Consider the following 56,704-nt stretch of genomic DNA (forward strand, 5'->3'; position numbering starts at 1 on the left):
CGATCCGCTCGCCATCGACCACGACCTCGACCAGCGGCTCCAGCCAGTGCATGCCGCGCGAGCCGTTGCGGACGATCGCGACATCGAGGCCGCGCGCCGCGGCTTCGGTTTCGATGGCCGCCACCACCTTGTTTGCGCCGAGCGCAAGGGCGGCCGTGTCACGGGGGACGTAGATCTTGACGGTCATCGACGCGCCTCCTGAACGAGCTCAGCGGCAGCGGCGGCGTCGAGGCGGCCATGCACCTCGCCGTCGAGCATCGCCGACGGCGCGCAGGAACAGAGACCGAGACAGTAGACCGGCTCGAGCGTGACCGCGCCGTCCAACGTCGTCTGGTGGAAATCGATACCGAGCAGTGCCTTGATCTTTTCGGCGACCGCGTCACCTCCCATCGACTGGCAGGCCTCGGCACGACAGAGCTTCAGCACGTGCCGGCCGGCGGGACGTTCGCGGAAATCGTGATAGAAGGTGACGACGCCATGCACTTCGGCGCGCGACAGGTTCAGCTCGCGGGCGATCACCGGCAGGCTTTCCTGCGGGACATAGCCGAATTCGGCCTGGATCTCGTGCAGGATCGGCAGCAGCGGGCCCTCGAGCTCCCTGAGTGCGCCGATGATGGCCGATGTTCTCGTCCCGACATCGCCGGAAACGTGCAGATTCATGCGCAGACCTCCCGAATGACAAAGGCCTGCCGCCTGCTAAGCAGCGGAAAATCGGGCCCAATGCCTTGAAACCGAAGGGGAAGAACGGAACCCTGTCGATCTCCACCCCTTATCGAAACAGCTTCTCAGGGAAGACTGGAGGGGTCAATAAGGCTATCCCGTCACTTGATAGTTTTTTTCTATTGCTCCAGCCCATGCTCAGCCAGAATCCGCGCCTCATGCAACAGGGCCGACACCAGTGGCGTGAATGGCTCACGATGCGTCGCAACCAGGCCGACGAGATGATGCGGGGCGGGATCGACAATCGAAACTATTTTGATCTCGTCACGAAAACCGAAAGAAAGCGCGACATTTCGCGGCATTATACTGCACCAACGCCCGGTTCGGACATGCGAGAACAGGACGATCATCGAATTTGACTCGAGCGTTGGCTGCGCTGTCACGCCGACCTCGGCAAAATGACGATTGATGATACGCCTGTTCTGCATGTCGGAAGTCAATAGACAAAGCCTAACGTCGGCCACTTCCTTCCAGGTCACGCTATCGCGATCCGCCAGCGGACCGTTCTTTGCGGTGATCAGGTGGTAGTGCTCCGCATGCAGCGGCACGCTGGTCACGCGCCCGAGTGGCTCGTTTTCCAGGTAGGTGAGACCTGCGTCGATCTCCAGGTTCTCCAGGAGGCTGAGGATCTGCAGCGAATTGGCGGAGAGCACGGAAAACGTCACGTCGGGATGCTTCTCCTGGAAGGGGGCGGTGATGCGCGGAACCATGGCAAGCGTCGTGGGGATGGCGGCCAGGCGGATGTGACCGGAAAGCCCCTTCCGCGCCGCCCGCATCTCCTCGCGCATCGTGCGCGCGTCGCCAACGATGCGCCGCGCCCATTCCAGCACACGCTGGCCTTCCGGCGTGAGCCCCTGGAAGCGGGAGCCACGATTGACGAGCACGACGCCGAGTTGGTCCTCCAACTGGCGGATGGCCGCCGACAGCGTCGGCTGGGAAATGCCGAGCTCATCAGCCGCCCTCGCGAAGTGCCGCTCTCGGGCAAGCGCTATGAAGTATTCCAGCTTGTCGATCATGGGGCTCGTCCCTACCTTGCCGCCCTGCCCTCATACAAAAGAACACTGGCACGACCAAGCAATGGGGATATAGAAAGAAGGCAGGCGGAGGAACTGGCAATGACTTTTAGAGCACTCCTGGTTGAGAAGGCGGAGGACGGCGCGATCTCGGCGTCCGTGCAAGACCTGCAGGACGACCGCCTGCCGGACGGCGACGTGACCGTCGCAGTCGAATATTCGACGCTGAACTACAAGGACGGGCTCTGCATTACCGGCAAGGGCGGACTGGTGCGCAGCTTCCCGCATGTGCCTGGGGTCGATTTCGCTGGCACGGTGGTGTCATCCGGCGACCCTCGCTATCTCCCCGGCGACAAGGTGGTGCTGACCGGTTGGCGCGTGGGCGAAACCTGGTGGGGTGGCTATGCCAGCCGCGCCAGGGTGAAAGGCGACTGGCTGGTGCCGCTTCCGGATGAGCTGACGACGCGCGAGGCCATGGCGATCGGCACCGCCGGGCTGACCTCGATGCTTGCCGTGATGGCCCTGGAGAAGGCCGGCCTCTCGCCGCCCAAGGGCGAGATCCTGGTGACGGGAGCCGCCGGCGGCGTCGGCTCGGTCGCGGTGGCGATTCTCGCCCGCCTCGGCTATCGCGTCGCGGCCGTCACCGGCCGGCCAGAAGCGGCCGCCTATCTGCGCGAGCTTGGCGCCGAGACGATTATCGACCGCGCCGAACTGGCCGAAGCGTCCGCAAAGCCGCTGGAATCCGAACGCTGGGCCGGCGCCATCGATTCGGTGGGCGGAGAGATGCTGATGCGAGTGCTCAAGCAGGTGAAATACGACGGCGCCGTCGCCTCGATCGGGCTTGCGGCCAGCGCGGCGGTGCCCTCTTTCACCGTGATCCCCTTCATCCTGCGCGGCGTCTGTCTGGTTGGCATCGATTCGGTAATGCGCCCGCGCGATGAACGGATCGACGCCTGGAGCCGCATCGTCACCGACCTGCCGCATGACAAGCTGGACGACATGGTCACCGAATATGGGCTGGCCGATCTGCCGACCCTCGGCCCGGCCATTCTCGAAGGCAAGATCCGGGGACGGGCGGTGATCGACGTCCGCAAGTAGACCCGCGAAAGCTCATGCGCCCCGTTCACGCGCGGCCATCGGCCGGCAGAAAGTCTCGTAGAGCGTGCCCATGATCGCGCTGACATTCTCGTCGGCGAGACTGTAGAACACCTGGCGGCCATCGCGACGGGTGACAACGATCTGATCCTGACGGAGGCGGGCGAGCTGTTGCGAGACGACAGCCTGCGGCAGACCGAGGATCGCCTCGATCTCGCCGACCGCCCTCTCGCCTTCCGTCAGCAGGCACAGGATCAGCAGCCGCGTCTCGTGGGAAAGCGCCTTCAGAAAGCGGCTGGCCTTCTTTGCCTGATCGAAGAACAGGTCGACGGTTGCGATGTCATCCGCCCCAGGGTTCATGAACTGCTTCATCTGCCCTCCTGACCCGAAATCGGCACGTCCAACCACGGCGCCCGCGCAACTTGATCTGGTGCACGCGAAATATGGCGCAAGGGGGAAGCGCGCGGCGGGCAGCTACTTTTTCGCGGCAGCGTTGCGGTTTGGCATCAGCAGATCAGTTGGCCGCCGTTTACCTCCAGCACCTGCCCGGTAATGTACCCCGAAAGCGTAGGCGAGGCGAGAAACAGATAGGCCGGCGCGCAGTCCTGAGCCGTTCCGAGACGCTGCAGAGGTATCGACTTGCGCGTCGCCTCCAGCTTCTCCGGCGTCGAGTAGCGTGCATGGAAATCGGTCGCTATCGTTCCCGGCGAGACACAGTTGACCCGGATGCCGTCGGGCGCGAGTTCGCGCGCCAGGGCCTTCGAGTAGGTCGAGACGAAAGCCTTGGTCGCCGAATAGACCGCCGAACCCGGGCTGCCCCCGGTCAGCGCCGAGATCGAGACGGTATTGACGATCGCGGCATTGGTCGCACGACGCAGCGCCGGCAGCATCGCCCGGGTCATCTCGACGACGGACGTCTGGTTGAGCCGCACCACGGCCTGGTATTGCTCGTCGGTCAAGGCATCGGCGGCAAAACGACCGACCATCGTGCCGGCATTGTTGATCAGCACATCCACCTGCTCGAAGAGGTTGTCGGCATAACGGGCAACCTCGGAAACGCCCTGCGACGTCAGGAAATCGGCATGGACGATGTGCGCCCGCGCCTCCTCGAGCGCCTCCTCGAGAAAGTCCGGAACGGCCGCAAGCGGCTCGCGTCCGCCGTGCAGCAGCACGTGCGCCCCGCAATCGAGGAACTGGCGCGCAACCTCGAGGCCGATGCCCCGCCCGGCCCCGGTGATGACGACGTTAACACCCTTGAACAAGGCCGGATGAAACATGGCGATCTCCCAATCGGTCTACGGTCCCGGAGGTGACCGCACCAGTATCACAAATATTTCTGCGCACACCAACTGCGCGCGGCAGGAGAATTGCAGCGCTTTCGTTTTTGCATATGATGAACAAAAACGAAAGCGCAGGAGAGAATCGATGTATCTGACAGGTCGCCAGGCAGAGATCCTGGACCTTGCAAGGACGGAAGGCCGGGTGCTGGTGGAAGACCTCGCCGCCCGCTTCTCCGTCACCCCCCAAACGATCCGCAAGGACCTGAACGATCTGTGCGACAACAAGGCCCTGACCCGCATTCACGGTGGCGCGCTGTTTCCTAGCGGCAACGAGAACGTCAAGTACGAGGCACGCCGATCGATCGCCGCCCCGGAAAAACAGGCGATCGGCAAGGCAGCCGCAGCGATGATTCCCGACAACTCCTCGCTCTTCATCAACATCGGCACAACCACGGAAGCCGTCAGCGAGGCCTTGCTCGACCACAGGGAACTGATGGTCATTACCAATAACATCAATGTCGCCAATAAATTGCGCGGCTTCCTCTCGATCGAGGTGGTCATCACCGGCGGCGTCGTGCGCGGCGCGGATGGCGGCATTGTCGGCGAGGCGACCGTCGATTTCATTCGCCAGTTCAAGGTCGACTATGCGGTAATCGGCGTGTCCGCGATCGACCAAGACGGCGCCCTGCTCGACTTCGATTATCGCGAAGTGAAGGTGGCTCAGGCGATCATCGCCAATGCCCGCCACGTCATCCTGGTCTCCGATTCGACGAAGTTCGAGCGGACCGCGCCGGTGCGCATCGGCCACCTGTCGCAGGTGCACACCTTCATCACCGACCGGTGTCCGCTCGACAACATCCGCGACATCTGCGCCAGCCAGGACGTGCGGCTGATCGAGACATCCGCGGGCGACGCGAGCGGCTGATCGGATCTTCCTTCCACATTCGTTTGACATTCGAAAAATTTTCGTTTTAACTTTCCTGACTTTCGCAAGTGCGTTCATTTGTGCATTGCGAAATTGAGAGGGAAAACGATTGGCAGTCGAAGTGGTCAGCGACATTTTTGTCATTGGCGGGGGGATCAACGGCTGCGGCATCGCGCGCGACGCCGCCGGCCGTGGCTACTCCGTCGTGCTGGCCGAGATGAAGGATCTGGCTGCCGGCACCTCGTCCGCCTCCACCAAGCTCATCCATGGCGGTTTGCGCTATCTGGAGCACTATGAGTTCCGCCTGGTGCGCGAGGCACTGATGGAGCGTGAGGTGCTCTGGGCCATGGCGCCGCACGTCATCCGGCCGATGCGCTTCGTGCTGCCCTATCACAAGGGCGGCATCCGGCCGGCCTGGCTGATCCGCCTTGGCCTCTTCCTTTACGATCATATCGGCGGCCGCAAGCTGCTGCCGGCGACGCGTACCCTCGACATGCGTCACGATCCGTCCGGACAACCGCTGAAGAGACTTTTCACCAAGGCGTTCGAGTATTCCGACGGCTGGGTCGACGATGCGCGCCTTGTGGTGCTGAACGCCCGCGACGCCGCCGATCGTGGCGCCGACATTCGCGTCGGCACGCGCGTTGTCTCGGCCCGGCGCGAAAACGGGCACTGGGACGTGGAAACCGAAAACGTCGCCTCCGGTGCCCGGGAGACGGTCAAGGCGCGGATGCTCGTCAACGCCAGCGGCCCCTGGGTCGACAAGGTGCTTGCCGGCGCGCTGGGACAGAACAACGTGCACAATGTCCGCCTCGTCCAGGGCAGCCACGTCGTCGTTCGCAAGAAGTTTTCCGATCCGCGCGCCTACTTCTTCCAGAATCCGGACGGGCGCATCATCTTCGCCATTCCCTACCAGGATGATTTCACGCTGATCGGCACCACCGACCGCGACTATGACGGCGATCCGCGCGATGTCCGCATCAGCGACGAGGAGATCGATTATCTCTGCCGTTCCGCAAGCGAGTATTTCGTCGAGCCGGTGACAAGGGCTGACATCGTCTGGACCTATTCCGGCGTCCGTCCCTTGTTCGACGACGGCGCGAGCAAGGCGCAGGAAGCCACGCGCGACTACGTGCTGAAGGTCGATGGAAACGGTAGCCAGGCGCCGCTGCTCAACGTCTTCGGCGGCAAGCTCACCACCTATCGGCGGCTTGCGGAAGCCGCCCTCGACAAGATCGGCGAGGCCATCGGCGAGAAGGGCGGAAAGTGGACAGCCGTCTCGCGGCTGCCCGGCGGGGATTTTGGCGTCGAGGCGTTCGACGCCGAAGTCGGCAAACTGTCGCGCACCTATCCCTTTCTGTCTCCCTCGCATGCGAGACGGCTGGTGCGCCTCTACGGCACGCGTGCCGCCACGATGCTTGGCGAAGCAAGGTCGATCGAAGATCTCGGGCAGCATTTCGGCTGCGACCTTTATGAACTTGAGGTTCTCTGGCTGATGCGGGAAGAATGGGCGCGACACGCCGAGGATGTGTTGTGGCGCCGCACCAAGCGGGGATTGCAGCTTAGCGCCGACGAAGCGGAGGCGCTCGAAAGCTACATGGTGAAGGCAGAGCAGGCACCAAACTAGTGCGCATTCCGATGGCAGGGGGAACGTTGGAGACATGAATGCTTGAACTTAGAGACATCACGAAGGTCGCGGGCGGGGAGACGCACATCCATCCCACCAACCTCGTGCTCGAGCGCGGTTCGCTGAACGTGCTGCTCGGCCCGACGCTGTCCGGCAAGACCTCGCTGATGCGCCTCATGGCGGGCCTGGACAAGCCGAGCTTCGGCTCCGTCTGGTTCGACGGCAAGGACGTGACCGGCATGCGCGTGCAGGACCGCAGCGTCGCCATGGTCTACCAGCAGTTCATCAACTACCCGGCGATGACGGTCTACGAGAACATCGCCTCGCCGATGCGCATCAAGGGTGCCGACCGCGCCACGATCGATCGCGAAGTGCGCAAGGCGGCCGACCTCCTCAAGCTCACCCCCTATCTCGATCGTACCCCGCTCAACCTCTCCGGCGGACAGCAGCAGCGTACCGCGCTGGCGCGCGCGATCGTGAAGAACGCCAGCCTCGTCCTGCTCGACGAGCCACTCGCCAATCTCGACTACAAGCTCCGAGAGGAACTGCGCGAGGAATTGCCGAAGATTTTTGCCGCCTCCGGAGCGATCTTCATTTACGCGACGACCGAGCCGTCCGAAGCGCTTCTTCTCGGCGGCAACACGGCAACCATGTCGGAAGGGCGCATCACCCAGTTTGCTCCCACCATCGACATCTATCGCCGCCCGGTCGACCTGACTACGGCCGAAACCTTCGCCGATCCGCCGCTGAACACGTTTGCGCTGATCAAGGCAAACGGTCATTTCGTGCTCGAGGGAGAGACGGTCCTGCCGGTGCCGGCGCACCTCGCCGGAATCCCGGATGGGCCGTGCACCGTCGCCTTCCAGCCGCATCACCTGGCTCTCAAACCCCAGACGCCCGTGGCCGCGCCGGTGCCGGTCCGCACGGCGATCTCGGAGATTGCCGGTTCGGAGAGCTTCATCCACGTCGAGTTCGCCGACACGCGCTGGGTGATGCTCGCGCCCGGCATCCACGACATCGAGCCCGATGCCCAGATCACCGTCTATGTCGACACGCGCCACCTGATGGCGTTCGCCCCGGACGGCCGGGCCATCGCCGGCCCGGCAGCGGCGTGAGGAGGAAGCCATGGCGCGCATCAATCTCGAACATATCCGCCACGCATACGGCGAAAAGCCGAAGTCGGAGGCCGACTATGCGCTGAAGGAAGTCCATCACGAGTGGAACGACGGCGGTGCCTATGCGCTGCTCGGCCCGTCCGGCTGCGGCAAGACCACGCTGCTCAACATCATTTCCGGCCTGCTCCAACCCTCCGAAGGCAGGATCCTGTTCGATGGCCGGGATGTCACGAACCTGTCCACCCAACAGCGCAACATCGCCCAGGTCTTCCAGTTCCCGGTCATCTACGACACGATGACGGTCTACGACAATCTCGCCTTTCCGCTGCGCAACCGCGGCGTGCCCGAGACCGAAGTCGACCGGCGCGTGCGCGAGATCATCGACATGACCGGCCTTGGCGGCTGGGCGAAGAAGAAGGCGCGCGGGCTGACTGCCGACCAAAAGCAGAAAATTTCCCTCGGCCGTGGACTGGTGCGCAGCGACGTCAACGCCATCCTATTCGACGAGCCGCTGACCGTCATCGACCCGCACATGAAGTGGGTGCTGCGCTCGCAGCTGAAAAAGCTGCACCGCCAGTTCGGCTTCACCATGGTCTATGTCACCCACGACCAGACCGAAGCGCTCACCTTCGCCGACAAGGTCGTCGTCATGTATGACGGCCAGATCGTGCAGATCGGAACGCCGGCGGAGCTGTTCGAGCGCCCGAGCCACACCTTCGTCGGCTACTTCATCGGTTCGCCCGGCATGAACGTGCTGCCGGCGACGATCGACGGAAGCAACGTGACGATCGGCACCGACACGATCGCGCTCGACTTCCGTCCGCAGGTCGCCGCCAATGCGACGACGGAACTCGGCATCCGCCCGGAGTTCGTCCGGCTTGGGCGCGAGGGCATGCATGTCCGCGTCAATAAGGTCGAGGACATTGGCCGGCAGAAGATCGTCCGCGCGGAATTTGCCGGCAACCCGATCTCGATCGTCGTTCCCGAAGACGGCGAGATCCCGGCCGATCCGCGCGTCAGCTTCGATCCGTCCGCCATCAACATCTACGCCAATTCCTGGCGCGTCGGCAGGGAGGCCTGATCCATGGAAAAGACCTGGAACAACAAGGCCTGGTTCATGGTGCTGCCGGTGTTGCTGCTGGTGGCGTTTTCGGCCGTGATCCCGCTGATGACGGTGGTGAACTATTCGGTTCAGGACACCTTCGGCAACAACCAGTTCTTTTGGGCCGGCACCGACTGGTTCGTCGAGATCCTGCACTCCGACCGCTTCTGGCAGGCGCTCGGCCGCAACCTGCTCTTCTCCGCCATCATCCTGTCGATCGAGATCCCGCTCGGCATCCTGATCGCGCTCAACATGCCGAAGAAGGGGATCGGCGTGCCGGTCTGCCTCGTGCTGATGGCGCTGCCGCTGCTCATTCCGTGGAACGTGGTCGGCACGATCTGGCAGGTTTTCGGCCGGGTCGACATCGGTCTGCTGGGCTTCACGCTGTCCGCCCTCGGCCTCGACTACAACTACGTCAACGACGTCTTCGACGCCTGGGTGACGCTGATCGTCATGGACGTCTGGCACTGGACCAGCCTTGTCGTGCTGCTGTGCTATGCCGGTCTCGTCTCCATTCCGGACGCCTATTATCAGGCCGCCAAGATCGACGGCGCCTCGCGCTGGGCCGTCTTCCGCCACATCCAGCTGCCGAAGATGAAGCGCGTGCTGCTGATTGCCTTCCTGCTGCGCTTCATGGACAGCTTCATGATCTACACCGAGCCGTTCGTCGTCACCGGCGGCGGGCCCGGCAACTCGACGACCTTCCTGTCGATCGACCTCGTCAAGATGGCGATCGGCCAGTTCGACCTGGGGCCGGCGGCGGCGATGTCGCTCATCTACTTCCTGATCATCCTGCTGCTGTCGTGGATCTTCTACACGGTCATGACCAGCAGCGACGAGCAGGCGTGAGGGAGGAGAACATGACCGCACGCGTTGAACCACAAGCCGCCGCACAGGCGCCCGCACGGACCGCCGAACGCGCTCGGGCGAATGTCGCCCGGTCGCCGCACCGCAGCTTCTCCTGGGTCGTCCCCGCGCTCTATATCCTGTTCTTGATGCTGCCGATCTATTGGCTCGTCAACATGAGCTTCAAGACGAACATGGAGATCACCGGCACCTTCTCGCTGTGGCCGCAGAATCCGACCCTGCGCAACTACATCGTCATCTTCACCGATCCCGCTTGGTATTCGGGCTACATCAACTCGATCATCTATGTGGTGATGAACACGGTGATATCGGTCACGGTTGCGTTGCCCGCGGCCTATGCGTTCTCGCGCTATCGCTTCCTCGGCGACAAGCACCTGTTCTTCTGGCTGCTGACCAACCGCATGGCGCCGCCGGCCGTCTTCGCCCTGCCCTTCTTCCAGCTCTATTCTGCCTTCGGCCTGATCGACACGCATATCGCCGTCGCCTTGGCGCATTGCCTGTTCAACGTTCCGCTCGCCGTCTGGATCCTCGAAGGCTTCATGTCGGGCGTGCCGAAGGAGATCGACGAGACGGCCTATATCGACGGCTACTCGTTCCCGAAGTTCTTCGCCAAGATCTTCGTGCCGCTAATCACATCCGGCATCGGCGTGGCCGCCTTCTTCTGCTTCATGTTCTCCTGGGTCGAACTCTTGATCGCCCGAACGCTGACGACAACGGCCGCCAAGCCGATCGCCGCGACGATGACGCGCACGGTCTCGGCGTCGGGGATGGACTGGGGCGTGCTTGCCGCGGCCGGGGTGCTGACGATCATCCCCGGGGCGCTGGTGATCTATTTCGTTCGCAACTACATCGCCAAGGGCTTCGCCCTGGGGAGGGTCTGATGGCTGCCAACGCCAACCGCAACAACCGCTGGCCCGTGGCACTTCTGGCCGTTCTGCTGCTCTACGCGCTCGCCGCCGGCCTGCTGGTGATGTCGCTGCCGGTGAAGGACGACGCGCGCGACTGGTTCGCACCGCTCATCCCCGGCGGCTGGATGGCCTGGACCTTTCCGACCGCGATGTTCTTCCTGTCCATCTTCACGCTGCTGGCGCTGATGGCGGTCTGGGAGTACGCGCGGCCCGGCGGCAATCCCCGCGTCGGCATCCTGCACTTCGAGACGACGCGCGGCGACCGACTGTTCATCTCGCTGCTCGGTTCGGCGTTCATCAATCTCGCATGGCTGGGGCTTGTCGGCTCCAACCTGTGGTGGGCTCTTGCCTTGAGCGTGGTCTACGCCATCGGCGTGTTCCGCTACGTGTAGGCAACAAGAACGAGGGGCCGGGCACGCCCGGCCTTTCAAACTGCAGTCGCACAACCTAAGGGAGGATAATGATGCGAAGGCACCTTCTGACGACTACGGCAACCCTGTTGCTGGCCCTGACGGGCACCGCATTTGCAGGCATGGACGAGGCGAAGAAGTTCCTTGATGCGGAAATCGGCGATATGTCGACGCTCGACCGGACCGCTCAGGAAGCTGAAATGCAGTGGTTCATCGATGCCGCCAAGCCGTTTGCCGGCATGGACATCAAGGTCGTTTCCGAAACGATCACCACGCACGAATACGAATCCAAGGTTCTGGCCAAGGCATTCTCGGAAATCACCGGCATCAAGCTGACGCACGACCTGATCGGCGAAGGCGACGTGGTCGAGAAGCTGCAGACGCAGATGCAGTCTGGCGAGAACATCTACGACGCCTACATCAACGACTCCGACCTGATCGGCACGCATTGGCGCTACCAGCAGGCCCGGTCGCTGACGAAATGGATGGCGAATGAGGGCAAGGACGTCACCAACCCGAACCTCGACCTCGACGATTTCATCGGCCTGAAGTTCACGACGGCTCCGGATGGCGACCTCTACCAGCTGCCCGACCAGCAGTTCGCGAACCTTTACTGGTTCCGCTACGACTGGTTCAACGACGAGAAGAACAAGGCCGATTTCAAGGCGAAGTATGGCTACGATCTCGGCGTTCCGGTCAACTGGTCGGCCTATGAGGACATCGCCGAGTTCTTCACCGGCCGCGAGATCGACGGCAAGAAGGTCTATGGCCACATGGACTACGGCAAGAAGGACCCCTCGCTTGGCTGGCGCTTCACCGATGCCTGGCTGTCGATGGCCGGCAACGGCGACAAGGGCCTGCCGAACGGTCTTCCGGTCGACGAATGGGGCATCAAGGTCGACGAGAAGTCGCGTCCGGTCGGCTCGTGCGTCGCCCGTGGCGGCGACACCAACGGCCCTGCTTCGGTCTACGCAATCCAGAAGTATCTCGACTGGATGAAGGCCTATGCACCGGCAGCTGCCCAGGGCATGACCTTCTCGGAATCCGGCCCGGTTCCCTCGCAGGGTGAAGTCGCCCAGCAGATGTTCACGTACACGGCGTTCACCGCCGACTTCGTGAAGGATGGCCTGCCGGTCGTCAATGCGGACGGCACGCCGAAGTGGCGCTTCGCCCCCTCGCCCCATGGCGTCTACTGGAAGGACGGCATGAAGCTCGGCTATCAGGACGTGGGGTCCTGGACGTTGCTCAAGTCGACACCTGACGACCGTGCCAAGGCCGCCTGGCTCTATGCGCAGTTCGTCACCTCCAAGACGGTCGACGTCAAGAAGAGCCACGTCGGCCTGACGCTGACGCGCGAAAGCACCGTCCAGCATCAGAGCTTCACGGACCGTGCTCCGAAGCTCGGCGGGTTGATCGAGTTCTACCGTTCGCCGGCCCGCGTCCAGTGGTCGCCGACCGGTACGAACATTCCGGACTATCCGAAGCTGGCCCAGCTGTGGTGGCAGGCGATCGGCGATGCGTCCTCGGGTGCGAAGACCGCGCAGGAGGCGATGGACTCGCTGTGCGCCGAGCAGGAACAGGTGCTGAGCCGCCTGGAACGCGCCGGCGTCCAGGGCGACATCGGCCCGAAGCTCGCCGAGGAGCATGATCTCGAATACTGGAACAAGGACGCGGTCGCCAAGGGCAACCTCGCGCCGCAGCTCAAGATCGAGAACGAGAAGGAACAGCCGCAGACGGTCAACTACGACGAGCTCGTCAAGAGCTGGGAGCAGTAGGTTGAACGCGGTCGGGCCCAAGCGGACCTGAGCCCAGAACACGCCGCCCGGAGGACCCCTTCCGGGCGGTTTTTGTTGCGGCGCTGTCCACGCCTGCAAGTCCGGGCACCCGCCTCGTTGCACTTGCCGCCAGAAGCGTTCTGCCCTATCACCGACACAACCGGCGGATCCGGCACCACCGGCCGGCCCGGCTCGAACCGGACTGGTGGAATTCGCAGCGATCGGGCAGCGACGGCATCCATACAGTATGGCGGACCAGAGGAAAGGCAGATCCGGCAAGACCCTTTTTGCGCTGCTGACGCTGGGCATTCTTTCCGCAATCGCCGCCACCGTCCTGCTTGCCAACGACTACCGCAACCTGAATCGCCTGCTCGATCGCTTGGGCTATGCCCCGGTCCAGACGCAGTCTGCTGCCCGGGAGCCCCTTTCCCACGAGATCCGCGGCAAGCGCATTCCACGCCCCAAGGTCGAGATCCCCGAGAGGCTTGTTTCCGACCTCGTTCCCATGGAAACCAAGTTCAGGCGACAGATACGCCGCGACCCGAAAGACCTTTGCGCAGCGCTCGAGCGCAGCGGTTTTCTCAACGCCGGCTGGAAGGAAGGGCTGGCAAAGGGCAGCTGGGAATGCACCTCCTATCGCGAGTTTCCCGTCCAGGAGGGCACAAGCGGGCCGGCCAGTTCCGCCTATCTTTCCATCCGCGGCAGTGACTCGGCACGCCTTACCTCGTTCCGCATCAAGCTGAATCTGGAGAACGAAGACGACCGGGCCGAGCTCACCGATGCTGCCATTGCCGCCTTGGAGGTCTTTCTCGACGAAGTGCGCTGGAAGGATGCGCCCGAGATCGTCGACAGCATCCGGAACCTGAGGGAATTCGATGTTGTCGTGTTCGGCAACCGGATCCAGCTGAAGAAGGAATTTGGCGAAACGCCGCGTTACAACTTCATCATCACGCCGGACCGAACCCGACCGAAGGACAGCTACCTGCCGGACTACTTCAATCGCGAAAAGTGGCTTCCGATGCCGGAGAAGCCTCTCGAGAACCGCTGAGTCCGGGGCTTGGCACCGACATGCGGCCGGAAATTCGGATTCGATTTCTGCCGAGGAATATGCGCAGATTCAGGATCTGCTCCTATCCTTACGCGACAATGGAACAGCTGTTGGACAGAATAGTCGAGATTGTTTCCCCCCGCGGTCGGCGCCGAGGCCGGAGACGTTTGCGACTGGACGGCCCGCTGCCCAGCATCTACGCGATTGGCGACGTGCATGGCTGCTATCGGGAGATGCTCGAGGCCGAAGCCCGCATCAGGGATGACCTCGGATCCGCCGGAAACGAGGCCCTGGTCGTCTATCTCGGCGACTATGTCGATCGGGGCCCGGCCGCAGCATCGGTGCTGGACCATCTCACTCGGGAACATCACGACGGCCTGACGCGGATCACCCTTTGTGGCAACCACGACGATATCTTCCTGCAATTCATTCGGGACCCCGTCGCGTGGGGATACTGGCTTGGCCCCAATTTTGGCGGCGAAGCGACCCTCGCCTCCTATGGGATCAGCCTCGACGATGTCCGCTGGCGGGAACTCGATACGGAGGCACTTTCCGTCTGGTTGCGACGGAACATCCCGGCACGGCACATCATGTTCCTGGCCGGACTGCCGGTTCTGCTGACAGTCGGGGACTATATCTTTGTTCACGCCGGTCTGCGGCCAGGAATTCCCCTGGAAGCACAGGAGGACGAGGATCTGCTGTGGATCCGTGAGCCCTTCCTCATCGTCGGATCGGAGCTGCCGCAGATCGTGGTTCACGGTCACACGCCTTGCAGCAAACCCGAATTTGCACATGGCCGCATCGGCATCGACACCGGCTGCTTCGCCACCGGCCGTCTGACAGTCCTGAAAATCGATGCGACGGGCGCGCGTTTGCTCTGATGCAGTGCGGCCGGCTTGGCGCAAACGCTACTGCCGTCCGAATTCGTCCTCGATGCGAATGATGTCGTCCTCTCCGAGATACGATCCTGTCTGCACCTCGATGAGTTCGAGCAGGATCTTTCCGGGGTTGGAGAGACGATGAACCTCGCCCTGGGGGATATAGATCGATTCATTCTCCCGCAGCGGGACGGTGCGGTCCCCGATCGTCACTTCGGCCGTACCACGCACGACGATCCAGTGCTCGGAGCGATGGTGGTGCTTCTGCAGCGAGAGCCGTTTTCCGGGGTTGACGAACAGCCGCTTGACCTGGAAGCGCTCCCCATTGAGCACCGAAGTGTAGCCTCCCCACGGTCGATAGGACGTCCGGTGTGTCTCGGTCAGTGCCGCCGTCTCGTCCATCGAGGCAAGGTACTTGACGAGTTTGCCGACGTTCTGGCTGTCCTCCATGCGGCCAACATAGACAGCATCCTCGCTGGCAATGACAGCCACATCGGAAAGCCCCTGGACGGCGACATGGATGTCCTTGGAAAGGACAAGCGAATTGTGCGTGTCTAGCAAGGTCGCCCGCCCCTCGGCGACATTACCCTGCTCATCGCGGGTGCCCAGCTTCCAGACCGAATCCCAACTCCCCAGATCCGACCACTCGATCGGCGACGGCACGACGGCGGCGATCGGCGTCTTCTCGAAGACCGCATAGTCGATGGAAATGTCCGGAGCCGTCGCGAAGGCTTCTGGGTCGAGCCTCTCGAAATCAAGGTCGTGTTTGGCACCGACCAGCGACCGGCTCGCCGCATCGAGAACGCCGGGCGCCAAGCGGCGCAGTTCCTTCAGGAACGGCCCTACCGGCAGCATGAACATGCCCGAATTCCAGAGATGGCCGCCGGCCGCGAGTAGCGCCTCGGCCTTTTCCCGGTTCGGCTTCTCGATGAAGCGCTTGACGGCAAAGGCACCACCACCGAGCTCTTCGCCGGCCTCGATATAGCCGTAACCCGTCGCGGGTTCCACGGGCGTGATCCCGAACGTGACGAGCCGTCCCGCCGATGCGGCGTCTCGCGCCCTCGCGACACAGTCGAAATAAACGTCATCGGCTGCGATCTCATGATCGGAGGCCAGCACCTGCATGATGGCGCCTTCGCCGTGCTCCCGTTCGACGACCAAGGCAGCGACCGCCAAAGCCGGAGCGGTGCTCCTCGCCACCGGTTCCAGCAGGATCTTCGCCAATTGATGATCGATCAGGCGCGCCTGCTCCGCCACCAGGAATCGGAACTCCGCGTTGGTCAGCACGATCGGCGCTTCGTAGCGCACACTGTCGGAGACCCGCTCCAGCGTGCGTTGGAACAGCGTCCTGCCGCCCAGCAGTTCGAGGAACTGTTTCGGCGCCTGCGCGCGCGACAAAGGCCACAGTCGCGTTCCCTTGCCGCCCGCCATGATGATGGGAATGATTTTGTCGGACATTGATCTAAATCCAGCGAAGCACGAATGGGGCCGGCGCGCCGCAGCCAGCGCGGTTGGCGCATAGAAACAGCAAACTGCTCCGTTTCAAAGCAATTAGTCTGCCGAATGCCACCAATCTGCCGTTGTAGTTAAGCGCTTCTTCGCCATACCGGCAGACCTTGGACAACAAAAAAGCCCCGCTGTCGCGGGGCTTGATATCTGATCGCCTAGCGGTTTCAGGCTGGCAGGACCGTTCCCTGGACCGTGCCCAGTTGCGCAATGTAGCGCTCGATGCTGGCGCGGTGCTCGTCGTTCAAGGCGGCCTCGAGCTCGGAGCGGGCAACCTCGACCCGCTTGAGGATATCGTCACGGCTGATCTCATCGACATGGACCGCCGATTCCGCCAGCAGCGTGCAGCCCGAGGGCAGGATATCGGCAAAGCCGCCAAAGACGACGAAGCGATCGGTCTTGCCGTTGGCGAACTTCACGGTGACGACGCCCGGCTGAATGGTCGTCATGGTTGGCGCATGGTTGGCCATGACGGTCATTTCGCCTTCCGTCGCCGGCAGCACGACGGCTTCCACGCTGTCGGAAAGAAGCAGCCGCTCCGGAGAAACGAGTTCAAAGTTGAAACTGTCGGCCATGACCATTCACTTCTTCTGATTTCATCAGGTCAGAAACAGGCGCCCGGCAAGCGGGCGCCCGAGACATTCGGCATTAAGCGGCTTCAGCAGCCAGCTTCTTCGCCTTCTCGACGGCTTCCTCGATGGAGCCGACCATGTAGAAGGCTGCTTCCGGCAGGTGATCGTACTCGCCGGCGACCAGGCCCTTGAAGCCCTTGATCGTGTCTTCGAGCGCGACGAGCTTGCCCGGCGAACCGGTGAAGACTTCAGCCACGAAGAACGGCTGCGACAGGAAGCGCTCGATCTTGCGGGCGCGGGCAACCGTCAGCTTGTCCTCTTCGGACAGTTCGTCCATGCCGAGGATGGCGATGATGTCCTGAAGCGACTTGTAGCGCTGCAGGGTCGTCTGCACCTTGCGCGACACTTCGTAGTGCTCTTCGCCGACGATCATCGGGTCGAGCATACGCGAGGTGGAGTCGAGCGGGTCAACGGCCGGGTAGATACCCTTTTCGGCGATCGAACGCGACAGAACGGTCGTTGCGTCCAGGTGGGCGAACGAGGTTGCAGGCGCCGGGTCGGTCAAGTCGTCGGCCGGAACGTAGATGGCCTGAACCGAGGTGATCGAGCCCTTGGTCGTCGTGGTGATGCGTTCCTGCATCTGGCCCATGTCGGTGGCAAGCGTCGGCTGATAGCCCACGGCCGAAGGAATACGGCCGAGCAGAGCGGACACTTCCGAGCCTGCCTGGGTGAAGCGGAAGATGTTGTCGACGAAGAACAGAACGTCCTGGCCCTTGTCGCGGAAGTCTTCAGCGATCGTCAGACCGGTGAGAGCAACGCGTGCGCGGGCACCCGGCGGCTCGTTCATCTGTCCGTAAACGAGGGCTGCCTTGGAGCCTTCGCCGCCGCCCAGCTTGTTAACGCCGGACTCGATCATTTCGTGGTAAAGGTCGTTGCCTTCGCGGGTACGCTCGCCAACGCCGGCGAACACCGAGTAGCCGCCGTGCGCCTTTGCGACGTTGTTGATCAGTTCCATGATGAGAACCGTCTTGCCAACGCCGGCGCCGCCGAACAGGCCGATCTTGCCGCCCTTCGCGTAAGGCGCCAGCAGGTCGACGACCTTGATGCCAGTGACGAGGATCTGGGCTTCCGTCGACTGCTCGACATAGGCCGGAGCGTCCTGGTGGATGGCGCGCTTCGCCTTGGTCTTCAGCGGACCGGCTTCGTCAACCGGCTCGCCGATGACGTTCATGATGCGGCCGAGCGTCTCGTCGCCGACCGGAACCGAGATCGGAGCACCCGTGTCGGAGACCGGCTGACCGCGAACGAGACCTTCGGTCGAGTCCATGGCGATCGTGCGAACGGTGTTCTCACCGAGGTGCTGGGCGACTTCGAGAACAAGGCGGTTGCCGTTGTTGTCGGTTTCCAGCGCGTTCAGGATGAGCGGCAGGTGACCGTCGAAGGCGACGTCAACGACGGCGCCAATGACCTGGGTCACGCGGCCGTTTGCGCCAGCGGCGGAAACGGAGGTCGATGCGGCCTTGGCGGCTGCCGTCTTGCGCGGAGCAGCGGGCTTCTTCTCCGCTGCGGTTTCTTTCGGGGTAGCTGCCTTAGCCATGATCCTTACCCTCTTTGTCCTGGTCCTTAGAGCGCTTCAGCGCCCGAGATGATTTCGATGAGTTCCTTGGTGATCTGAGCCTGACGCTGGCGGTTGAAGCTGAGCGTCAGCTTGTTGATCATCTCACCGGCATTGCGTGTCGCGTTGTCCATGGCGCTCATCTTCGCACCCATCTCGCCGGCAACGTTCTCGAGCAAGGCCCGGAAGATCTGGACGGAAATGTTGCGCGGAATGAGATCACCGAGGATCGCGGCCGCATCGGGTTCGTAGTCGTAAATCGCGTCTGACTGCTCGGCTGCCTCGCCAGCCGAAGCCGGGATGAGCTGCTGAGCCGTCGGGATCTGCGCGATGACCGACTTGAACTCCGAGTAGAACAGCGTGCAGACGTCGAACTCGCCCTTGTCGAACAGCCCGATCACCTTGCGGCCGATGTCATCGGCGTTGGCGAAGCCGATCTTCTTGACTTCACGAAGATCGACGCGGTCGATGATCAGCGACGCATATTCGCGACGCAGGATATCGAATCCCTTCTTGCCGACGCAGATGATCTTGACCGTCTTGCCGTTGGCAAGGAGCTTGCGCGTGTGGTCGCGAGCGAGACGAGCGATCTGCGAGTTGAAACCGCCGCAGAGGCCGCGTTCGGCGGTGCAGACGACGAGCAGGTGCACGTCGTCCTTACCGGTGCCCGTCATCAGGCGTGGTGCCGCGTCGTCCTGGCCGACCGCTTGCGCGATGTTGGCAAGAACAGCACTCATGCGCTGCGAATAGGGCCGAGCGGCCTCGGCCGCCTCCTGCGCACGCCGAAGCTTCGCCGCGGCGACCATTTTCATCGCCTTGGTGATCTTCTGCGTCGCCTTGACGGAGGCGATCCGGTTTTTCAGATCCTTAAGTGAAGGCATCCGTTGTCCGTCCTAGAATAAAGCCCGTTCAGGCGAAAGTCTTGGCGAAGGCGTCAAGAGCAGCCTTGAGCTTGCCCTTGGTGTCGTCGCTGATGGCCTTCTCCGTGCGGATGGTATCGAGGACGCCCTTGCCTTCCGTACGCATGTACGAAAGCAGACCCTGCTCGAACTTGCTGACCTGGTTGACCGGCAGCTTGTCGAGGTAGCCGTTGACGCCGGCGAAGATCACCGCAACCTGCTCTTCCGTCTTCAGCGGCGAGAACTGCGGCTGCTTCAGGAGTTCGGTCAGGCGGGCACCACGGTTCAGCAGGCGCTGCGTTGCAGCGTCGAGATCCGAACCGAACTGAGCGAAGGCGGCCATTTCGCGATACTGGGCGAGTTCGCCCTTGATCGAGCCGGCAACCTGCTTCATCGCCTTGACCTGCGCTGCAGAACCTACGCGGGAAACCGACAGACCGACGTTAACGGCCGGGCGGATACCCTGGTAGAACAGGTCCGTTTCAAGGAAGATCTGGCCATCGGTGATCGAGATCACGTTGGTCGGGATGAACGCCGAAACGTCGTTACCCTGCGTTTCGATGACCGGCAGAGCCGTCAGCGAGCCCGCGCCGTTGTCGTCGTTCAGCTTTGCAGCGCGCTCGAGCAGGCGGGAGTGCAGGTAGAAAACGTCGCCCGGATAGGCTTCGCGGCCCGGCGGGCGGCGCAGCAGCAGCGACATCTGACGGTAGGCAACGGCCTGCTTGGAAAGGTCGTCGTAGCCGATGAGCGCGTGCTTGCCGTTATCGCGGAAGTACTCACCCATGGCAGCGCCGGCGAACGGCGCAAGGTACTGCATCGGGGCCGGATCGGAAGCGGTCGCGGCAACGATGATCGAGTAGGGCAGTGCGCCGCGCTCTTCGAGAACCTTCACGAACTGTGCAACCGTCGAACGCTTCTGGCCGATGGCGACATAGACGCAATACAGCTTGTCCTGCTCCGGGCCGTTGTCGTGGATCGGCTTCTGGTTCAGGAACGTGTCGAGGATGATGGCGGTCTTGCCGGTCTGGCGGTCGCCGATGACAAGCTCGCGCTGGCCGCGGCCGACCGGGATGAGGGCGTCGATGGCCTTGAGGCCGGTCGACATCGGCTCATGCACCGACTTGCGCGGAATAATGCCCGGAGCCTTGACGTCAACGCGGGCGCGCTGCTTGGCGTTGATCGGGCCCTTGCCGTCGATCGGATTGCCGAGCGCGTCGACGACGCGGCCGAGCAGTTCCGGACCAACCGGGACGTCCACGATGGCGCCAGTCCGCTTGACGGTGTCGCCTTCCTTGATGTCACGGTCCGAACCGAAGATAACGACACCGACGTTGTCGCTTTCCAGGTTCAGCGCCATGCCGCGAATTCCACCCGGGAATTCGACCATTTCGCCGGCCTGGACGTTGTCGAGGCCGTAGACGCGGGCGATACCGTCACCGACGGAGAGCACCTGGCCGACTTCCGAGACTTCCGCCTCTTTGCCGAAGTTTTTGATCTGATCTTTGAGAATTGCGGAGATTTCCGCGGCGCGGATATCCATCAGCCGACCTCTTTCAGTGCAAGCTTAAGGGTAGAGAGTTTGGTGCGAAGGGAAGTGTCAATCTGGCGGGAACCGACCTTGACGATCAGGCCACCGAGGATAGACGGGTCGACGGTGACGGCGATCGCCACGTCTTTGCCGGTGACGCCCTTGAGCGCCGCCTTCAATTCGGCCTCCTGTGCCGCCGAAAGGGCGTGCGCGGAGGTTACGTCAGCGGTGATCTCACCGCGATGGCGCGCCGCAATGACGCGGAAAGCCCTGACCATGCCCGGCACGGCGAAAAGCCGGCGATTGGAGGCCACGACCTTCAGAAAGTTTGCGACGAGGCCCGTGAAGCCAGCCTTCTCGACGATCGCCGCAATGGCCTTCGTCTGCTCTTCGGCGGAGAATACCGGGCTCTGGATCAGGCGCCTCAGGTCGTCGCTTGCATCGATCATCGCCTGGAAGCGGTTCAGGTCAGAACCAACCCCTTCGACGTTTCCGGCCTCGAGCGCGAGCTCGAAAAGCGAAGACGCATACCTTTCTGCAACACCGGAAATAAGCTGGGATGTGTCTGCCACGGGCACAAGCTTCTCTTATTTTCATTCAGAGCGGCAGCTTGCGGACTGGCCGTAAACTCAAAACCCTGAATTCGTTGCGATTGTTTTCAGTTCTCACAAGGCTGGACGCCCGCTCTTTCTGAAATTCGCGGTTCGTCTAGCATAGGAACTTCAGACTCGCAACACGCCGAGGCGCAGGAATCCGTGATATGTGGAGAAGCCTTGTCCCGAATTTTGGCAAAATTGAATCCGCTGCTGCCGATTCCGCGCCGCGAGGGAGAAAATCCTTCTCAGACAAGGCCGAAAACGTAGGCGAGCGGCAAGGCGGCGAGCACCAGTTGCGCCACAAACAGAGCAAGGTTCTTCATGCTGAACGAGGCGTCCGACATCATCGAGAGCACACGCCCGAAGGCGGCCAGCGCAAAGGCCGAGCCGACCGCGAGGTAGGCCCAATCCTGTGCAACCATCACGGCGGAGAGAGCCAGTCCGGCGTGAAAACCGCCGAGAGAGCGAGCAGCGGCATATCCCTCCGCCGTTCCGTCGCGCAACTGAAGGCCGTTGAACTTCAGGCTCGATCGCGGCGCGAACAGGCCGACAAGACCGAACAGAAGCGCGGCGAGCGCGCCGCAGAATGCGAGAAATTCCCCAGTTTCTGTCGGAATATAGAATTCCATGAACGCTCTCCGGCGCTTACCCTTGGTCTGGTGGACTTATTGCACAAACCTGCGGCGCGAGGAATCCGGAGCGACTGGTTATGCACGACGATTGGTCACGATGGCCCTGCCAGACCATATCACCTTGCGCTGGCAGCTTCCGACGCGTCCCGTCTGGCTGCGACACTGTGACACCATCGATGACCGGCGTAGTGGGTTCAGAGGAAACTCTGCGGGTCAATATCGACCTGCACGAGGACGGAGCCGCGCTCCTTCGGCCCGTTGGCCAGCATCGCGCTCAGAAAGGCCTGCATGTCGCTGGAGCGCTGGCCGTGCACGAGCAGGCGGAAGCGATGGCGACCGCGGATCAGCGCCAGCGGCGCCTCGGCGGGGCCAAGGACGGCGATGCCGGAAACGGCCGGCGCCGCCTGCCGCAGGCCACGCGCGTGCCCTTCGGCGTCCGCGCGGCTGTCGGCGGAGACGATGACGGAAGCGAGGCGGCCGAAGGGCGGTAGCATCGCCTTCTCGCGTTCGCCGATCTCGCGTTCGTAGAAGTCGCGCGCATCGCCGGACACGATCGCCTGCATGACAGGATGCAGCGGCTGATAGGTCTGGATCAGGCCGTGACTCTTCAAGCCCGTTCGGCCCGCCCGTCCCGTCACCTGCGACAGAAGCTGGAAGGTGCGCTCGGCCGCACGCGGATCGCCGTTCGACAGGCCGAGATCCGCGTCGACGATGCCGACCAGCGTCATCAGCGGGAAATTGTGCCCCTTCGCCACCAGTTGCGTGCCGATCACGATGTCCGCCTCGCCCTTGGCGATCGCCTCGAGCTCGAGGCGCAGCCGCTTGACCCCCATCAGGTCGGAGGAGAGCACGATCGTGCGCGCATCCGGAAAGTGTTTTTCGACTTCCTCGGCGATGCGTTCCACGCCGGGACCGCAGGCGGCCAGGTGATCGAAGGTACCGCATTCCGGACAGGCTTCCGGCGTGCGTTCGGCATAGCCACAATGGTGGCACTGGATCTGCCCGCGAAACCGGTGCTCGACCAGCCAGCTCGAACATTGCGGGCACTGAAAACGGTGGCCGCAGACTCGGCAGAGCGTGAGCGGCGCATAGCCGCGACGATTGAGAAAGAGCAGCGCCTGTTCGCCGCGCTCGACCGTCTTGCCGATGGCCCGCAGCATGACGGGCGAGAGAAACCCGCCGCGCTGCGGCGGATGGCGGCGCAGGTCGACAAGGTGCAGGTCCGGCAGTGCCGCTTCGCCAAAGCGCGTCGGCAGGTGCAGAGCCTGGTAGCGGCCATGGTCGGCATTGACCCGGCTTTCGACCGACGGCGTCGCCGAGACGAGGACGGCCGGAAAATCGCCGATCCGGGCGCGCACCACCGCCATGTCGCGGGCATTGTAGAAAACGCGGTCTTCCTGCTTGTAGGCCGGGTCGTGCTCCTCGTCGACGATGACAAGGCCGAGGTCCTCGAATGGCAGGAACAATGCCGAGCGGGCGCCGGCGACGACACGCACCTCTCCCGTCGCCACCTGCCGCCAGACCTTTTCGCGGGTTCGGGGGGCCAAATCGGAATGCCACTCGGCCGGCTTGGAGCCGAATCGCTCCTGGAAGCGTTCGAGGAAACTTGACGTCAGTGCTATTTCCGGCAGCAGGATCAGCACCTGCCGACCCCGCCGCAACGTTTCCGCGATCGCCTCGAAATAGACCTCCGTCTTGCCCGAGCCGGTGATGCCGTCGATCAGCCCGACACTGAAACGGCCTGCGCGCACCTGCTCGACGAGATCGGCCGCCGCATCTGTCTGCGGTCCCTCCAGCCGTGGCGCTACATAATCCGGGTCGGGCCTGGCCACCACCGGCGGCGGCGGCAGGAAGACCGTTTCAAAGCTGCCCTGCGCGGTCAGCCCGTCGATCACGCTCGAGGAAGCGCCGGCTGCGTGGGCGAGGCCGGAGCGGGTCCAGGGGAAGCCTTCATCAGCCAGCGCCAGCACCCGCTCGCGCGCCGCCGTCATGCGCTCCGGCCGGACCCCGGTGAAGCGCAGCCCCTCGATCATCGGCTCGGGGTCGAAGGCGGCCGGCGCGCGCAGCGCCATCCGCGCCACCAGCCCCGGCGGCGTCAACGTGTAGGCGGAAACCCAGTCGATGAAGACGCGCATTTCCTTCGTCAGTGGCGGGCAGTCGAACACCTTCTCGATCGGCCGCAGCTTCTTCGGATCGACCGTGTTGTCGCTCTCCCGGTCCCAGACGACACCGAAGACGAGGCGCGATCCAAGCGGAACCTGCACGATCGAGCCCGGCTCCGCCGCCATGCCCTCCGGGACGGCATAGGAGTAGGGGCGCGGCGCGGGCATCGGCACAAGCACCGGCACGGTCACCGATACGGGGCGCGGCGTCGGCGGCCCGCCGAACAGGTCGTCGGACAGGCGGTTCATGCGGCAGCGTTCCCACGCCGCATCAGGGGCGACAATTCCATGCGGACGGCAATGCTCACGCGTCCTCCTCCGCGATATCGCCGGTCAGCCGCATGCCCTCGATCCAGGTGGCGCCCTCGTTGCGGATCACGCGCTTTGCCCGAATGCCGCAGTGCTGCTCCACCTCGCGCGCCAGCAACTCGGAATGGGTGACGAGCCAGACCTGGCTCGAGCGCGCCGCGCTGGAAATCATAGTGGCGAGCGCCGGCAGCATGGAGGGATGCAGGCTCGCTTCCGGCTCGTTCAGCGCGACGAGCGGCGGGCTTCGATAGGAGAGCAGTGCGGCTGCCAGCGCAAGGAAGCGGATCTGGCCGTCGGATAGTTCACGCGGCTGGAACGTGCGCCGGGGAAACTGCGGAAACACCAGCCCGAAGGAGGCGAACTCGCCCGGCTCAGGCACCGAGAGACTTGCGCCCTCGAAAGCTTCGGCGATCGCCCGGTCGAGGTCGACTGTGTCCTGTCGGGTATGGGCGAGCGTCGCAAACACCGCCGCCAGATTGCCGCCGTCCTCGTCCAGCATCGGTGCGGTGACGGCCAGGCAGGGCTGGCGCAGGGGCGATTCGCGGTCGGTGCGGAAGCCGTGGAAAAAACGCCATTGCGATACCGCACGGCGGAAGGTGCCGATTTCCGGGTAATGGCCGGCGTCGCCGAGAAGGGCCAGCGCCGTTTCCGAGGTCAGCGCCTGTTCCGGATATTCCTCCATTCGCCCCGCTTCGTTGCGCACCATGATGCCGGGGCCGGTACGCTTCAGCATCGTCACCGGCCGGCTGCCGGTTTCGATGATCAGTTCCTCCGTCTTGATCTGCGGCTCGAAGGCAAAGCCCGCCGCGGCCGGCGGGCGAAGGCCCGCCTCGATGCGGTAGCGGAAGGTGATCGCCCGCTCCTCATCGAGGAGTTCCGCCTCAAGCCGGATGCGGATCGGCTCGTTCGGGCGCCTGCGGCCGGTCCACAGCGCCGAGGCCATGCCACCTTCGGCGGCGATCTCCTCTGCAAGCGTGCCCCTGACGGCGGCCTGCACGAGCTGCAGCGAGCGGTAAAGGTTCGATTTTCCCGTACCGTTCTCGCCGACAAACAGGTTCACCTGGCCGAGATCCATGCGGATCGACCGGAGCGAGCGGTAGTTTTCGGCAAGCATGGAGCGCAGCAACATGGCCTTACCTAAGCGATTCCACGCGCCAGAGAAAAGGATTAATGCGTCCTCAGGCGCGCGGGAACACCGCGTCCGGATCCTGTGCCAGCGAGAAAACGCTGTGACGCTCCAAGGCCTTGGTCACTTCCATCGGGTCGCCCGCCAATTCGTCCGGCTGGATCAAATTGCCGATCGTGAACTCGAACCGGTTGCTCTTCTTGTTCAGGAGCTCGTGGAAGACGGTCATGTCGCGCAACTCGGTGGACCATTTGGCAAGCCAGTAGAACAGACCGGAATTGCGCGCCGACATGTGCACCGGCAGGATCGGCAGGTCGTACTTGCGCGCAAGCGACACGGCCGAGATCTTCCACGGCCGCTCGTTCAATCGGCCGTCGCCCCAATAGGCGATACGGCCGGAGGGAAAGAGAATGGCGGCCTTTCCCTCGGCAAATGCCCGGTTGGTGAGGTGAAGCGTCTCGCGCGTCTTCAGTTTGCTTTTGTGCTCCTCGCGCCATTCGACCGGGATGATCATCTCGGCGAACCGCGGATTGACACGGATGGCATCGCGATTGGCGAAGAACATCATGTCCGGACGCCGCGTCTTCATCAGGTCGAACATGGCGATACCGTCGGCAATCCCGGTCGGGTGATTGCTGACCAGCAGAAACCCGCCCCGCTCGGGGATACGATCCGGATGGCGGACCGCGACGTCCAGCATCAATGACGCACTCAGGAATTCAAAGGCCTGGAAGCCAGACATGTTGGCAACGGCGTCCGCGAACTCGATCGCCCGGCGATAGTTGAGCACCGTGTAGAGAAGGGGCCGCAAAACAGACCAAAGCGGGTGGAGGACAATCCGCGTTCCGCGCTCGGCGATCAGCGTATCGACGATATGGCCGGGCTGCCCCTGCGACACGAGCGCCAAGGTCTCTGCGAAATGGGCGAAAGCCGTTGCTGAATCGCGCCTTTCCATGGGATTCCCTGCCGAGTACAGCCCGATATCGCAGTTCCATATGATCTAATCGTGACAGTTGCGAAGTCAATGTTAGCAAATCCCTAACCGCGTGACCGCAGGATGGCCCGACAGGGAATGGATATCGATGGATCAACTGCTCATCATTGCCGACCAGGCGCTGCTGGAGGAACGCACGGCCTGGCTTGCCACGCTCGCTCAAGAGCGCCGCCTTTCAGACAATACGCTGGACGCCTATGAGCGTGACACGCGCCAGTTCCTTGCCTTCCTGACGGGCCACCTCGCCGCTCCGGCCCGTCTGAAGGACATAGACAACTTGCGACCCGCCGACCTGCGCGGCTTTCTGGCGGCCCGGCGGCGTGACGGGGTCGGCGCCCGCACGCTGGGGCGGGGCCTGGCCGGCTTGCGTTCCTTCCTGCGCCATCTCGAGCGCAAAGGCCTCGCCAATGCGGCGGGTGCGGTGGCGATTCGTTCGCCGAAGCAGCCGAAATCACTGCCCAAGCCGCTGACTGACCAGCAGGCGCTCTCCGTTGTCGATGCCGGCGCGCAGCTGGCCGAGGAGCCCTGGATCAGCGTCCGCAACGCCGCCGTGCTGACGCTCCTCTACGGTTGCGGGCTCCGCATCTCTGAAGCCCTGTCGCTTACGCCGGACGACTTCGCCGCCGGCACGAATTCGCTGCGCATCACTGGCAAGGGCGGCAAGACCCGCATCGTGCCGCTGCTCACGGCCGCCCGCACCGGTGTCGAGGATTACGTCCGCCTCTGTCCCTACCCGCTCGCCAACGACCAGCCGCTTTTTCGTGGCGCTCGCGGCGGCCCTTTGCTGGCGGCCATCATTCAGCGCGAGATGCAGAAAATGCGCGGCGCCCTCGGCCTGCCGGACAGCGCCACGCCCCATGCGCTCCGCCACTCCTTCGCCACGCATCTGCTCGCCGGCGGCGGCGACCTGCGCACGATCCAGGAATTGCTTGGCCACGCCAGCCTTTCGACCACCCAGGTCTATACCGGGGTGGATTCGGCCAGACTGCTCGAAATCTACGACAAGGCGCATCCGCGCGCCTGATATCAATCGACGCTCAGCTCGCCCGGTGCGGAATTGCCACGCAATCGCCGCGCCGACCTGCCACAAGTGGTCCCGTTAAGGGATTGTGAGGGCTCCGCCGCTAGTTTCAGACTGAAATCGCTGGGAGCCGAAAGCTGATGAATCGTTTCCTTCAACCGGCACGGGACCATATCCTCGATCGCCTGGCGGACACGGCCCTCTGGCTCGTGGCAACGCTGCACGTCCTCGCCGCCGTGCTGTTCTTTTCCGTCCTGCTGTCGCTTTCCCCGGCAAGTGCCGCCGAGGAGCCGGCCTGCGGCGGGGAGAACCTGCTGGCAAGGATGCAAGCAAGCGACCCGGCGGGCTATGACAAGCTGGTTGCGGAAGCAAAAGCGACGCCAAACGGCGAAGGTATCTTCTGGAAAATCGAGAAAGCGGGTATCGCCCCGTCCTACCTGCTCGGCACCATGCACGTGACCGACCCGCGCGTGCTCGCCATGCCGGACGGCGCAAGCGCCGCCTACGAGAATGCCGGGACGGTCGTCGTCGAATCCGACGAGATCGCCGACGAGCGCAAAGCGAGCACCGCCCTGCTTGCGCGACCGGACCTGACGATGTTTACGGACGGACGCACGATCACCGGCCTGCTCGGCGAGAAGGACGCGACAATCCTTGCCGCGGGGTTGAAAGCGCGAGGCCTGTCGCTCGCCGCCGTCTCGCGGATGAAGCCCTGGATGATCGCGAGTTTTGTGGCGCTGCCGGCCTGCGAAATGGCGCGCAAGCAGGCCGGTGCGGCTTTCCTTGACCAAAAGCTGGCAAAGGAGGCCGTTGCCAAAGGCAAGACCCTCAAGGGGCTGGAAACGCTGCTCGAACAGATCACGGCTCTTGACGCGCTGCCGATCGAGCCGCAGCTGGCCGGCCTCGTCCAGACCGTCGAGCTCGGCGACGGCATCGACGATGTCATCGAGACCATGAGCCAGCTCTACCTGGCCGGCGAGACCGGCATGATCATGCCGATGATGCGGGCGGCCGTACCGGAGGGCGAAGACGACGCCGACGCCTATGCCGATTTCGAGCAGCGCATCATCATCGACCGCAACCACCGCATGGCTGAGCGCGCAGTCCCCATCCTGGCCGGCGGCAACATCTTCATCGCCGTCGGTGCGCTTCACCTGCCGGGCAATCAGGGGGTGATCGAATTGCTGCGGAACAAGGGCTTTACCCTGACCGCAGTCGGCAAGTAGCAGGCCTCGGCCGCCCCCCGTTTGGGACTGCCCGCAGGTCAGCCCTTCGTCATGCGTTGCGCGACCGCGGTCTTCCAGTGGAACTGGTGGACGAACAGCGCGGCGACGTGCACGACGATCAGGATCCACATGGCCAGTTTCAGCGGCCCCCCATGCGGCAGCGCCGCACCGCCGATCCCGAAATAATAGGCGGCGATTCCGCTGAGCGGCAGGGCAAAAAAGAGCAGATAGAACGTCACGTGCACGACCTTGGCCGCCGTCTTGAAAAGCGGTGGCTCCTCTGCCGGAGCATCTGGTGCCCCCTGCGCCAGGCGCAGCAGGATCCGCAGGACGGCAAGGCAGAGGACGGCGATGCCGACATAGGCGTGGATATTGGCCGCCGAAACCTGGTCTGCGGTCGGGGTCCCGCCGTCACGCACCACACGCCAGAGCTTTTCCATGTCCTCGGCAAAGAGGAGGTTGAAAAGGATGAGGGCGGCCATCAGCCAGTGAACAAGACGCTGTGGCACCGAATAGGACAAAACAGCTGCAGATTGCATTTTCTTGCCTTTTATCAAGATGTTAGCTTTATCAACATCCTGAACATAAAAACCGCGGCTTGTTCGGCAAGCCGCGGTTTCCAAGGTGGACAAAATTTAATCTGCCGTTTGCGTTTTCACATGTGAATCGGCTTGAAGAAGGCGGCGAGTGCTGCTTCCTTCACCGCTTCCGACATGGTCGGATGGGCATGGCAGGTGCGGCCGAGGTCTTCCGCCGAGCCACCGAACTCCATCAGGACGGCGATCTCGTGGATCATCTCGCCGGCGCCGAAGCCGACGATGTGGCCGCCGAGCACGCGATCGGTTTCCTTGTCCGTAAGGATCTTCACGAAACCGTCGGTGACGAGCATGGCGCGGGCACGGCCGTTGGCGGTGAACGGGAACTTGCCGACCTTGTAGGCAACGCCTGCCGCCTTCAGCTCTTCTTCGGTCTTGCCGACGGAGGCGACTTCCGGCTGGGTATAAACGACGCCCGGAATGACGTCATAGTTCACGTGACCGGCCTGGCCCGCGAGGATCTCGGCGATCGCGACGCCTTCGTCCTCGGCCTTGTGCGCCAGCATCGGGCCGCGCACGACGTCGCCGATCGCATAAACGCCCTTAACGGTCGTCTGGAAGTGGCCGTCGATCTCGACGAAGCCACGCTTGTCCATCGCAACGCCGGCCTCGGCAAGCCCAAGACCTTCGGTGTAGGGCTTGCGGCCGGTGGCGATCAGCACGACGTCGGCTTCGATCGTCGTCGCCTCGCCGCCCTTGACCGGCTCATAGGTGACCTTCGCGCCGGTGGCAGACTTTTCGACCGCCGTCACCTTGGCGCCGACCTTGATGTCCATGCCCTGCTTGGCGAGCATGCGCTGGAACTGCTTGGAAACCTCGCCGTCCATGCCGCCGAGGATGGTGTCGAGGTATTCGACGACAGTGACCTTGGCGCCGAGGCGCTGCCAGACCGAACCGAGTTCGAGCCCGATCACGCCGCCGCCGACGACGACGAGGTTCTGCGGCACCTTGTCGAGCGCGATCGCACCCGTGGACGAGACGATCACCTTCTCATCGATATCGACCGGAACGCCCGGAATGCCGGCAACATCCGAGCCCGTGGCAATGACGATCGCCTTCGTTTCGAGTACCTGCTCCTCGCCCTTGTCGTTGGCGACGCCGACCTTGCCTGCGCCAAGTACCTTGCCGGTACCCTGGAAGGCATCGATCTTGTTCTTCTTGAACAGGAAGGCGACGCCGTCGACGTTGGCCTTCACCGTCGCGTCCTTGTGACCCATCATCTTCTCGAGGTTCAGCTTCGGTGCCAGGCCCTCGATGCCGAGCGCATCCATGCCGTGGGCGGCGTGGCTGTACATCTCGGAGGCATGCAGCAGCGCCTTGGAGGGGATGCAGCCGACGTTGAGGCAGGTGCCGCCATAGGTCGCGCGCTTTTCAACGACCGCGACCTTCAGGCCGAGCTGCGCCGCCTTGATGGCGCAGACGTAGCCGCCAGGACCCGAACCGATAACAACGAGATCATATGCCATGAAATGTCCTTCCTGAGGGCGACGGCTACCGGCCGCCGCTGACGTTGAGAGCGGCACCCGTCACATAGGAGGCCGCGTCTGAAAGCAGATAGAGAATCGATTGCGCAACTTCATCGGGCGAACCCGGACGTTGCAACGGAATTGTCGAAGCCAGGTCGCGCGCCCTGTCCGGCAGCCCGCCCGATGCGTGAATGTCTGTGTCGATGATGCCGGGCCGGACGAGATTGACGCGAATGCCTTCGGTGGCGACTTCGCGCGCTAGCCCGATCGTGAAGCTGTCGATCGCGCCCTTGGTGGCGGCGTAGTCGACATATTGCCCGGCCGAGCCAAGCAATGACGCCACGGAGGAGACATTGACGATCGCCCCGCCCCGGCCGCCGTGGCGCGTGGACATGCGCCGCACGGCTTCCTGCGCACAACGGATCGAGCCGATGACATTGACGGCGAACATGCGATCGAGGCGCTCGATGGAAATCTCATCGACGCGGGCGGGATGGCCGACGATGCCGGCATTGTTGACCAGACCGTCGAGGCGGGCGAAGGTCGCGTCCACCGCTGCGAAGATCGAGGCGAGTCCCACTTCGGTGCCGACATCGCCTTCGATCGCCACCGCCGAGCCACCGGCGGCACGGATCTCGGCAACGACCGCGTCCGCCGCAGCCGCATTCGACGCATAGTTGACCGCAACCTGCCAACCGGCCGCCGCGGCAAGCCGACAGACGCTGGCACCGATGCCCCGGCTTCCGCCGGTAACGAGAAGCACGCGATGATCGGTCATTGTGCGCAGCCCTTGTAGGTCAGGACGTCCCACGGAGCGACGGAGAGCTTTCCTTCGTCCCAGGCATTGGAAAAGCGCAATGCTGGGCCGATGCCGGCGAACAGCAGGCGTTGTGCGGCACCTTCTCCTTCGGCCGGGACCAGTTCGGCGGGTGTTCCGGCCTGATCCAGCGGATAGACAATTCCCTGCCAAACGGTGCAGGCGGCAATCTCCTCGCCGGTCACGTCCCCTTCCGGGCAGTTGTGCATGACCATGCCGATGGAGCGGACCACCTCGTCACCCATCATGATGTGACCGTCGAGCACGAGCTCGCCCTTCACGGCCTTCACCTTGAAACGATGCGTGATGGCCGCAGCCTCCGAACCGACGGGCTCGAAGGCAAGTTCATAGGCACCGTCGCGATCCGCGTAGACCGCCCGTTCCTGCTTGCACTCTTCCGCGAGAGCAGTATTCGCCACGCAGGCCGACAACGCCGTGGAAACCAGCAGGGATCGAGTGACCATGAGCTAGACCGCCCGTTCCGTTGCAAGCTTGATGCCGAGCCCAATGAAGACGACGCCGCTGATGCGGTCGATCCACTGGCTGGCGCGCGAGAAAGCGGCGCGCATCCTCGGTGTGGTCATGAACAACGAGACGCCGACGAACCAGAGGATCAGGGAGGCGGCCATGACAAGCCCATAGCCGAATTTCACCACCATCGGCGTGTGTGCGTTGACGACGGTCGAGAAGATCGACAGGAAGAAGAACACGGCCTTGGGGTTGAGCACATTGGCCATGAAACCGAGGCCGAACGCCTTGGGCGCCGACTGGCGCTTGGCGGGGGTGAGGGCGGTGCCCATCCCGGGGTCAATTTCGGTCTTGCCGGCGCGCAACGCCTTGATGCCGATATAGACGAGATAGGCGACGCCACACCATTTGACGATGTTGAAGAGATAGATCGACTGGGAAATGATCAGCCCCAGCCCAAGGATCGTGTAGGTGACGTGGACCATCAGCGAGGTGCCGATGCCGAACGAGGTGATGATCGCCGACCGGCGACCGTGGACGATGGACTGGCGCAAGACCATGGCGAAGTCCGCCCCGGGCGAGATGATCCCGAAGAAGAAGATCGCCATCAGGGAGGCAAGCTCGATCAGATAGGTATGCATCTCAGGTCTCCGTCGATCAGAGGACGAGGGCGGCGAACATGCAGAAAAGCCCGACAAGAGCGCCGAGCCATACCAGTGAGCGGATATAGGCAATACCCGCCAGATAGAGCGGCAGATAGAGGATGCGGCAGGCAAACCAGATCAGAGCGCCGCGATAGCCCCATCCCGACGGGTCCCCGGCAACGGCAAGGGAAAGTGCCAGGCCGACGAAGGCCGGGTACGTTTCGCGCAGGTTCGCCGAGGCTCGGGCCGCGCGGCCGGCAAGCGCGCCGGAAGGCTTGCGCTCCACATCGCGCGGGCCCGCATTCCATTCGGCGCCCAACTCCACCGTTGAGAAAAAGCCTTGCAGCGCAACCTGAAGGACGAGCAGCGCCGCGCTCCACGCCACGAGCGTGACGAAGGGTGAGGCGGCGAGCGCTGCTGCGTCCATGGTGATCCGTCCTTAGAGATCCAGAACCAGGCGCTCCGGATCTTCCAGGCTTTCCTTGACGCGCACGAGGAAGGTGACGGCTTCCTTGCCGTCGACGATCCGGTGGTCGTAGGAAAGCGCGAGATACATCATCGGGCGGATGACGATCTGGCCGCCGACGACGACCGGGCGCTCCTGGATCTTGTGCATGCCGAGGATACCCGACTGCGGCGCGTTCAGGATCGGCGAGGACATCAGCGATCCATAGACGCCGCCGTTGGAGATGGTGAAGGTGCCGCCCTGCATGTCGGCCATCGAGAGCTGACCATCACGGGCTGCCTTGCCGAGGCGGCCGATTTCTTTCTCGATCTCGGCGATCGACATCTGGTCGGCATCACGCACGACCGGGACGACAAGGCCCTTGTCGGTGCCGACGGCGACGCCGACGTGGCAGAAGTTCTTGTAGATGATGTCCGTGCCGTCGATCTCGGCGTTGACGGCCGGCAATTCCTTCAGCGCGTGAGTGACGGCCTTGGTAAAGAAGCCCATGAACCCGAGCTTGACGCCGTGCTTCTTCTCGAAGATGTCCTTGTAGCGGCTGCGCAGGTCCATCACCGCCTTCATATCCACCTCGTTATAGGTGGTCAGCATCGCGGCGGTGTTCTGCGCATCCTTCAGGCGCCGTGCGATCGTCTGGCGCAGGCGCGTCATCTTCACGCGTTCCTCGCGCGGCGCGTCGGCTTCCGACGACGGGGCACGCGCCTGGATCTTGACCGGCTCGGCGGGCGTGGACGGAACCGAAATGCCCTTGGCGACGGCAGTGATCACGTCGCCCTTCAGCACCTGGCCGCGCTTGCCGGAACCATCGACCTGGTCAGCCGACAGGTTCTTTTCAGCGAGCATCTTGGCGGCGGCCGGCGCCGGCGACATGGTGGACGCGGCTGCAGCAGCCGCAACCGGGGCGGCAGCGGCAGGTTCGGCCGCCTTGGCGGCGGGCGCAGCAGCGCCGGCAGAAGCGCCTTCGGCGATCTGGCCGAGCAGCGCGCCGAGGCCGACGGTCTCGCCGTTGGCGGCGAGGATCTCGGAAAGCACGCCGGAGGCCGGTGCCGGCACTTCGACGGTCACCTTGTCGGTTTCGAGCTCGACGATCGGTTCGTCAGCCTTGACGACGTCGCCGACCTTCTTGAACCAGGTGCCAACGGTGGCTTCGCTGACGGATTCACCGAGGGTCGGGACGCGGATTTCAGTAGCCATTGTTCAAGTCCTGAAATGTTGAATGGTTGAATTCTTGGGCGGATCCGGCCTCATGGCCGGAGGATCAGGGAGGGCATAGGCGCGATGCGGAAATGAAAGCCGAGGCCGGCGAGGATGACCGGATCGTTGTCGGCCACGGCCTGAGCCGCCGCCTTGTCCTCGACCTCGATCACCGCCATGCCCCAGGCGCCCTCGGGCTCGAAGACCGGGCCAACGGCGATTGCCGTTCCTGCCGCGGCCTTCTCGCGCCAGTAGGCGGCGTGCCGGTTCATGGCTTCCATCTCCTTCTCGCTTGCATCATGGGGAAAGCTTGGACGCGGCGGCAGCAGTTTCAAATGAAAATATGCCATCGCGTCCCCCTTCCTCAACCGCCGAGCGCATCCTCGAGGAATGCGGCCAGCTGTTCAAGATGCTTGGACATCAGACCCGTTGCCGGCGAGGCCGACGCCGGACGGCCGGTGTAGCGGACGCGCTGGTGCTTGGCATCGATGTGGGCAAGGACCCATTCCAGGTACGGATCGATGAACGACCAGGCGCCCATGTTCTTCGGCTCTTCCTGGCACCAGACCATCTCCGCATTGCGGAAGCGTGACAGCTCGTTGATCAGCGCCTTGGCCGGGAATGGATAGAGCTGCTCCAGACGCAGCAGGTAGACGTCGTCGATGCCGCGCTTCTCACGCTCCTCGAGCAGGTCGTAGTAGACCTTGCCCGAGCACATGACGACGCGCCGGATCTTGGCATCCTTCTGCAGCTTGATCGGACCGTCCTTGATCACCTCGGCATCGTCCCACAACAGTCGGTGGAACGAGCTTTCGCCGGCGAGTTCCGACAGGCTGGAGACGGCCCGCTTGTGGCGCAGCAGCGACTTCGGCGTCATCAGGATCAGCGGCTTGCGGAAATCACGGCGCATCTGGCGACGGAGGATGTGGTAATAGTTTGCCGGCGTCGTGCAGTATGCGACCTGCATGTTGTCTTCCGCGCAAAGCTGCAGGAACCGCTCGAGGCGGGCGGAGGAGTGCTCCGGACCCTGGCCCTCGTAACCGTGCGGCAGCAGGCAGACGAGACCCGACATGCGCAGCCACTTGCGTTCGCCCGACGAGATGAACTGGTCGAACACGACCTGGGCGCCGTTGGCGAAGTCGCCGAACTGCGCTTCCCAGAGCGTTAGCGCGTTCGGACGCGCCAGCGAGTAACCGTACTCGAAGCCCAGCACCGCTTCTTCCGAGAGCATCGAGTTGATGACCTCGAACCGTGCCTGGTTCGGCGAAAGGTTGGCCAGCGGAATGAAGCGGTCTTCGGTCTCCTGATCGTACAGGACGGAATGGCGCTGCGAGAAGGTGCCGCGCTCACAGTCCTGACCGGAAAGGCGGATCTTGTGGCCGTCGAGGCAGAGCGTGCCGAAGGCGAGCGCCTCGGCCATGGCCCAATCCAGGCCTTCGCCAGACTCGATCATCTGGGCGCGGTTGTCCATGAACCGCTGGATGGTGCGGTGTGCCTTGAACCCCTCCGGAATGGTCGAAAGCTTGCGGCCGACCTCCTTCAGTTGCTTCATCGGAAACGACGTCTTGCCGCGGCGCTGCTCGTCGGCATTGTCGGCGGCGCGCAGGCCCGACCAGAGGCCGTCCAGCCAATCGGCCTTGTTCGGCTTGTAGGACTGGCCGGCTTCGAACTCCTGCTCGAGCTTGGCGCGCCAGTCGGCCTTCATCTTCTCGACTTCACCGTCGGTGATCAGGCCCTCGCCGACCAGCCGCTCCGCATAGAGCTGCACGACCGTCTTGTGGGCGCGGATCGCCTTGTACATCTTCGGCTGCGTGAACGCCGGCTCGTCGCCTTCGTTGTGCCCGAAGCGGCGGTAGCAGAACATGTCGATGACGACCGGCTTGTGGAACTTCATCCGGTATTCGGTCGCAATCTTCGCCGCGTAGACAACCGCCTCCGGATCGTCGCCGTTGACGTGGAAGATCGGCGCCTCGATCATCTTGGCGACGTCAGACGGATAAGGCGACGAACGCGAGAAGGCCGGGTTCGTTGTGAAGCCGATCTGGTTGTTGATAATGACGTGGACGGTACCGGCGACGCGATAGCCGCGCAGGCCGGAAAGGCCGAGGATCTCCGAGATCACGCCCTGCCCCGCGAAGGCAGCGTCGCCGTGGATCAGCAGCGGCATCACCTTGACGCGCTCGCGCAGCGGAATGATGTCGCCCTCGAAGATCGTCGCCATCTGGTCCTGCTTGGCGCGCGCCTTGCCCATGACGACCGGGTTGACGATCTCGAGGTGTGACGGGTTCGCCGTCAGCGACAGGTGGACCTTGTTGTTGTCGAACTCGCGGTCGGAGGAAGCACCGAGGTGGTACTTCACGTCGCCGGAGCCTTCGACATCATCCGGGGCGTAGGAGCCGCCCTTGAACTCGTGGAAGATCGCCCGGTGCGGCTTGGCCATCACCTGCGAGAGCACGTTCAGGCGGCCACGATGGGCCATACCGAGCACGACCTCCTTCAGGCCGAGCTGGCCGCCGCGCTTGATCAGCTGCTCCAGCGCCGGAATCAGAGACTCGCCGCCGTCGAGACCGAACCGCTTCGTGCCCTTGTACTTGACGTCGATGAACTGCTCGAAGCCTTCCGACTCGATCAGCTTGGAGAGGATGGCCTTCTTGCCTTCCGGCGTGAAGTCGACGCCTTTGTCCGGCCCCTCGATACGGGCCTGGATCCAGGCTTTGATTTCCGGATCGGAGATGTGCATGAACTCGACGCCGAGCGTCGAGCAATAGGTGCGCTTCAGGATCTCGATCATCTGCGGGACCGTCGCGTATTCGAGGCCCAGCACGTTGTCGATGAAGATCTTGCGGTCATAATCGGCTTCCGTGAAGCCGTAGGCAGAAGGGGAAAGCTCGTTGTAGTCGTCGACCGGATCGGCCAGACCGAGCGGATCGAGATTGGCGTGCAGGTGGCCGCGCATGCGATAGGCGCGGATCATCATGATGGCGCGAACGGAATCGCGGGTCGACTGCTCGACCTCACTTGCGCTGACCGGCGCGCCGGTTTGCACGGCCACCGCTTCAGCCTTCGCCTTGACCTTCTTTTCGATCGCCTTTTCGACCGTGCCCCAGTCGCCGTCGAGGGCCGATACGAGCTCGCCATTGGCAGCGATCGGCCAGTTCGACTTCTTCCAGGACGCGCCCTGCGCCGCCTTCTGGATGTCGGCGGGCTGGTCGCCCAGGCCCTTGAAGAAGCCTTGCCATTCCGGCGACACCGAAGACGGGTCCTGCTCGAAACGGGCATAGAGCTGTTCGATGTAGTTGGCGTTGGCGCCGTCGAGGAACGACGTTACCTGAAACTGTTCGTTGGCGTCTTGTCTTTCCATGTGCCACTCGCGGGCGCCGCGCCCGCCTCCTGACTAAAATCCACCCCCGTCCTTCCGGGGGAAATGCCCGCCCGGCCCCTCGCAACGGCGGGGCCCGGGCGACCTTCATGGAACGGCCGGCTCAGTGCCGGCCGCCCAAGCGATCGTTTCAGCCCTTGAGGACTTCGACCAGGGTCGTGCCGAGACGAGCCGGCGACGGCGAGACGCGGATGCCCGCCGATTCCATCGCCGCGATCTTCGATTCAGCATCGCCCTTGCCGCCGGAAACGACAGCGCCGGCGTGGCCCATCGTGCGGCCCTTCGGCGCGGTGCGCCCGGCGATGAAGCCGGCCATCGGCTTCTTGCGGCCCTTCTTGGCTTCGTCCTTGAGGAACTGCGCCGCATCTTCTTCCGCCGAGCCGCCGATCTCGCCGATCATGATGATCGACTGGGTGGCTTCGTCGGCGAGGAACATCTCGAGCACGTCGATGAACTCGGTGCCCTTGACCGGGTCGCCGCCGATGCCGACGGCCGTGGTCTGGCCGAGGCCTTCGTTGGTGGTCTGGAAGACAGCCTCATAGGTCAGCGTGCCCGAACGGGAAACGATGCCGACCGAACCCTTGCGGAAGATCGAACCGGGCATGATGCCGATCTTGCATTCTTCCGGCGTCAGGATGCCCGGGCAGTTCGGACCGAGAAGGCGGGACTTGGAGCGGTCGAGGCGAGCCTTCACGCGGACCATGTCCATCACCGGAATACCTTCGGTGATGCAGGTGATGAACGGGATCTCCGCATCGATCGCTTCGATGATCGCATCCGCGGCGCCTGCCGGCGGAACGTAGATCACGGTCGCGTCGGCGCCGGTCTTTTCCTTGCCTTCGGCAACGGACGCGAAGATCGGCAGGGCTTCGCCCTTGGAGCCGGTCCAGGTTTCGCCGCCCTTCTTGGGATGGATACCGCCGACCATCTGGGTGCCGTAGTAGGCCAGCGCCTGCTCGGTATGGAAGGTGCCGGTCTTGCCGGTCAGGCCCTGAACGAGGACCTTGGTGTTCTTGTTGACGAGAATCGACATGAGTACAGGTCCTTCAATTAGCCGTTGATCGCAGCGACGATCTTCTTGGCAGCGTCGTCAAGATCGTCTGCCGCCGTGATCGCCAGACCCGACTCGTTCAGGATCTTCTTGCCGAGCTCGACATTCGTGCCTTCAAGGCGCACGACGAGCGGAACCTTCAGACCGACTTCTTGAACGGCCGCGACAACGCCCTCGGCGATGACATCGCACTTCATGATGCCGCCGAAGATGTTGACGAGAATGCCTTCGACCTTGGGGTCGGCCGTGATGATCTTGAAGGCCGCAGCGACCTTGTCCTTGCCGGCGCCGCCACCGACGTCGCAGAAGTTGGCCGGCTCCTTGCCGTAGAGCTTGATGATGTCCATGGTCGCCATGGCGAGACCGGCGCCATTGACCATGCAGCCGATGTTGCCGTCGAGCGCCACGTAGGCGAGATCCCACTTGGAGGCCTCGATTTCCTTGGCATCTTCTTCAGTCTCGTCGCGCAGGGCCTTGACGTCGTCGTGCCGGAACAGCGCGTTGCCGTCGAAGGAGACCTTGGCGTCGAGGACGCGCAGGTGGCCGTTCTGCATGACGATCAGCGGGTTGATCTCGAGCAGCGCCATGTCCTTCTCGTTGAAGGCCTTGTAGAGCGCCAGGAAGAGCGACTTGGCGTCTTCGGCAGCCGCACCCGACAGCTCGAGAGCCTTGGAGATCTTGGCGACGTCGTCAGCCGTAACGCCGGTTTCCGGATCGATGGCGATCGTATGGATCTTCTCCGGCGTGTCGTGAGCGACGGCCTCGATGTCCATGCCGCCTTCGGTCGAGACGACGAAGGCAACGCGACCGACCGAACGGTCGACCAGCAGCGAGCAATAGAGCTCGCGGGCAATGTCGGCGCCGTCTTCGATGTAGAGGCGGTTGACCTGCTTGCCGGCATCACCGGTCTGAGCCGTCACCAGCGTGTTGCCGAGCATGTCCTTGGCGTGGGCAACGACCTCATCGATCGACTTCGCCAGGCGAACGCCGCCCTTGGCGTCGGGACCGAGTTCCTTGAACTTGCCCTTGCCGCGGCCACCGGCGTGGATCTGGCTCTTGACCACGTAGAGCGGACCGGGGAGCTTCTTGGCAGCAGCCTCGGCCTCTTCGACCTTGAGGATGGCAACGCCTTCGGCGACCGGTGCGCCATAGCTCTTCAGAAGAGCTTTCGCCTGATATTCGTGAATGTTCATGGAAAAAACCTCTCTATTCGCCGAAGCGGATTACTTCAGCGCCGGAGCGATGTTGATGCAGGCTTCGCAAAGACCGGCGACGGCGCCGACCGACTTGTCGAAGGCTTCCTTCTCGTTCTTGTTGAGGTCGATCTCGACGATGCGCTCAACACCGCCGGCACCGAGAACGACCGGGACGCCGACATACATGTCCTTGACGCCGTACTGGCCGGACAGGTGAGCGGCAACCGGCAGGACGCGCTTCTTGTCCTTCAGGTAGGACTCGGCCATTTCGATCGCCGAGGCAGCCGGAGCATAGTAGGCCGAACCGGTCTTCAGCAGGCTGACGATCTCGGCGCCGCCGTCACGGGTGCGCTGGATGATCTGGTCGAGACGTTCCTGCGTGCACCAGCCCATCTTGACGAGGTCGGTCAGCGGAATGCCGGCAACGGTGGAGTAGCGGGCGAGCGGCACCATGGTATCGCCGTGGCCGCCAAGCACGAACGCGGTGACGTCCTGGACGGAGACCTTGAATTCCTCGGAGAGGAACAGGCGGAAGCGGGCGCTATCCAGCACGCCGGCCATGCCGACGACCATGTTCTTCGGCAGGCCGGAGAACTTCTGCAGCGCCCAGACCATCGCGTCGAGCGGGTTGGTGATGCAGATGACAAAGGCGTTCGGGGCATACTTCTTGATGCCGGCGCCGACCTGTTCCATGACCTTGAGGTTGATGCCGAGGAGGTCGTCGCGGCTCATGCCGGGCTTGCGGGCGACGCCGGCGGTGACGATGCAGACGTCCGCGCCTTCGATCGCCGCGTAGTCGCTGGCGCCGGTGAGCGAAGCATTGAAGCCCTCGACCGGGGACGACTGGGCGATGTCGAGGCCCTTGCCCTGGGGGATGCCGTCGGCAATGTCGAACAGGACGATGTCGCCCAGTTCCTTGAGGCCGGCCAGATGGGCCAGCGTGCCACCGATCATTCCAGAACCAATAAGTGCGATCTTCTTGCGCGCCATGAAAGTGCTTCCTTTGCGATCTAAGTTCGAAAGGTCGGCGCCGCAAACGCCCAACCGTCCGGCAAAACGCAATAGCGCCCAACGGCTGGAAGATCAATCACTACTTTTGGCGTGAGATATTTCAATCGGTTAGAAGTAAAATTTCTTACGTTCACGTAAGAATTACGGCTGCAAATTCGTCACAATTCGGCCATCCGTTGACGATGGCTTTCGGCATACTCCACGCTGCGGATCTCGATCAGCCGCGAAACCGTGCGGTCGAACTCGAACCCTTCCGTCCCCCTCTTCGCCACCAGCAGGTTTTCTGGCGCGGCGGCAGCGGACGCAAAAAGACGCGCGCCGTGATCGTAGATCGTGTCGACCAGGTTGATGAAACGCTTCGTCTCATTTCGGCGGTCCGGTCCGAGGAGGGGGATGTGATCGACGAAAATGGTATCGTAGTGCTTGAGAACGGCCAGATAGTCCGCCGCGCCATGCGGTCTTTCGCAGAGGTCGGCGAAGGAAAACCGCGCAACCCTGCCCCCCGCTGCCGGAATCGCAATCTTGCGCCCGCGAAAGCTGATCGCCGTCGGCGCCACATCCCGGTCGGCCGTTTCCCGCCGCCAGGCACGGTCCATCGCCTCGTCGGCCTCCGGACCGAGGGGAAAACGGAAGACCGGCAGGCCTTCGTCCTTCTCCAGGCGGTAATCCGTCTGCGAATCCAGCGCGACGATGTCGACGTGTTTCTTCAGGAGATCGACGAAAGGCAGAAACAGGCCGCGATTGAGCCCATCCCTGTAGAGATTGTCCGGCTCAACGTTCGAGGTCGCAACGAGTATGCAGCCGCGCGCGAACAACTCGCTGAACAGGCGCGACAGGATCATCGCATCGGCGATGTCGGTGACGGAAAACTCGTCGAAGCAGAGGAGCCGCGCCTCCGCGATCAGGCTTTCGGCGACCGGGGGAACGGGATCGGCCTGCTTCGTCTCACCGCGCTTCAACTTCTGCCGGTGCTGATGGATGCGGTCATGAACATCGGCCATGAACTCGTGGAAATGAGCCCGGCGCTTGCGCTTGATCGGCACCAGCGCGAAGAACAGGTCCATCAGCATGGTCTTGCCGCGACCGACACCGCCATGGATATAGAGCCCGCGGGGTACGGCGGACTTTTCCGGCTTGCGGGAAGCGAAGAGCCAGCCGAGCGCGCTGGACTTTCGCGCCGGGCGCTGGGCCTGGATGGCCTCCAGCAGGGCATCGAACCGCCGCGCCATCGCCGTCTGCAGCGGGTCGGGGCGCAACTCGCCCGCCGCTACCATCGCCGTCAGCCTGTCGGAGACACCGTGCTCGGGATAGGCGGAAACACCGTCCCAATCCTGCTTGATGGGCACCGTAACCGATCTCCGTGATGCGTTGGTCGTCGATGATCAGCGCGACAGGCTGATCGGCTGCCCGCCGGAAGTCGCGCCCTCGAACCGGGAGTCGCCGGTCTTGCTGAGCCGGGCGATCGGGTTGCCGCTGCGGTCTTTCAGGATCACCTGGCTGCCGGCCACTTCCCACGACCCCATCTGCGTCAACTCGCCGGCGCAGCCGCGCGTGCCGCCCCGCGAACCGGAGCCGAGATTGGTCAGTGTCAGGAACATGTCGCAGGAGGTGGGGCCGTTGGCGACCCGCCAGTTGCCGACCATCGCTTCCTTCTTCACCTCAAGCCCGCCGGCGGCGGCACCAGAAGCATCACCCGGCATCGCCATCGCGGTATTCGTCGTCGGCGCATCAGGGAACTGCTGCGAGGTGCTCGTCGTCGGATCGGGCAACTGACCCGAGGATACGGAGCCAACCGGTGCGGCCTGCAGCGGCGTTACCGGCTGCGTGTCGATGCCGCTCATCGAAGTCCGCTGGCAGCCGGCCAGTGCGAGCGCCATCATCAGGCCGCCTGCCACATGTTGAATCCGCATGTCGAAACTCCTGCCGCTGCGTCGGACGCTATCGATACGTAGCAATCTTGGCCGGATTAGCGTGAATCGCGAGTCTAAATCAAGTCTCCGCCGACGGATTGGCCGGAGCCCAGCGCAATCTGCCAACCGTTAGACAGAAACGGTGTCCAGCCATCGGGCTTAAGGACTTCCTTGGCACTATACGCCGGGAAACAAAAATGCCGGGCAAGGTACCCGGCATTTTCAGGATCAAAGCAGTGCGCCCGTCAGAGCCGGCGCTCGACCAGCATCTTCTTGATCTCGCCGATCGCCTTGGCCGGGTTCAGCCCCTTCGGGCAGGCCTGGGCGCAGTTCATGATCGTGTGGCAGCGATAGAGGCGGAACGGATCCTCGAGATTGTCGAGGCGCTCGCCGGTGGCCTCATCGCGGCTATCGATCAGCCAGCGATAGGCCTGCAGCAGCACGGCCGGACCGAGATAGCGGTCGCCGTTCCACCAGTAGCTCGGACAGGAGGTCGAGCAGCAAGCGCACAGGATGCACTCGTAAAGGCCGTCGAGCTTCTGGCGGTCCTCGTGGCTCTGCAGCCATTCCTTGGCCGGCGTCGGCGACACCGTCTTGAGCCAGGGCTCGATCGAACGATGCTGGGCGTAGAAATGCGTCAGGTCCGGCACGAGATCCTTCACCACCGGCATGTGCGGCAGCGGGTAGACCTTCACGGCGCCGTTCACCTCGTCCATGCCCTTGGTGCAGGCGAGTGTGTTGGTGCCATCGATGTTCATCGCGCAGGAGCCGCAGATGCCCTCGCGGCAGGAGCGGCGCAGCGTCAGCGTCGGATCGATCTTGTTCTTGATGTAGAGCAGCGCGTCGAGCACCATCGGGCCGCAATCATCGACGTCGACGTAATAGGTGTCGATCGACGGATTCTTGTCGTCGTCCGGGCTCCAGCGATAGACGCGGAACTCGCGGGTGTTCGTGGCGCCGGCCGGCTTCGGCCAGACCTTGCCTTCGGTGACCTGCGAGTTCTTCGGGAGAGCGAGTTCAACCATGTCCAGTTTTCCTCGGGATCAATAGACGCGTGCCTTCGGCGCGATCTTTTGCGGATCGATGCCGTCAGCGATGAGGTCGGTGTGGACCGGGCGGTAATCAAGCTTGACGTCGCCGGCTTCGTTTACCCAGGCAAGGGTATGCTTGCGCCAGTTGACGTCGTCGCGGCCACCGAGCGGACCATCCTTGTAGTCCTCGCGGGCATGGGCACCGCGGCTTTCCTTGCGGGCCTCGGCGCCGACGACCGTCGTGATCGCGTTCGCCATCAGATTTTCCAGTTCCAGCGTCTCGACGAGATCGGAGTTCCAGATCAACGAGCGGTCGGTGACCTTCAGGTCGGCCATTTCGCCCCAGAGCTCCTTCATGCGACGGCAGCCGGCTTCCAGCGATTCCTGGGTGCGGAACACGGCGGCATCTTCCTGCATGGTGCGCTGCATCTTGTCGCGCAGGACCGCCGTCGGCGTGCCGCCGTCAGCAAAGCGCAAACGGTCGAAGCGGTCCATGATCTTGTCGCAGGCCGCCTTGTCGAGGGCCGGGATCGGCTCGGCGCGGTCGATGACCTCGCCGGCACGGATTGCCGCGGCGCGACCGAAGACCACGAGGTCGATCAGCGAGTTGGAGCCGAGACGGTTTGCGCCGTGCACCGAAGCGCAGCCGGCTTCGCCGACCGCCATCAGGCCGGGGGCGACGCGTCCGGGATTGGCACTGTCGGCGTTGAGCACCTCGCCCCAGAAGTTGGTCGGAACGCCGCCCATGTTGTAGTGCACGGTCGGCAGAACCGGGATCGGCTCGCGGGTCACGTCGACGCCGGCGAAGATCTTGGCGCTCTCGGAAATGCCCGGCAGGCGCTCATGCAACACGGCCGGATCGAGATGGTCGAGGTGCAGGAAGATGTGGTCCTTGTTCTTGCCGACGCCGCGGCCTTCGCGGATTTCCATCGTCATGCAGCGCGAGACGACGTCGCGCGAGGCCAGGTCCTTGGCCGACGGCGCATAGCGCTCCATGAAGCGCTCGCCTTCGGAGTTGACGAGATAGCCGCCTTCGCCGCGGGCGCCCTCGGTGATCAGACAGCCGGAGCCGTAGATGCCGGTCGGGTGGAACTGCACGAACTCCATGTCCTGCAACGGCAGGCCGGCGCGGGCCGCCATGCCACCGCCGTCGCCGGTGCAGGTGTGCGCCGATGTCGCCGAGAAGTAGGCACGGCCGTAGCCGCCGGTCGCCAGCACCACCATCTTGGCGGAGAAGCGATGGATCGTGCCATCGTCGAGGTTCCAGGCGACGACGCCGGTGCAGCGGCCGTCGGGGGACATGATCAGGTCGATCGCAAAGTATTCGATGAAGAACTCGGCGTTGTGTCGCAGCGACTGGCCGTAGAGCGTGTGCAGGATGGCGTGGCCGGTGCGGTCGGCAACGGCGCAGGTGCGCTGCACCGGCGGGCCTTCGCCGTAGTTCTGCATGTGGCCGCCGAACGGACGCTGGTAGATCTTGCCTTCCGCGTTGCGCGAGAACGGCACGCCGTAGTGCTCCAGCTCATAGACCGCCTTCGGCGCTTCCATGGCAAGATACTGCATGGCGTCGACGTCGCCCAGCCAGTCGGAACCCTTGACGGTATCGTAGAGGTGCCACTGCCAGCTATCCGGCGTCATGTTCTGCAGCGAGGCCGCGATGCCGCCCTGGGCAGCGACCGTGTGCGAACGGGTCGGGAAAACCTTGGTGATGCAGGCGGTGCGGAAGCCCTGCTCGGCCATGCCGAGGGTGGCGCGCAGACCCGCACCACCGGCCCCGACGACGATCACGTCGTAGGCATGATCGACATACTGATAGGCTTTGCCGTTCGTCGCCGGCGAGGAGTTCGGTGCCATGATGAATTATCCCGCGAAAGCGATCTTCAGGACGGCAAAGAGACAGAGCCCGCCGACCAGCGCCGCAAAGAAGGTGTTGAGCATGAGCAGCAGGACCTTCGGGCCCTCTGCATGGACATAGTCCTCGATGATGACCTGCATGCCAAGCTTCATGTGGTACAGGCCGGAGATGACGACGAGGCCCATCAGCACCGCGACGATCGGGTGCGACAGCGCCGCACGGACCTCCGCATAGGGCGCGCCGGCGTAACAGACGATGAAGCCGACGAAGAACAGGAGCAGCGGCAGGTTGGCGACCGCGGTCAGACGCTGGCGCCAGAAGTGATCGGTGCCGTCCTTGGCCGAACCGAGGCCGCGAACGCGACCGAGAGGTGTACGCATATCCATGTCAGTTCCTCAGCGCACCAGATAACCGATGATCCAGGTCAATACCGTCAGGGCGACGGAGACGACCGGCATGGCCTTCGCAACCTTGGTGGAGAAATGCTTCTCGTAGCCGCGCCCCGTGTCCCAGACCAGGTGACGGATGCCACCGAGCATGTGATGGAACAGCGCCCAGGTGTAGCCGAACAGAATCAGCCTGCCGATCCAGGTGCCGAAGAACCAGCTGACCCAGTTGAAATAGCTTTCGCCCATCGCGGCGGCGATCAGCCACCACGCAACGAGAACCGTGCCGACATAGAGCGCACCACCGGTGACGCGGTGCATGATCGACATGACCATCGTCGGGATCGGCTTATAGATTTGAAGATGCGGCGAGAGCGGCCGGCTTTTTGTGACATTCGTCATCAGAACCCTCACGGAACCCCGGAGAATTGCCCCGATAACTGGACTATTATACTCCGGAATTGCACTTAGTTTGTGCGCAATGCAGTGAGAGCGACGTTTAATCGCCGGAATGCGGAACGACAAGTGTCATTGCACTGCAAAATCAATTTAATCGATTAAGACAAAAGTATGGCATTGAGGGTCCTCCAAGCCCGTTAACCATTGTTAACGATTATTACCTAGTCATTAACCAAACCCGTGACTTTCCAGCAGAAATAGGCAAAGCTGGTTGAGTGGACCTGTTTCCGCGTAACCTGGAGGCAAAACAGAATGAGTCTGTTTTCAAGAGCCTGCATGATTGCAGTCGCGCTCGCCGTCACCGTCCCCTTCGTCATTGCGATGCCGGCGGCGGCACGGGACGGCCATGACGGCCGCGGCCACAACGGCTTTTCCAATGGCAGCGTCTCAGGCGGAAACACCTCTCGGGTGTGGCGGCGTAATCACCAAGCCCGCAACGACGACAACCGCCATCACCGGAACAGGGATCGCAATGTGCTCGGCAGAGATATCGTCGGCGGCAACCTGTTCCGGGACAATCGCCGGAGACACGATGGGCGCTTCGGCAACGACTGGCGCTTCGGCCGGGACTGGCAGATCGCCCGCCCGGATTGGGTAGGGCAACCGGACCTGTTGCGCAATCGCGTTCGCCCCTATTACGCTGGGCCATACCGTCCTTATTACGCTGGCCAGTATGACGATCGCGAGCGGTTCAACAACAACTTCTACGGCGGTTCAATCTCCGCCTATGACGATCCGGGCAACGGGATGTACTTCTACATGGATGGCTACGGCGACGGCATGGGCGATCAGGGCGGCTTCTCGGTCCGTTCCGCCAACAACGCCAAGGTCATCGTCGTGTCGCCGGAAACGGAGACCTCGAGCTGCAGCTTTGAAGCCGGCGTCTGTGTCATTCGCCCCTGACGGCTTGCGCCCGGCTTCCTGTTTCCGGGCGCGCATTGTGACAACCACTGCGGCTCACAGCCGGCCGGGGGAGCCGAGGGTCACGACCCCTCCAGTTCCTCCCGGAGCATTTCCAGTTCGAGCCACTCTTCTTCCATTCGTGTCAGGTCCGCACGCAGCTTTTCCATCTCGGCAGCAAGGCGGTTGAAACCCGCAGGGTCCTTCGAGAACAGCGCCGGATCGGCCATCTTCTCCTCGCGCCGGGCAATTTCGGCCGCCACCTTCTCCATTTCCTTCGGCAGGCTCTCCAGCGCAAACTTCTGCTTGTAGGAAAGCTTCCCCCTGCCCTTGTCGCCGGCCTTTTCGGCGGGCGCGTTGTCGCTTTTCGCCTTTTCGGCCTTTTCCGCCTTGCGACGCTCCTCGATTGCGCCGCGGCGCTGGGCCATCATGTCGGAGTATCCGCCGGCATATTCGATCCAGCGTCCGTCCGGCGCCTCCGGATCGGCCGGTGCGATCGTTGACGTAACCGTACGGTCGAGGAAGTCGCGGTCGTGGCTGACAAGGATGACGGTGCCGGAGAAGCCGGCGACGATCTCCTGCAAGAGGTCCAGCGTTTCGATGTCGAGATCGTTGGTGGGTTCGTCGAGGATCAACAGGTTGGTCGGGCGCGACAGGATCCGCGCCAGCATCAGCCGGGCCCTCTCGCCGCCGGAAAGGTTGCGGATCGGCGTGCGGGCCTGCTCCGGCTGGAACAGGAATTCCTTCATGTAGCCGGTCACGTGGCGCTGCTCGCCGTTGACGATCAGGCTCTCGCCGCGGCCATCCGTCAGATAATGCGCCAGCGTGTCGTCCAGGTTCAGTTCCTCGCGGCGCTGGTCGAGGGTGGCGATCTCGAGGTTGGTGCCGAGCTTGACGGTGCCGCTGTCGGGTGCGAGCTGACCGGTCAGGATCTTCAGCAGCGTCGTCTTGCCGGCACCGTTCGGTCCGACAAGGCCGATGCAATCGCCGCGATGGACGCGGATCGAAAAGGGCGCGACGATCGTCCGTTCCCCATAGGCCTTGGTGACCTTGTCGGCCTCAATCACCAGCTTTCCGGATTCCTGCGCATCCGACGCCGTCGCCTGGACGGTGCCCTGCGGTCCCTTGTGGCCGCGATGGCGGGCACGCATGTCCTGCAACTCGCCGAGCCGGCGCATGTTACGCTTTCGCCGTGCCGTCACGCCGTAGCGCAACCAGTGCTCCTCGCGCTCGATCGCCTTGCCGAGCTTGTGCTGCTCCAGCTCCTCGGCCTCCAGCACCTGATCCCGCCACGCCTCGAAATGGGCGAAGCCGCGGTCGAGGCGGCGTGACGTGCCGCGGTCGAGCCAGACCGTGGCATTGGAGACTTTTTCCAGGAAGCGCCGGTCGTGCGAAATGACGACGAGCGCCGACCGGCTCTTTGTCAGTTCATCTTCCAGCCATTCGATCGTCGGCAGGTCGAGGTGGTTGGTCGGCTCGTCGAGGAGCAGGATGTCCGGCTCCGGCGCAAGCACGCGTGCCAGTGCTGCCCGGCGCGCTTCGCCGCCTGAAAGCGTCTTCGGGTCCTCCTCACCAGTCAGCCCCAAATGCGACAGCAGATAGGTGACGCGATAGTGATCGTCGCCGGGGCCGAGACCGGCTTCGGCATAGGCCGCAACCGTTGCGAACCCTTCGAAATCCGGCGCCTGTTCCAGATAGCGGATGGTCGCGGACGGGTGGCGGAAGACCTCGCCGGACTGCGGCTCGACGATGCTGGCGGCGATCTTCAAAAGCGTCGACTTGCCCGAACCGTTGCGGCCGACAAGGCAGATGCGATCGCCCGGCTCCACCTGCAGGTTCGCACCGGCCAGCAGCGGCGTTCCGCCGAAGCTCAGGAACATGTCGTCAAGTTTCAGAATGGGCGGTGCCAAACTCAGGCTCCTGAAAGATCGTAGGGTCGGGCGAGCAACACGGCCAGCCCGGCATCAAGGGTTAAGGTGACGGCGCCGAGCGCCACGTTGGAGACCGTGCGCGACGAGCCGAACGGCAGGTCGAATGCGCTCAATGGGTAGCGCACGTTTTCGATCGAAAGGCCCGACAGAGCAGTCAGGCCGAGGATCGAGAAGAGGCTGTTCTCCGGCAATTCGATCGTCGTGCGGCCCGGAGGCAGCGGCCAGGCTTCCTCCAACCCGGAGCTCAGCATGATGTCGCAACCGCCCGCCTTCAGCGCTGCCGCATGTAGCAGGTGCATGAGGGCGTGATCGCTGCGCTCGCCGCCGAGCCCCCCCGCGAGGATCAGCCTTTGCGCCCCGCGTGCAAGCGCAGCCGAGACGGCAATCTCGCCATCGGTCGCGTTCTTGGCAGTCGGATAGGGCTCGCGCGGAACATGGCTCCAGGCCGCAAGTTCCTCCGGCGTGGTGGAATCGAAATCGCCGACCCAGGCTTCGGGGGTGATGCCAAGCGTCGTCGCATGGCGCATGCCGCCGTCGGCGGCGATGAAACGGGCACCGTCAATGGCCGCCTTGAGCCGGGGGGTCGGCTCAAGGGTTCCTCCCAGAAGGAGGACAAACAGTTGATCGGCGGCGTTCGTCATGGGCACACCGTCTAGCGCATGTTCAGCGGGAATGGAAACGCCTTTGCAGAAGAAGCTGCGGCGTCCAGCCGCTTGCATAAGCGGCGCCACCGGACTAAAGCTCTTCCTGCTCTAACGGGGTGCCGCATGGTTACGAGATGACCAGCGGCTGAGAGGCATTTGCCAACCCGCGGAACCTGATCCGGTTTGTACCGGCGGAGGGATTAGACGGCACATTCAGCGCCCTATTCCCGTTTATTTGGAACTAAAGGAGGCGCCGATGCGCATAGGACTTCTTCCATCTTTCATGCTACTTGCTGCAACGTCTTTCGTTTCTCCCGCGCTTGCGGCGGACAAGACGCTCACCATCTACACCTACGAGAGCTTCGTCACCGAATGGGGCCCCGGCGCAAAGGTCGCAGCCGAGTTTGAGAAGACCTGCGACTGCAAGGTCGAATGGGTCGGCGTTGCCGACGGCGTCGAACTGCTGACCCGGCTGAAGCTGGAGGGAGAAGGCACCAAGGCGGATCTCATTCTCGGCCTCGATACGAACCTCGTGGCGGAAGCCAAGGCGACGGGGCTGTTTGTGCCCCACCAGCTTTCCCCCGAAGGCTTGACCGTGCCGGGCAATTTCGCCGACGACACCTTTCTGCCTTACGACTACGGCCACTTCGCCGTGGTCTATGACACCGAGACGCTGAAGAACCCGCCGAAGAGCCTGAAGGAACTGATCGAGGGCGATCCGAAGGAAAAGATCGTGATCGAGGATCCCCGCACATCGACGCCGGGCCTCGGCCTGCTGCTCTGGGTCAAGGCTGTCTATGGCGACAAGGCGGGCGAGGCGTGGACGAAGTTGAAGGATCGCATCCTGACCGTCACCCCCGGCTGGTCCGAGGCCTATGGGCTCTTTACCAAGGGCGAAGCGCCGATGGTCCTGTCCTACACCACCTCGCCGGCCTACCACATGGTGGCGGAGAACTCCGAGCGCTATCAGGCGGCCCCCTTCGCCGAAGGCCACTACGTGCAGATCGAGGTCGCCGGCATGACGAAGGCGGCCAGCGATCCAGACCTCGCCCGCAAGTTCCTCAGCTTCATGACCGGCCCGGATTTCCAGTCCATCATTCCCGAGACCAACTGGATGATGCCGGTCGGCGCGACCCGCGAGCCGCTTCCGGACGCCTTCGGCAAGCTGGTGAAGCCCGAGCACACCTTCCTCTTCCCCGCCGACGAGGTTGCCGCGAACCGCAAGGCCTGGATCGACGAATGGCTGGCGGCGATGAGCGCCAAGTGAGGGCCTGACCTCTGCCGAAAGACCGTTCACGCGGGCGAGTGGCTCGCCCGCGTGAACGGCCAACATGTTGCTTGGGTCACTGCATGTACACGAACAGCGAAAGAGCAGCGATTACAGCAACTGGGGGCGCCGCCCTCGGCTTCATCCTGTTGTTTGCCGGCATTTCGACTGCCGTGCTGCTGCTCAGCGCCGAAGGCGGCACGTACGGCACTCTGTTCGATAGCTACCTCGTCCGCATCGCCAGGTTCACGCTGCTCCAGGCTGGCCTGTCGACCGTACTGTCGGTGGCCGTTGCCATTCCGGTGGCAAGCGCGCTGGCACGCCAACGGTCCTTTATCGGCCGGATCTGGATCGTTCGGCTTTCCGCCCTCCCCCTTGGCTTGCCCGCATTGGTCGCCGTTCTCGGCATCATCGAGGTCTGGGGGCGGAAGGGTGTCGTCAACGAAATGCTGAGTGCGCTCGGGCTCGACAATCCCGTCAGCATCTATGGTCTGGCTGGCATCCTCGTCGCACATGTTTTCTTCAACCTGCCGCTCGCGACGCGCCTGTTGCTGGCCGGGCTCGAGCGCATTCCCGCCGAATACTGGCTGACCTCGGCCAATCTCGGCATGCGCCCGGCCGCCGTCTTCCGTTTGATCGAGTGGCCGGTGATCCGCGGGCTGCTGCCGGGGATCGCCGGTCTCATCCTCATGCTTTGCGCGACGAGCTTCACGATCGTCCTGACGCTCGGCGGCGGGCCGGCCGCGACGACGATCGAAGTGGCGATCTACCAAGCCCTGCGCTTCGATTTCGACCCGCCGCGCGCCGTCATGCTGTCCGCCATGCAGATCATCGTCACCGGGACGCTGCTGGCACTGATGCGGATGCTCGGAACGCCCGCAGAGGACGCGCCGACGACGGGCCGCGCCGTCCGTCGGTTCGACAGCAAACGGAGAAGATTTGCCGACGGCGTCGTGATTGCCGCCTTTGCCGTGTTCACGGTGGCGCCGCTCCTGGCCGTGGTCGCCTCCGGCCTGTCTGCCGATCTGGGTCGGCTGGCAACCGATCCGCTCCTGCACCAGGCGCTGCTCACCAGCCTGGCCATTTCGGTTGTCTCGGCTGCGCTTTCGCTCGCAATCGCGGTTCCCACCGTCGCAGTTCCACAAATCGGCGGCATCGGGATCAAAGGCACGCGCTACCTGGCCGCCGGATTGCAAGCCGCAAGCTCGCTCATTCTGCTCGTTCCCCCCGTCGTGGTTGCTACAGGCTGGTTCCTGCTGCTGCGCCACGTTGGTGCAACCGGACGCTTTGCACCCTATGTGGTTGTCGTCGTCAACGCCCTGATGGCCTTGCCCTTCGTGGTCCGTGTCCTGGGACCGGCCTACCGGACGCATCTGGTGCGAACCGGACGGCTTTCAGTCAGTCTCGGTGTTACCGGCTGGCACCGGATGAGATGGGTCGATCTGCCGGCGCTAAAGCGGCCGCTGATGACAGCCTTTGCCTTTGCCATGGCTCTGTCGCTCGGCGATCTGAGCGCCGTCGCGATCTTCGGCGCCGATGGTTTTGTCACCTTGCCCTGGCTGCTGTTCAGCCGGATGGGAAGCTATCGGACGGAGGATGCTGCGGGGATTGCCTTGCTTCTCGGCGTGCTCTGCCTGCTGCTGACGCTGCCCTCCACCGCAGCGGACAAGAACAAAAGGGAAGAGAATGCGTGATCCCTCCCATCAGGGCGCGGAGGTTCCGGCCATGCGCCTCGAGCAAGCCACCGTGCAGTTCGAGCAAAAGCGCCTCGTCTTTGATTGCACCATCCCCAAGGGCGCAAGCGTCGCCGTCACCGGACCATCCGGCGCCGGCAAGTCGACGCTGTTCAACGTCATCGCCGGCTTCCAGCCGATCGCCTCCGGCACCGTTGCGATCTTTGGAAAGGACATGGCCGGACGCGAGCCGGCAGCGCGGCCGGTCTCGATCGTGTTCCAGGAGAACAATCTCTTCGTCCATCTGACGGTGACGCAGAATGTCGGCCTGGGCATCGACCCTTCGCTTCGCCTGGGGCCGGCCGAGCAGGAGAAGGTCGATACGGCCCTCGCCCGCGTTGGACTGGCCGGCTATGGGCATCGCATGCCGGCCCAGCTCTCGGGTGGAGAGCGGCAACGGGTCGCCCTTGCCCGTGCGCTCGTGAGGAACCGTCCAATCCTGCTCCTCGACGAGCCCTTTGCAGCGCTTGACCCGGCCATGCGCGCCGAAATGGCAGTGCTCCTGTCGGAACTTCGCATCGAAACGGGAAGCACGCTGCTGTTCATCAGCCATCAGGTCGAAGATCTGCCACGTCTCGCCGATCGGGCCATGTTCATCGACGACGGAGCGATTGCGTTGATGGCGCCGCTCGAGGGCTTTCTTGCGCACCGGAAGCTGCCGGCTTTGGCCGCCTTCCTTGGTTCTGATGGATAATGCCTCTCAGCCCGAGGATTGCCATACTTTGGACGCTACGCTGTGTCACCGGAGCCACATTGAAAACCGATTCTGGAATCGGGAGTTGTCGGCAAGGGGCGGTGCGTCTATCTCTCGGCGAAGGGTCCTAACGGGACCTGCGGGTGTCGGCACGATACTTCGGAAAGCCGTAACAACAATCCGAACAAGCGCGGGTCGTTCGTCTTCGAATCGGATACGGTCCGGATGTCGAGGCCCGGGTGATTTCCGAACAGGTCGTTAGGTTGCAAAAGGGACATGGGGCGAATGCTGGGCAAGGGTCGGCATCCGGGATTGGGCAGAGGACGCGGAGCCGCCGTTGCGCGTTCCGTGCTTGCCGTCGCGGTTGCGGGCCTTGTCGTGTCGTGCCAGGCTTTCGATCAGACCTATGAGCCGACCGTCGCGCCATCGTCCAGTCCACAGATCGTCGACGAAGTTCAGAAGAACGATCCACGCGCGGCAATGGGCGCGCGCGAGCATCCGCGCATCGTTGCCAGCTATGGCGGAGAGTACAAGGACGCCAAGACCGAGCGTCTCGTCGCCCGCATCGCCGGAGCGCTGACCGCGGTCTCGGAGAATCCGAGCCAGTCCTATCGGATCACCATCCTCAACTCGCCGGCAATCAATGCGTTTGCGTTGCCGGGCGGCTATCTCTATGTCACGCGCGGCCTTCTGGCGCTCGCCAACGACGCCTCGGAAGTGGCGGCCGTTCTGTCGCACGAGATGGCCCACGTGACGGCAAACCACGGCATCGAGCGGCAAAAGAAGGAAGAGGCGGAAGTCATCGCCAGCCGCGTCGTCGCCGAAGTGCTGTCGAGCAATCTTGCGGGCAAGCAGGCGCTGGCCCGCGGCAAGCTGCGGCTTGCCGCCTTCTCGCGCAATCAGGAACTGCAAGCGGACGTGATCGGCGTGCGCATGCTCGCCGAGGCAGGTTACGAGCCCTATGCGGCAGCGCGTTTCCTCGATTCCATGGCCGCCTACGGCCAATACACGTCCGTTGATCCGGAAGCCGACCAGAGCCTGGACTTCCTGTCCAGTCACCCGAACGCACCGCAGCGGGTCGAACTCGCCCGCCGCCATGCCCGTGCCTTCGGCGCGCAAGGAACGGTTGGCGACCGCGGTCGTGACTACTACCTCGCCGGCATCGACGGTCTGCTCTATGGCGACAGCCCCGAGGAAGGTTACGTGCGCGGACAAACGTTCCTGCATGGCACGCTCGGCATCCGCTACGACGTTCCCGCCGGCTTCCAGATCGACAACAAGGCGGATGCCGTCCTTGCGACCGGCCCGGGCGACATCGCGATCCGCTTCGACGGCGTCGCTGACAACCAGCGCCAAAGCCTCGTCAACTATATCTCCAGCGGCTGGGTCACCGGCCTGAAGACGGAAACGATCCGTTCGACCACAGTCAACGGCCTTGAAGCCGCAACGGCACGGGCAGCCGCTGACCGCTGGGAATTCGACGTCACCGTCGTGCGGATCGGCAATCGAATCTACCGCTTCCTGACAGCCGTTCCGCAAGGTTCACAGGCCCTCGAACCGACCGCAAACGTCCTGAAAAGCTCATTCCGGCGGCTGACGCCGCAGGAGGTCGCATCGCTGAAGCCGCTGAGGGTCCGCGTGGTCACCGCGCGGCCGGGGGACACCGTCGCCTCGCTCGCCGGCCAAATGATGGGGACCGATCGCAAGCTCGGTCTTTTCCGCCTGATCAACGCCTTGGACTCGACCAGCACGATCAAGCCGGGCGATAAGCTCAAGATCATCACCGAATAGCAGGCCTGCGACGGAGTTGTTCAGGCGTGGCTGGCCACGATTGCGCCATCTTTCGGCGCATCCGCGTAAGTGCTAGTTATATACTGGCATTCGAATTCAACGACAGACTGAAATGACATTCTGGGTTCCGCAAACACGTGTGGGGTACGATGTCCAGGTTTTTTGCCTTCCTGTCCTTTAGCCTTTTCTGTCTTTTGCTCGGCCTGACCGCTGCTCCATTCTCCATGGCCCAGACGGCGCCGGCAAGCCCCGCCCCAGCGGGTCAGGCGGCCCCGCCGCCGGAAAAGCTTACCGAGCTCATGAAGCTGCTGGACGATCCGGAAATTCGAAAATGGATCCAGAGTCGCTCTTCTTCCACGGCGGCCACTTCGAGCGAAGTTTCCAAGGAAGCAACGCTGGAGGTCGAAGACATCGAGGCCAAGGCTCGCAGCCGGTTTAAGGCATTGGGGGCGGCAATCCCGAAGGTTCCGTCCGAGATTGCCGCGGCTGCCGGTCGGGTGCGGCAGCAGGCAAGTGAAAGCGGCTTTGCGCCGGCATTCATCCTTCTGCTTGGCATCGTCGCTGTCGGCGCTGGTGCCGAATGGCTGTTCCGCAAGAGGGTCCAGAGGGCGAAATTCGAAAGCGCGATCTTGACCCACGCCTATGCCGAGTTCGGCCCCCTGCTTGTGTTTACGGCCGTTGCCGCGCTGATGTTCCTGGCACTGGAGTGGCCGCCACTCGTTCGCGTCGTGATCCTGTACGCGCTGCTGGCGATGATCGGCTATCGAATTGCGCTCGCATTGTGCCGGCTGTCGATGGATGTCGGCGGCACCTCGCAGTTTCACTACACACGCCTGCGGATCTTCGGAGCCATTCTGGCGTTTGCC

The 56,704-nt window shown here is 63.4% G+C and carries 54 protein-coding genes and 1 riboswitch (2 of these 55 cut by a window edge); of the genes, 19 read left to right on the forward strand and 35 right to left on the reverse strand.

Annotated features, from left to right (window positions below):
* From AC1DDS_RS04835 to AC1DDS_RS04845, 3 genes are all read right to left on the reverse strand, one after another.
* Positions 1-187 carry the start of a formate dehydrogenase beta subunit gene (locus AC1DDS_RS04835; protein ID WP_477477849.1) on the reverse strand. Its footprint begins 1,370 nt before the window's first position, so only the first 187 of its 1,557 coding nucleotides appear in the window; the start codon lies at positions 185-187; its stop codon lies beyond the left edge, outside the window.
* The gene (locus AC1DDS_RS04840; protein ID WP_310413000.1) at positions 184-660 is read right to left on the reverse strand and encodes a formate dehydrogenase subunit gamma; all 477 of its coding nucleotides are present in this window, start codon (positions 658-660) and stop codon (positions 184-186) included. The genes AC1DDS_RS04835 and AC1DDS_RS04840 overlap by 4 nt, the downstream gene beginning before the upstream one ends.
* A gap of 179 nt (positions 661-839) precedes the next feature.
* Entirely contained in the window at positions 840-1,736 is an 897-nt protein-coding gene (locus AC1DDS_RS04845; protein WP_477477850.1) for a LysR family transcriptional regulator, read from the reverse strand.
* A 99-nt stretch (positions 1,737-1,835) separates the two neighbouring features.
* Between AC1DDS_RS04845 and acuI the strand changes: the two genes are divergently transcribed.
* Positions 1,836-2,831, forward strand: coding sequence for an acrylyl-CoA reductase (NADPH) (gene acuI, locus AC1DDS_RS04850; protein ID WP_477477851.1), 996 nt, complete (start codon positions 1,836-1,838; stop codon positions 2,829-2,831).
* Positions 2,832-2,843: 12 nt separating this feature from the next.
* Here the strand turns inward: acuI and AC1DDS_RS04855 are convergent, their stop codons facing one another.
* A complete protein-coding gene (locus AC1DDS_RS04855; protein WP_477477852.1) occupies positions 2,844-3,200 on the reverse strand; it encodes an ArsR/SmtB family transcription factor in 357 nt (118 codons plus the stop codon).
* Positions 3,201-3,334: 134 nt separating this feature from the next.
* Positions 3,335-4,105, reverse strand: coding sequence for an SDR family NAD(P)-dependent oxidoreductase (locus AC1DDS_RS04860; RefSeq protein ID WP_477477853.1), 771 nt, complete (start codon positions 4,103-4,105; stop codon positions 3,335-3,337).
* Positions 4,106-4,253: 148 nt separating this feature from the next.
* Between AC1DDS_RS04860 and AC1DDS_RS04865 the strand changes: the two genes are divergently transcribed.
* The 10 genes from AC1DDS_RS04865 (at position 4,254) to AC1DDS_RS04910 (ending at position 14,766) form a co-directional block, all read left to right on the forward strand.
* The gene (locus AC1DDS_RS04865; protein WP_477477854.1) at positions 4,254-5,033 is read left to right on the forward strand and encodes a DeoR/GlpR family DNA-binding transcription regulator; all 780 of its coding nucleotides are present in this window, start codon (positions 4,254-4,256) and stop codon (positions 5,031-5,033) included.
* A 109-nt stretch (positions 5,034-5,142) separates the two neighbouring features.
* A complete protein-coding gene (gene glpD / locus AC1DDS_RS04870) occupies positions 5,143-6,660 on the forward strand; it encodes a glycerol-3-phosphate dehydrogenase (RefSeq protein WP_477477855.1) in 1,518 nt (505 codons plus the stop codon).
* 38 nt (positions 6,661-6,698) lie between these two features.
* Positions 6,699-7,775, forward strand: coding sequence for an ABC transporter ATP-binding protein (locus tag AC1DDS_RS04875; protein WP_477477856.1), 1,077 nt, complete (start codon positions 6,699-6,701; stop codon positions 7,773-7,775).
* A gap of 10 nt (positions 7,776-7,785) precedes the next feature.
* A complete protein-coding gene (locus AC1DDS_RS04880) occupies positions 7,786-8,856 on the forward strand; it encodes an ABC transporter ATP-binding protein (RefSeq protein ID WP_477477857.1) in 1,071 nt (356 codons plus the stop codon).
* Positions 8,857-8,859: 3 nt separating this feature from the next.
* Positions 8,860-9,726: a carbohydrate ABC transporter permease gene (locus tag AC1DDS_RS04885; protein WP_477477858.1), complete on the forward strand. Its 867-nt coding sequence runs from the start codon at positions 8,860-8,862 to the stop codon at positions 9,724-9,726.
* A gap of 11 nt (positions 9,727-9,737) precedes the next feature.
* The gene (locus tag AC1DDS_RS04890; RefSeq protein ID WP_477477859.1) at positions 9,738-10,625 is read left to right on the forward strand and encodes a carbohydrate ABC transporter permease; all 888 of its coding nucleotides are present in this window, start codon (positions 9,738-9,740) and stop codon (positions 10,623-10,625) included.
* Entirely contained in the window at positions 10,625-11,044 is a 420-nt protein-coding gene (locus tag AC1DDS_RS04895; RefSeq protein WP_477477860.1) for a DUF2160 domain-containing protein, read from the forward strand. The genes AC1DDS_RS04890 and AC1DDS_RS04895 overlap by 1 nt, the downstream gene beginning before the upstream one ends.
* A gap of 71 nt (positions 11,045-11,115) precedes the next feature.
* Positions 11,116-12,837 carry an ABC transporter substrate-binding protein gene (locus AC1DDS_RS04900; RefSeq protein WP_310413037.1) on the forward strand — a complete coding sequence of 574 codons (1,722 nt, stop codon included), beginning with the start codon at positions 11,116-11,118 and terminating at the stop codon, positions 12,835-12,837.
* 247 nt (positions 12,838-13,084) lie between these two features.
* Positions 13,085-13,885 carry a DUF6030 family protein gene (locus AC1DDS_RS04905; RefSeq protein ID WP_477477861.1) on the forward strand — a complete coding sequence of 267 codons (801 nt, stop codon included), beginning with the start codon at positions 13,085-13,087 and terminating at the stop codon, positions 13,883-13,885.
* 167 nt (positions 13,886-14,052) lie between these two features.
* On the forward strand, positions 14,053-14,766 hold the full coding sequence (locus tag AC1DDS_RS04910; RefSeq protein WP_477477862.1) for a metallophosphoesterase: 714 nt from the start codon (positions 14,053-14,055) through the stop codon (positions 14,764-14,766).
* Positions 14,767-14,793: 27 nt separating this feature from the next.
* Here the strand turns inward: AC1DDS_RS04910 and AC1DDS_RS04915 are convergent, their stop codons facing one another.
* The 10 genes from AC1DDS_RS04915 to AC1DDS_RS04960 all read right to left on the reverse strand — a co-directional run bounded on the left by AC1DDS_RS04915 (position 14,794) and on the right by AC1DDS_RS04960 (position 26,663).
* Positions 14,794-16,221, reverse strand: a complete 1,428-nt coding sequence (locus AC1DDS_RS04915) for a mannose-1-phosphate guanylyltransferase/mannose-6-phosphate isomerase (RefSeq protein ID WP_477477863.1) — start codon at positions 16,219-16,221, stop codon at positions 14,794-14,796.
* Between the two features lie 215 nt (positions 16,222-16,436).
* Positions 16,437-16,844, reverse strand: coding sequence for a F0F1 ATP synthase subunit epsilon (locus tag AC1DDS_RS04920; RefSeq protein ID WP_477477864.1), 408 nt, complete (start codon positions 16,842-16,844; stop codon positions 16,437-16,439).
* 73 nt (positions 16,845-16,917) lie between these two features.
* Positions 16,918-18,438 (reverse strand): F0F1 ATP synthase subunit beta, encoded by a 1,521-nt coding sequence (gene atpD / locus AC1DDS_RS04925; RefSeq protein ID WP_310413052.1) that lies wholly within the window; start codon positions 18,436-18,438, stop codon positions 16,918-16,920.
* Positions 18,439-18,464: 26 nt separating this feature from the next.
* Positions 18,465-19,337 (reverse strand): F0F1 ATP synthase subunit gamma, encoded by an 873-nt coding sequence (locus AC1DDS_RS04930; RefSeq protein ID WP_477477865.1) that lies wholly within the window; start codon positions 19,335-19,337, stop codon positions 18,465-18,467.
* A gap of 28 nt (positions 19,338-19,365) precedes the next feature.
* Positions 19,366-20,895 (reverse strand): F0F1 ATP synthase subunit alpha, encoded by a 1,530-nt coding sequence (gene atpA / locus AC1DDS_RS04935; protein ID WP_477477866.1) that lies wholly within the window; start codon positions 20,893-20,895, stop codon positions 19,366-19,368.
* Entirely contained in the window at positions 20,895-21,461 is a 567-nt protein-coding gene (locus tag AC1DDS_RS04940; RefSeq protein ID WP_477477867.1) for a F0F1 ATP synthase subunit delta, read from the reverse strand. The genes atpA and AC1DDS_RS04940 overlap by 1 nt, the downstream gene beginning before the upstream one ends.
* A 263-nt stretch (positions 21,462-21,724) precedes the next feature.
* Complete coding sequence (locus tag AC1DDS_RS04945) at positions 21,725-22,108, reverse strand: AGROH133_08824 family phage infection protein (protein ID WP_477477868.1); 384 nt, start codon at positions 22,106-22,108, stop codon at positions 21,725-21,727.
* Positions 22,109-22,305: 197 nt separating this feature from the next.
* Entirely contained in the window at positions 22,306-24,522 is a 2,217-nt protein-coding gene (locus AC1DDS_RS04950; RefSeq protein WP_477477869.1) for a primosomal protein N', read from the reverse strand.
* A gap of 55 nt (positions 24,523-24,577) precedes the next feature.
* A complete protein-coding gene (locus AC1DDS_RS04955; protein ID WP_477477870.1) occupies positions 24,578-25,711 on the reverse strand; it encodes an AAA family ATPase in 1,134 nt (377 codons plus the stop codon).
* A 49-nt stretch (positions 25,712-25,760) separates the two neighbouring features.
* Entirely contained in the window at positions 25,761-26,663 is a 903-nt protein-coding gene (locus AC1DDS_RS04960) for a GNAT family N-acetyltransferase (protein WP_477477871.1), read from the reverse strand.
* Positions 26,664-26,790: 127 nt separating this feature from the next.
* On the opposite strand from AC1DDS_RS04960, the gene AC1DDS_RS04965 reads away from it, so the two are divergent.
* Positions 26,791-27,726, forward strand: coding sequence for a tyrosine recombinase XerC (locus AC1DDS_RS04965; RefSeq protein WP_477477872.1), 936 nt, complete (start codon positions 26,791-26,793; stop codon positions 27,724-27,726).
* 137 nt (positions 27,727-27,863) lie between these two features.
* Positions 27,864-28,949 carry a TraB/GumN family protein gene (locus tag AC1DDS_RS04970; protein WP_477477873.1) on the forward strand — a complete coding sequence of 362 codons (1,086 nt, stop codon included), beginning with the start codon at positions 27,864-27,866 and terminating at the stop codon, positions 28,947-28,949.
* 38 nt (positions 28,950-28,987) lie between these two features.
* On the opposite strand, the gene AC1DDS_RS04975 is transcribed toward AC1DDS_RS04970, so the two are convergent.
* The 18 genes from AC1DDS_RS04975 to sdhC form a co-directional block, all read right to left on the reverse strand.
* The gene (locus AC1DDS_RS04975) at positions 28,988-29,488 is read right to left on the reverse strand and encodes a cytochrome b (protein WP_477478245.1); all 501 of its coding nucleotides are present in this window, start codon (positions 29,486-29,488) and stop codon (positions 28,988-28,990) included.
* Between the two features lie 116 nt (positions 29,489-29,604).
* A complete protein-coding gene (gene lpdA, locus AC1DDS_RS04980) occupies positions 29,605-31,011 on the reverse strand; it encodes a dihydrolipoyl dehydrogenase (protein WP_477477874.1) in 1,407 nt (468 codons plus the stop codon).
* A gap of 25 nt (positions 31,012-31,036) precedes the next feature.
* A complete protein-coding gene (locus AC1DDS_RS04985; RefSeq protein WP_477477875.1) occupies positions 31,037-31,789 on the reverse strand; it encodes an SDR family oxidoreductase in 753 nt (250 codons plus the stop codon).
* Positions 31,786-32,292 (reverse strand): hypothetical protein, encoded by a 507-nt coding sequence (locus AC1DDS_RS04990; RefSeq protein ID WP_477477876.1) that lies wholly within the window; start codon positions 32,290-32,292, stop codon positions 31,786-31,788. Before AC1DDS_RS04990 ends, AC1DDS_RS04985 begins: the two co-directional genes overlap by 4 nt.
* A 3-nt stretch (positions 32,293-32,295) precedes the next feature.
* Positions 32,296-32,937 carry a LysE family translocator gene (locus AC1DDS_RS04995; RefSeq protein ID WP_477477877.1) on the reverse strand — a complete coding sequence of 214 codons (642 nt, stop codon included), beginning with the start codon at positions 32,935-32,937 and terminating at the stop codon, positions 32,296-32,298.
* Positions 32,938-32,953: 16 nt separating this feature from the next.
* The gene (locus AC1DDS_RS05000; protein ID WP_477477878.1) at positions 32,954-33,367 is read right to left on the reverse strand and encodes an MAPEG family protein; all 414 of its coding nucleotides are present in this window, start codon (positions 33,365-33,367) and stop codon (positions 32,954-32,956) included.
* A 12-nt stretch (positions 33,368-33,379) separates the two neighbouring features.
* On the reverse strand, positions 33,380-34,600 hold the full coding sequence (gene odhB, locus AC1DDS_RS05005; RefSeq protein ID WP_310413097.1) for a 2-oxoglutarate dehydrogenase complex dihydrolipoyllysine-residue succinyltransferase: 1,221 nt from the start codon (positions 34,598-34,600) through the stop codon (positions 33,380-33,382).
* Positions 34,601-34,650: 50 nt separating this feature from the next.
* Positions 34,651-34,950, reverse strand: coding sequence for a YciI family protein (locus AC1DDS_RS05010; RefSeq protein ID WP_477477879.1), 300 nt, complete (start codon positions 34,948-34,950; stop codon positions 34,651-34,653).
* A gap of 14 nt (positions 34,951-34,964) precedes the next feature.
* Complete coding sequence (locus tag AC1DDS_RS05015) at positions 34,965-37,961, reverse strand: 2-oxoglutarate dehydrogenase E1 component (protein ID WP_477477880.1); 2,997 nt, start codon at positions 37,959-37,961, stop codon at positions 34,965-34,967.
* Positions 37,962-38,109: 148 nt separating this feature from the next.
* Positions 38,110-39,012, reverse strand: coding sequence for a succinate--CoA ligase subunit alpha (gene sucD, locus AC1DDS_RS05020; protein ID WP_477477881.1), 903 nt, complete (start codon positions 39,010-39,012; stop codon positions 38,110-38,112).
* Positions 39,013-39,029: 17 nt separating this feature from the next.
* Entirely contained in the window at positions 39,030-40,223 is a 1,194-nt protein-coding gene (gene sucC / locus AC1DDS_RS05025) for an ADP-forming succinate--CoA ligase subunit beta (RefSeq protein WP_477477882.1), read from the reverse strand.
* Between the two features lie 30 nt (positions 40,224-40,253).
* Complete coding sequence (gene mdh, locus AC1DDS_RS05030; protein WP_310413109.1) at positions 40,254-41,216, reverse strand: malate dehydrogenase; 963 nt, start codon at positions 41,214-41,216, stop codon at positions 40,254-40,256.
* 179 nt (positions 41,217-41,395) lie between these two features.
* Complete coding sequence (gene zapE / locus AC1DDS_RS05035) at positions 41,396-42,577, reverse strand: cell division protein ZapE (RefSeq protein WP_477478246.1); 1,182 nt, start codon at positions 42,575-42,577, stop codon at positions 41,396-41,398.
* Between the two features lie 42 nt (positions 42,578-42,619).
* Entirely contained in the window at positions 42,620-43,147 is a 528-nt protein-coding gene (locus AC1DDS_RS05040) for a protease inhibitor Inh/omp19 family protein (protein ID WP_310413114.1), read from the reverse strand.
* Positions 43,148-43,392: 245 nt separating this feature from the next.
* A complete protein-coding gene (locus AC1DDS_RS05045; RefSeq protein WP_477477883.1) occupies positions 43,393-44,172 on the reverse strand; it encodes a succinate dehydrogenase iron-sulfur subunit in 780 nt (259 codons plus the stop codon).
* An 18-nt stretch (positions 44,173-44,190) separates the two neighbouring features.
* Complete coding sequence (gene sdhA, locus AC1DDS_RS05050) at positions 44,191-46,032, reverse strand: succinate dehydrogenase flavoprotein subunit (protein ID WP_477477884.1); 1,842 nt, start codon at positions 46,030-46,032, stop codon at positions 44,191-44,193.
* Between the two features lie 6 nt (positions 46,033-46,038).
* Positions 46,039-46,419 (reverse strand): succinate dehydrogenase, hydrophobic membrane anchor protein, encoded by a 381-nt coding sequence (gene sdhD, locus AC1DDS_RS05055; protein WP_477477885.1) that lies wholly within the window; start codon positions 46,417-46,419, stop codon positions 46,039-46,041.
* 9 nt (positions 46,420-46,428) lie between these two features.
* Positions 46,429-46,821, reverse strand: a complete 393-nt coding sequence (gene sdhC / locus AC1DDS_RS05060; protein ID WP_477477886.1) for a succinate dehydrogenase, cytochrome b556 subunit — start codon at positions 46,819-46,821, stop codon at positions 46,429-46,431.
* Between the two features lie 333 nt (positions 46,822-47,154).
* Between sdhC and AC1DDS_RS05065 the strand changes: the two genes are divergently transcribed.
* The gene (locus AC1DDS_RS05065) at positions 47,155-47,781 is read left to right on the forward strand and encodes a hypothetical protein (protein ID WP_477477887.1); all 627 of its coding nucleotides are present in this window, start codon (positions 47,155-47,157) and stop codon (positions 47,779-47,781) included.
* Positions 47,782-47,861: 80 nt separating this feature from the next.
* Here the strand turns inward: AC1DDS_RS05065 and AC1DDS_RS05070 are convergent, their stop codons facing one another.
* Both AC1DDS_RS05070 and AC1DDS_RS05075 read right to left on the reverse strand, forming a co-directional pair.
* Positions 47,862-49,688: an ABC-F family ATP-binding cassette domain-containing protein gene (locus AC1DDS_RS05070; RefSeq protein ID WP_477477888.1), complete on the reverse strand. Its 1,827-nt coding sequence runs from the start codon at positions 49,686-49,688 to the stop codon at positions 47,862-47,864.
* 2 nt (positions 49,689-49,690) lie between these two features.
* A complete protein-coding gene (locus AC1DDS_RS05075) occupies positions 49,691-50,350 on the reverse strand; it encodes a thiamine diphosphokinase (RefSeq protein ID WP_477477889.1) in 660 nt (219 codons plus the stop codon).
* 105 nt (positions 50,351-50,455) lie between these two features.
* A riboswitch (TPP riboswitch) is annotated at positions 50,456-50,570 on the forward strand.
* Positions 50,571-50,609: 39 nt separating this feature from the next.
* Between AC1DDS_RS05075 and thiB the strand changes: the two genes are divergently transcribed.
* The 5 genes from thiB to AC1DDS_RS05100 all read left to right on the forward strand — a co-directional run.
* The gene (gene thiB, locus AC1DDS_RS05080; RefSeq protein WP_477477890.1) at positions 50,610-51,620 is read left to right on the forward strand and encodes a thiamine ABC transporter substrate binding subunit; all 1,011 of its coding nucleotides are present in this window, start codon (positions 50,610-50,612) and stop codon (positions 51,618-51,620) included.
* Between the two features lie 83 nt (positions 51,621-51,703).
* Entirely contained in the window at positions 51,704-53,314 is a 1,611-nt protein-coding gene (gene thiP, locus AC1DDS_RS05085; protein WP_477477891.1) for a thiamine/thiamine pyrophosphate ABC transporter permease, read from the forward strand.
* A complete protein-coding gene (gene thiQ / locus AC1DDS_RS05090; RefSeq protein ID WP_477477892.1) occupies positions 53,307-54,047 on the forward strand; it encodes a thiamine ABC transporter ATP-binding protein in 741 nt (246 codons plus the stop codon). Before thiP ends, thiQ begins: the two co-directional genes overlap by 8 nt.
* 285 nt (positions 54,048-54,332) lie before the next feature.
* The gene (locus tag AC1DDS_RS05095; protein ID WP_477477893.1) at positions 54,333-55,838 is read left to right on the forward strand and encodes a M48 family metalloprotease; all 1,506 of its coding nucleotides are present in this window, start codon (positions 54,333-54,335) and stop codon (positions 55,836-55,838) included.
* A 149-nt stretch (positions 55,839-55,987) separates the two neighbouring features.
* Positions 55,988-56,704, forward strand: the 5' end (the start) of a protein-coding gene (locus AC1DDS_RS05100) for a mechanosensitive ion channel family protein (protein WP_477477894.1). The gene runs 1,362 nt beyond the window's last position; 717 of the gene's 2,079 nt are visible here — the first part of the coding sequence; it begins with the start codon at positions 55,988-55,990; the stop codon falls past the right edge of the window.

The organism is Mycoplana sp. 10N416, assembly GCF_056394765.1.

Bases quoted from the DNA above. Each gene is read 5' to 3' on its own strand.
- AC1DDS_RS04845 (WP_477477850.1), bottom strand. From the start codon at position 1,736: ATGATCGACAAGCTGGAATACTTCATAGCGCTTGCCCGAGAGCGGCAC.
- AC1DDS_RS04880 (WP_477477857.1), top strand. From the start codon at position 7,786: ATGGCGCGCATCAATCTCGAACATATCCGCCACGCATACGGCGAAAAG.
- sdhD (WP_477477885.1), bottom strand. From the start codon at position 46,419: ATGGATATGCGTACACCTCTCGGTCGCGTTCGCGGCCTCGGTTCGGCC.
- AC1DDS_RS04840 (WP_310413000.1), bottom strand. From the start codon at position 660: ATGAATCTGCACGTTTCCGGCGATGTCGGGACGAGAACATCGGCCATC.
- AC1DDS_RS04950 (WP_477477869.1), bottom strand. From the start codon at position 24,522: ATGAACCGCCTGTCCGACGACCTGTTCGGCGGGCCGCCGACGCCGCGC.
- AC1DDS_RS04975 (WP_477478245.1), bottom strand. From the start codon at position 29,488: ATGCAATCTGCAGCTGTTTTGTCCTATTCGGTGCCACAGCGTCTTGTT.
- AC1DDS_RS04965 (WP_477477872.1), top strand. From the start codon at position 26,791: ATGGATCAACTGCTCATCATTGCCGACCAGGCGCTGCTGGAGGAACGC.
- AC1DDS_RS05065 (WP_477477887.1), top strand. From the start codon at position 47,155: ATGATTGCAGTCGCGCTCGCCGTCACCGTCCCCTTCGTCATTGCGATG.
- AC1DDS_RS04860 (WP_477477853.1), bottom strand. From the start codon at position 4,105: ATGTTTCATCCGGCCTTGTTCAAGGGTGTTAACGTCGTCATCACCGGG.
- AC1DDS_RS05010 (WP_477477879.1), bottom strand. From the start codon at position 34,950: ATGGCATATTTTCATTTGAAACTGCTGCCGCCGCGTCCAAGCTTTCCC.
- AC1DDS_RS04905 (WP_477477861.1), top strand. From the start codon at position 13,085: ATGGCGGACCAGAGGAAAGGCAGATCCGGCAAGACCCTTTTTGCGCTG.
- lpdA (WP_477477874.1), bottom strand. From the start codon at position 31,011: ATGGCATATGATCTCGTTGTTATCGGTTCGGGTCCTGGCGGCTACGTC.
- odhB (WP_310413097.1), bottom strand. From the start codon at position 34,600: ATGGCTACTGAAATCCGCGTCCCGACCCTCGGTGAATCCGTCAGCGAA.
- AC1DDS_RS04930 (WP_477477865.1), bottom strand. From the start codon at position 19,337: ATGCCTTCACTTAAGGATCTGAAAAACCGGATCGCCTCCGTCAAGGCG.
- AC1DDS_RS04960 (WP_477477871.1), bottom strand. From the start codon at position 26,663: ATGGAAAGGCGCGATTCAGCAACGGCTTTCGCCCATTTCGCAGAGACC.
- AC1DDS_RS05015 (WP_477477880.1), bottom strand. From the start codon at position 37,961: ATGGAAAGACAAGACGCCAACGAACAGTTTCAGGTAACGTCGTTCCTC.
- AC1DDS_RS04985 (WP_477477875.1), bottom strand. From the start codon at position 31,789: ATGACCGATCATCGCGTGCTTCTCGTTACCGGCGGAAGCCGGGGCATC.
- thiB (WP_477477890.1), top strand. From the start codon at position 50,610: ATGCGCATAGGACTTCTTCCATCTTTCATGCTACTTGCTGCAACGTCT.
- AC1DDS_RS05095 (WP_477477893.1), top strand. From the start codon at position 54,333: ATGCTGGGCAAGGGTCGGCATCCGGGATTGGGCAGAGGACGCGGAGCC.
- AC1DDS_RS04995 (WP_477477877.1), bottom strand. From the start codon at position 32,937: ATGCATACCTATCTGATCGAGCTTGCCTCCCTGATGGCGATCTTCTTC.
- AC1DDS_RS04865 (WP_477477854.1), top strand. From the start codon at position 4,254: ATGTATCTGACAGGTCGCCAGGCAGAGATCCTGGACCTTGCAAGGACG.
- AC1DDS_RS04945 (WP_477477868.1), bottom strand. From the start codon at position 22,108: ATGGAATTCTATATTCCGACAGAAACTGGGGAATTTCTCGCATTCTGC.
- AC1DDS_RS04955 (WP_477477870.1), bottom strand. From the start codon at position 25,711: ATGTTGCTGCGCTCCATGCTTGCCGAAAACTACCGCTCGCTCCGGTCG.
- AC1DDS_RS04895 (WP_477477860.1), top strand. From the start codon at position 10,625: ATGGCTGCCAACGCCAACCGCAACAACCGCTGGCCCGTGGCACTTCTG.
- sdhC (WP_477477886.1), bottom strand. From the start codon at position 46,821: ATGACGAATGTCACAAAAAGCCGGCCGCTCTCGCCGCATCTTCAAATC.
- AC1DDS_RS04900 (WP_310413037.1), top strand. From the start codon at position 11,116: ATGCGAAGGCACCTTCTGACGACTACGGCAACCCTGTTGCTGGCCCTG.
- AC1DDS_RS04990 (WP_477477876.1), bottom strand. From the start codon at position 32,292: ATGGTCACTCGATCCCTGCTGGTTTCCACGGCGTTGTCGGCCTGCGTG.
- AC1DDS_RS04915 (WP_477477863.1), bottom strand. From the start codon at position 16,221: ATGTCCGACAAAATCATTCCCATCATCATGGCGGGCGGCAAGGGAACG.
- AC1DDS_RS04890 (WP_477477859.1), top strand. From the start codon at position 9,738: ATGACCGCACGCGTTGAACCACAAGCCGCCGCACAGGCGCCCGCACGG.
- AC1DDS_RS04920 (WP_477477864.1), bottom strand. From the start codon at position 16,844: ATGGCCGACAGTTTCAACTTTGAACTCGTTTCTCCGGAGCGGCTGCTT.
- AC1DDS_RS05040 (WP_310413114.1), bottom strand. From the start codon at position 43,147: ATGCGGATTCAACATGTGGCAGGCGGCCTGATGATGGCGCTCGCACTG.
- mdh (WP_310413109.1), bottom strand. From the start codon at position 41,216: ATGGCGCGCAAGAAGATCGCACTTATTGGTTCTGGAATGATCGGTGGC.
- thiP (WP_477477891.1), top strand. From the start codon at position 51,704: ATGTACACGAACAGCGAAAGAGCAGCGATTACAGCAACTGGGGGCGCC.
- acuI (WP_477477851.1), top strand. From the start codon at position 1,836: ATGACTTTTAGAGCACTCCTGGTTGAGAAGGCGGAGGACGGCGCGATC.
- AC1DDS_RS05075 (WP_477477889.1), bottom strand. From the start codon at position 50,350: ATGACGAACGCCGCCGATCAACTGTTTGTCCTCCTTCTGGGAGGAACC.
- thiQ (WP_477477892.1), top strand. From the start codon at position 53,307: ATGCGTGATCCCTCCCATCAGGGCGCGGAGGTTCCGGCCATGCGCCTC.
- AC1DDS_RS04885 (WP_477477858.1), top strand. From the start codon at position 8,860: ATGGAAAAGACCTGGAACAACAAGGCCTGGTTCATGGTGCTGCCGGTG.
- atpD (WP_310413052.1), bottom strand. From the start codon at position 18,438: ATGGCTAAGGCAGCTACCCCGAAAGAAACCGCAGCGGAGAAGAAGCCC.
- AC1DDS_RS05045 (WP_477477883.1), bottom strand. From the start codon at position 44,172: ATGGTTGAACTCGCTCTCCCGAAGAACTCGCAGGTCACCGAAGGCAAG.
- AC1DDS_RS04875 (WP_477477856.1), top strand. From the start codon at position 6,699: ATGCTTGAACTTAGAGACATCACGAAGGTCGCGGGCGGGGAGACGCAC.
- sucC (WP_477477882.1), bottom strand. From the start codon at position 40,223: ATGAACATTCACGAATATCAGGCGAAAGCTCTTCTGAAGAGCTATGGC.
- atpA (WP_477477866.1), bottom strand. From the start codon at position 20,895: ATGGATATCCGCGCCGCGGAAATCTCCGCAATTCTCAAAGATCAGATC.
- AC1DDS_RS05000 (WP_477477878.1), bottom strand. From the start codon at position 33,367: ATGGACGCAGCAGCGCTCGCCGCCTCACCCTTCGTCACGCTCGTGGCG.
- AC1DDS_RS04855 (WP_477477852.1), bottom strand. From the start codon at position 3,200: ATGAAGCAGTTCATGAACCCTGGGGCGGATGACATCGCAACCGTCGAC.
- sdhA (WP_477477884.1), bottom strand. From the start codon at position 46,032: ATGGCACCGAACTCCTCGCCGGCGACGAACGGCAAAGCCTATCAGTAT.
- AC1DDS_RS04970 (WP_477477873.1), top strand. From the start codon at position 27,864: ATGAATCGTTTCCTTCAACCGGCACGGGACCATATCCTCGATCGCCTG.
- sucD (WP_477477881.1), bottom strand. From the start codon at position 39,012: ATGTCGATTCTCGTCAACAAGAACACCAAGGTCCTCGTTCAGGGCCTG.